The organism is Brevibacillus sp. SKDU10, assembly GCF_001645205.1.
GTDB classification, from domain to species: Bacteria; Bacillota; Bacilli; order Brevibacillales; family Brevibacillaceae; genus Brevibacillus_B; species Brevibacillus_B halotolerans.
In genome coordinates this window covers 1-57,671 of record NZ_LSSO01000168.1, presented here as the reverse complement: position 1 = coordinate 57,671, position 57,671 = coordinate 1, and the positions used below count along the sequence as shown (strand labels likewise).

Below are 57,671 nucleotides of genomic sequence, written 5' to 3'. Positions count from 1 at the left end.
TCGCATCAGAGATACGGTGGTCTGATTGATAGTCCACAGAGGATACCCATAGGCGTAAAATATCAGCACCTAGCTTGTCTGTTACTTCTTTTGGAACAATCGTATTACCAAGCGATTTGGACATCTTGCGTCCTTCACCATCTAATGTGAAACCATGGCTTAGGATGCTTTTATATGGTGCCTTGCCATGAACAGCTACTGAAGTAGATAAAGAAGAGTTAAACCAGCCGCGATATTGGTCGGAACCCTCCAGATATAAATCAGCAGGCCAGCTTAGATTGTCGCGTTGACGCAATACTGCTTCATGTGAGGAGCCTGAATCGAACCAAACATCCATGATATCTGTTTCTTTACGGAATTCTTTGCAACCGCAATCGCAAGTCAATCCTGCTGGAATTAGATCAGCCGCTTCACGGGCAAACCACACGCCAGAACCTTCTTTAGCAAACAAGTTAGCGATATGATCAATAGTTTGTTCATTGATAATTGGTTCGTTGCATGCTTTACAATAGAAGATTGGAATTGGCACACCCCAAACACGCTGACGTGAAATGCACCAGTCATTGCGATCTGCCACCATATTAGCAAGACGTGTCTCGCCCCAATTCGGAGTCCATTTCACCTCTTTAATAGCTTCAAGCATTTGGCTACGGAAGCCTTCTACCGAAGCAAACCACTGCTCTGTCGCACGGAAAATGATTGGTTTTTTCGTACGCCAGTCATGTGGATAGGAGTGAGTGATGAAGCTTAATTTTAACAAAGCTCCGTTTTCCTTCAGTTTTTCAGATACCACTTTATTAGCATCTTCATAGAACAAGCCTTCGAAGCCTGGTGCTTCCTTTGTCATCTTTCCTTCATGATCGACTGGGCATAGCACTTCGATATTATATTTCTTAGAAACGTTAAAGTCGTCTTCCCCGTGTCCTGGTGCGGTATGAACACAACCTGTACCAGCGTCTAATGTAACGTGATCACCCAAAATGATTGGGGAAATACGCTCATAGAATGGATGCTGTGTCTCAATTCCTTCTAAATCAGAGCCTGTAAAGGTTTGGACAGTCTCCACTTGCTCCCAGCCAATTTCTTTTGTTACGGATTCTACCAGACCAGAAGCTACTAAATATTTATTTCCATCTGCAACCACTACACTGTATTCCAAATCAGGATTTAGCGAGATAGCCTTGTTAGCTGGAAGTGTCCAAGGAGTAGTTGTCCAGATAATGACACCCGTATCCTGATCTAATTTACCTTTTCCATCCTTCACCATGAAACGCACGTAGATCGAAGCAGAACGCTTATCTTGGTATTCGATTTCTGCATCTGCTAATGCTGTTTCAGAGGATGGAGACCAATATACGCAACGCAGACCTTTGTAGATATAGCCCTTTGTAGCCATGGCACCAAACACTCGAATTTGGGCTGCTTCATATTCAGGTAGCAATGTTACATAAGGGTTTTCCCAATCGCCGCGAATACCCAAACGTTTAAATTGATCACGTTGTTTATTTACATAGCTCCAAGCGTATTCTTCACAACGTTTACGGAAGTCGTTTACTTCGATGTTGCGGCGATCTAATTTTTGTGCATTTACAATCGCTTGTTCAATTGGCAAGCCATGCGTATCCCAACCTGGAATATACGGAGCATAAAAGCCAGCCATGGATTTGTAGCGCACGATAATATCCTTTAATGTTTTATTTAAAGAATGACCAATATGGATATCTCCGTTCGCGTAAGGAGGACCATCATGTAGAATAAAGCTTGGGCGATCCTTAGTACGCTCCAAAACTTGTTTATAGATGTCCATTTCTTCCCATCTTGCTTCTACTTCTGGCTCACGAACTGGCAAATTTCCACGCATAGGAAATTCGGTTTTTGGCAGGTTAAGCGTTTTTCCATAATCGATACTCATCTGTATTCACTCCTTGATTATAGTTACGATACCAGTTTTATTGCCGGGTGATTACAGGCTATTTAGCATATACAGCTATTTTTTTCCAACAAAAAAAGCCTTTCTAATCCCCGTAGGGACGAGAAAAGCTTCCCGTGGTACCACCCTAATAAACATGATATGGCAAGATGACCCGCCGTTTCATGTCCACTCATTTCATTCGTAACGTGAATGTAACGCTCACCTACTCACGTCATGCTGGACGCTTTCAGGTATGAACTCCTGGGTGATTTTCGAGGAGCAGCTCCGTCCAAGCTTTCACCGCCGCCTGGCTCTCTGTTACGGATGTTGGCACCTTTACTATCCCGATCATCGTTGTTTGATATATGGGTAAAAACTGAATAAAAACTTGCTATACATTATAATTCCATCTTTGACAGAACGTCAATGCTTTATTCCGTTAGTTATCCTTCATAGGAAGAATCCATTTTTTGCAAATCGTCCCAATCGCCATTTTCCAGCATTTCCAATTGTGCTTCGAGCAATGTACGAAAACGCATGCGATAGACAGAAGCACGTTTTTTCAGCTCTTCAATCTCAATTGCTACCTTGCGTGATTTAGCCAAGGCTTCATTGATAATTCGATCGGCATTTTTTTCAGCTTCCTTTAAGATTAGCTGTGACTCCTTGCGAGCATTGTTTCTCACTTCTTCTGCTGTTTCTTGAGCAACTAGGATTGATTTGCTCAAATTCTCTTCTAAGTTCTTATAATGGTCCAAACGCTCTGTTAATAGAGACATACGCTCTTCGATTTCCCTTTTTTCCTTGATCATAAGCTCGAAGTCTTTTATGATTTGGTCCAAGAACTCATTGACTTCATCCACATTATAACCGCGGAAACCGGAACTAAATTCCTTGTTATGTATATCAAGAGGCGTTAATGGCATAGACAGTTCCTCACTTTCCCCGTTTTCTTATGTTGGCAAGTTACCCCATGTTTTCGACAGTTTCTATAAAAATTCCTGCCTTGGCTCGGGAAAAATGCGCGTAATCATGAAAAAATAAAAGCTGTCAGACGTAAACGGCCACTCTTAGTTGGCCCGGTTACCTCTGTAATTTCAAATCGACCAAAGCCACCAAGCGAAATCATATCACCTTGAGCAATACTATGCGAGGGGTCTTCGACGATTTTATGATTGACTTTGCATTTTCCAGCACGAATTGGGAGCAATGCCTTAGCTCGCGAAAGGTTGCATACCTCTCCAATGATAGCATCAAGTCTAGCGGACAGTACTGTAAAGGTTTTGTTTGTTCCTTTTTTCTCAGGTACAGTAAGTTCAGCAAAAGATATCTCTTGTAAGCTAACGGGAATTCTATGAATAGAAGCAACCTGCATACGCACAAAATCTGCTACTTCTTCGGCTACCACTGTTTGACATGAATGTTCGCTAACCAAGATATCACCGAACTTTTCACGTTTTATGCCTACATGCAGCAATGCCCCCATGACATCCCGATGCTCCCATGCAATAAAACGTTGGTTACCCTTAATTTCAAACAAGCGCAAGCCAAAATCGACATCCTCAGGTACGATATAGGAAGGATGCAACAGGGCACGCACCCTCTCTGCACCATCGTATCCCCCGGATGCCGATACTCTGACGTCCTGTACTTGTGAAGTAAGACTTTGTAGAATAAAAAGCTGACGTGGATCAAGGAAATCCGTCAAGCGCATGATTTGCCGCTCATCCACTAGCCTTAGCATTTCCAGCGCCCGTTCTACGAATGGATATTCTTCTTTTTTAAAATGATGGTAAATACTCATCTACGGATCGCTCTCTTTACAAGAACCTACTCAACAAAGAAAATAGGCCCTCTCTAGCAAAATACAATGCAATCATGGCAACCATTGGGGATAGGTCAATAAAGCCAAGCGGCGGAATGAAACGGCGGAAAATAGATAGATAAGGCTCTACCAATCGTTCCAGCAATTGACCAATAGACGTTTCCCTCATTTGTGGCACCCATGACATAAAGACATAGGCAATTACCATGTAAAAGTAGATTTGAAACGCAAAATTAATAATTGCAACCAATGTATACATCTGTTCACCTCAGTAACTTGATGTCTTACTCTTCTACTATTACGCTTGAAATGGTTCCCTGGATATCTACATGATCAGGCGTACAAACAAAAATTTGTTCTCCTACCTTTTGGATATCCCCATTCAAGGCATATACCGTGCCACTGAGGAAATCAATAATGCGTTTTGCCTGATCGTTCTCCACACGTTGTAAATTAACTACAACAGGTCTTCTATTTCGCAAGCTATCTGCGATATCCTGAGCATCGCTATAATGACGTGGTTCAAATAGCATGAGCCTAATACCTTCCCGGTCTCTGGCTGCATGCAGGCTCACCACATTGCTTCCCGCTGATGATTTCTGGCCATTTTTCTTAGGAGGAGCTTCCTGTTCACGCTCTTCTTCCACATATTCTTCTACGTACTCTTCATTTTCCAGACCAAAAAAATTCATAAGTTTATTCATGACACCCAAATTCCTTCCTCCTCTCCGGACAAAGCCGCGCTTATTCTGCTATTCCGGTTGCACGAGTACGGAGCCCAGCCGCACAAACGTGGCTCCTTCTTCAATAGCGATCTCAAAATCTCCTGACATGCCCATGGATAATTCTTGGACAGTCACTCGAGGTAAATTGCATTCTTTGAGTCGTTGTTGCCATTCGCGCAAGCCCCGAAACACGTACCGAATCTCTTCGGGGTCTTCTGTTTGCGGTGCCATGGTCATTAATCCATCAACGCTTATGTGTTCCATATTACTAATTTCTTTGACAAAAGCCAAGACATCATCTGGATGTAAACCAAATTTTGTTTCCTCTTGGGAAATATTTATTTGTAAAAAGCAAGAAACGACGATTCCTAGCTTACTAGCACGTTTTTCTATTTCTTGAGCCAACGATAATCTGTCTAGAGAATGTATGTAAGTAAAACGCCCCACTACATCTTTGACCTTGTTTGTTTGTAAATGACCGATATAGTGCCAAACCGCCTTGTCTTTATACGCTTCGTACTTTGGAAGGGCATCTTGAATCCGATTTTCCCCAATGTGGGTTAGCCCAGCGGCGATAATTTCCCCGATTGCGGGGGTATCTACATATTTCGTCACAGCTACGACTTTTACCTCTTCGCGCTGACGATTTGACCGCTTACAAGCTGCCGATATTTTCTGTTCAATATCGACCAAACGCTGTTCAACTGTAGCTTTTGCTACCATTCTAGTCATGTTGTTTGCTCCTTCCATCCAATAAATGAAGCCATTCTACCTGTGTTCCCTCGATCCTTTCGATGCGAAAAAAACAAATCGTTGCGACAGCTTGTGCAATAATGTGTCGTACTAATATGATCGGCAGGAACTCCCGCCTCTTCCACTATTACCTGATTTAACTGGCGTAAATCTAGCATGTAATGACTGGTTTTGTGACTAGGCTGTACAGCTTGCTCCCAGCTAGAAGCAGCTGTACGAGCCTGCATCATTACGCGCTCGTCTACTTCATAGCAGCAGGCCCCGATACTAGGTCCAATTGCTACATAGATATCCTCTGGATTCGATTGATACTCCCGACGAAAAGCCTCTATCATTTCCCGCCCAATTAAGGAAACTGTGCCCTTCCATCCTGCATGAGCCAGTCCTATCGCATTGCGGATTGGGTCAAGAAAAAAGAGAGGGACACAATCCGCATAAAAGGAGGTTAAGAAAACCCCTTGCTCATTGGTATATAAGCCATCTGTATTTGTAATGACACTCTCTAAACTATCTCTGCCGGCTCCAATCTGGCCGGCAGAAATTTTGGTTACTTTATTACCGTGTATCTGATCAGCGCAGGTCCATGTTTCAAACGAAAATCCCTGTTGATCAGCAAGTTGTCGTCGATTTTTAATGACATGGTTAGGATCATCTCCCACATGTAATCCCATATTGCACATTTGTGGGCTATCCGTATTCTGTATCCCCCATCTTGTCGTAAATCCTGCTGTCAGTCCAGGATAAGCAGACTCCCATTTCTTTACATGCAAAGTGCGAGTCGTATTGTCTAACTGAAATGGCTCCATGTATCTGCTCTCCTCTCATATTACCCTATCTAATATCTTACTGGTTTTGTAGCGGTCAGGGCAAGTAAATCACTCTGATTTTTCGATATCTGTTTTGCTTTTCGTCAATTTTTAGGAAAGCTCCTCATCAGCATGCTTGGACTCCAGTTTAATGGGTTCCTCTAATCGAACCAGTACAACATCCTTCCCAATCTTAACAATATTTCGCCAAGGAATAACATACTCATTTGAGCCTGCAAACAATCCGAAGAAACGACCTTCACCTGGAACGACAATCGCATCGACACGCCCTGCTTTTAAATCGATTTCTAAATCAGAAATTTGTCCTAAACGCTTCCCATCTATAATGTTAACGACTTCTTTGATTTGAAATTCTGAAATTTTCACCATAGGAATTCACCACTCTTTCTTTTCAACTACTCTCCTTCCAAGCTCTCGCTATTATGTATATGTGCCTTTCGTTTTAAAAAGTAGTTCCATTAAAAATAGCCCTGTTCAAGAAATATGTTATCACTTGAACAAGGCATGGGTATAAAGCCTGCTATAATTCTGCCAATGGGAACTGGCCTTTCGTTCATTCTTTGGGTGCTATATCAGCTAGGATTGAACATGCTTTTGCATATGGGAAATCGCCGCTTTTTCCAATCTTGAGACCTGTGCTTGCGATATCCCAATTTCCTCTGCTACTTCCATCTGAGTTTTTCCTTCATAGAAGCGCATGGACAAAATCATTTTTTCTCGATCCCCTAAACGTTGCATGCCTTCCCGAAGAGCAATCTCCTCTACCCAGAAGATATCCTTGTTTTTTTCATCACTGATCTGATCCATTACAAAGATAGGATCTCCTCCGTCCTGATAGATCGGTTCAAATAAAGAAACGGGGTCCTGAATTGCATCGAGAGCAAACACGACATCTTCTTTCGATACATTTAAGGCACTAGAAATTTCCACGATGGTGGGTTCGCGAGAGTGCTTATTCGTCAAACTGTCGCGTACTTGCAACGCTTTATAAGCAATATCTCTCAGGGAGCGCGATACGCGAATCGGATTGTTATCGCGCAGGTATCGTCTGATTTCTCCTATAATCATTGGAACAGCATATGTCGAAAATTTAACGTTCTGCCCAAGATCAAAATTGTCAATCGCCTTCATCAAACCGATACATCCCACCTGAAACAGATCGTCTACATATTCTCCCCGATTATTAAACCGTTGAATAACACTTAACACCAGACGTAGGTTCCCATTCACCAACTTTTCTCTGGCAGAGTGCTCACCGCTCTGTAATCGTTCAAAGAGCTCCCGCATTTCTTTGTTGTTTAGTACCGGAAGCTTTGAAGTGTCTACTCCACAAATCTCAACCTTGTTGCGCGACACACCATTCCCTCCTCAGAGAAAAAAAGTCCCTATCCGTATGTACTCTGCCTTATTGCCCTCTCACTTTTGCATGCAAGAAAAAGGAGCAAATGATCCCGTTTAAAAAAACAGGGCGGCAGGGAAAATGGTTTTGTAAAAACCACTTTCTGGTATGGATAGGAACAGTATTTCCAGAGGTTCATAAATTATGCGTCACACCATTTTGTTAAATTCTTTTCGTAGTCGTTTGATTATTCGCTTTTCTAAACGCGAAATATACGATTGTGAGATACCTAAGAGATCAGCCACATCCTTTTGCGTCTTCTCCTCTTCTCCCGCTAATCCAAAGCGTAATTCCATAATCACCCGCTCTCGGTCAGAGAGCTTGTCGAGCGCTTTATGCAATAATTTTCTGTCCACCTGATCCTCAATATTTTTGTAGATCGTATCATTTTCTGTGCCCAGAACGTCCGAGAGCAATAGCTCATTTCCATCCCAATCAATATTTAAAGGTTCATCAAATGATACTTCTGAACGTATCTTATTATTACGACGCAAATACATCAGAATTTCGTTTTCAATACAACGAGAAGCATAGGTAGCCAGTTTGATGTTTTTTTCAGGATCAAAAGTATTCACTGCTTTAATTAGACCAATCGTCCCAATACTAACCAAATCCTCAATGTTAATACCCGTATTTTCAAATTTTCGGGCAATATAAACAACTAGGCGTAGATTGCGTTCAATCAACATACTTCGAACGGCTCCATCACCGGATGGAAGGCGAGCGAGCAAGACTTCTTCTTCTTCGCGTGTTAGGGGCGGGGGAAGCGCTTCACTGCCACCTATGTAATAGATTTCTTCTGCTTTCACTCCAATTTTGAGCAAGATGCGATACCACATTAATTGGACATATAGACAAATTTTTACGTACATGCTAGCCCTCCTGTTCTAATGATGATGTATGAATTCCTTTTATCTTGTTAGCTGGTTGAACTGGTTCAATATCATGGGTGACTTCATTTATTTCCTGGCGTTGGATTAATGCGGGATGCACAATTGATTCATATCTGCCGTCTGCTGATAAGGCAATGGGGTTTAACCCAATTAATACACGTTCTGAAGCGAGGCGCAGCCCATTGTGTATTACTGTCACCTGCTCTGGACGAATGGCTACCATGAAATCCATTCCCCTAGACACACTCCGAAACGGTACGAGGCGTAGTTTCCCTTGCCACTCCAGCGGAAGTTCATCCAGTGTTTTCTCCAATCTCTGAAGTTTCTCCCCCTCCTCTCTTGCTACTTCTAAAATAGGTAATGGCAAAATTTGTTCAAATAATCGAGACTCCATAACCATGACAGGGATACGCGTTATGGGTTCATGTAATTGGTTGCCCGTATCAACCAATCCCCGGCATATAATTACTTGACTGGAGATTTTCACCTCTACCTCCACTAAAAATGCTTCTATTTTTCGTGGTTCCTGAATTGACTGATAGCTTTTCCTGCTTAGCAGAAATACCAGCACAACCCCTAGACACACGATAAGTAATGTTGGCTTTGTTCCTACTCCAAAACTATCGTTATGAGTCACCAAGATGCCTTGGATAATTTCATGTTGACTCGTAGTCAATAGAGTAAGGGCATATACCCCTCCTCCAAAAACAAAGGAAACAAAATAAAAAATAGCCAGATGATGTAAAAAGTGTGTAAGTCGTTTAAAACCAAATGCAATCCATAAAATAAATAGAGAGAAAAGTAGCTTTGTAAACCACGCATATATTCCTGAAAAGGCTGGAAAAAAGTAAAAGGCCACATAACAGCTTCCTACTGCTGATGCAAGCAACAATCTCCACCAAATGATGCGTTCTTTTCGAAAAAAAGCGGTAAACCATAATAATAAGGCATCAATTACAAAATTCAGGAGTAGAATGATATCCAGATAGACGACCATGTACTGTCTTCACCTCCGTCTGGCAAAAACAGTATATCTCAATGTATATGTAAAGTCTGTCAAAACTTGACCGCATTTTTTCCCTTTTTTTGTTGAAAAAACATGGTGAAATAATCCCGTTTTCCTTGACAATAGGCTGGGTTACCAATCAATAGAATTCTTGACCTAAAAACAATCGCCCTTGCTTATAAATTTATAAAAAAGAAAGCCCTCAGCAGATTCTAGTAAACTCATTTCTTAAAGTAGAATTGGGAAGGATGAAACGTAAACAACTAATGATTTTTTGATAGTTACCTAGGACGGGGTACACAGCTTTTAGCCAGCACTTTCATCTGGAAGATTTCTCAGCTAAAACATGAAAAAACCACTTATTTTCAACTCTTTTATGACCAATCTACATTTCGATGGAATGACATTTCAACTACATAGGAAAGCTGCTCCCTTTTCTGAAGCTGCCTTCATTAACATTTTTCAAAAATAAAGTTTTTTAATTTCATATGCTATAAATAAAATAACAAAAAAACCTTGCTCTCTTTACAGAAAACAAGGTTTTTCTATGCTTGTTAGTTGTAGATGAAGCTTTATTCTTTCTCTACACTATTTTATCCGATTTATTATTTCTTACGACGACGATTACGCAAGAATGCCGGGATGTCTAGATTATCCAAGTTGCTTAGATTAATAGACTTGTCTTCTTCCATTTCACGAGAACGTGAAGGAACGGATGGTTGTTGCGGTGCTGCGCTACGAGTAGCTTGTTGTTGTAGCTCAGCCTGCGGGCGGCGTGTTGCCGTTGCAACATGGCGTTGGTTATCAGCAAAACCAGTTGCGATTACTGTTACTAGGATTTCATTTTTTAAATCTTCGTTAATAACCGCACCGAAAATCATGTTTACTTCTGGGTCCGCTGCAGAGGAAACGATATCGGCTGCTTCATTTACCTCATACAAGCTCAAGCTAGTACCACCCGTAATGTTCATAAGTACACCACGAGCTCCATCAATAGATGTTTCTAGTAATGGACTGGAGATTGCTTTACGTGCGGCCTCTGCTGCACGATTTTCTCCACTAGCGACACCAATACCCATAAGAGCAGATCCACGCTCGGTCATAATGGTTTTGACATCAGCAAAGTCAAGGTTAATCAAACCAGGGGTTGCAATCAAATCAGAGATACCCTGTACACCTTGACTTAGTACATTATCAGCTGTTCGGAAAGCTTCTAGCATAGGCGTATTTTTATCAACGATTTCAAGTAGACGATCATTTGGAATAACAATGAGTGTATCTACTTTTTCTTTTAAAGCAGCAATACCCGCTTCAGCTTGCAAAGAGCGTTTACGTCCTTCAAAAGAGAACGGTCTTGTTACTACCCCAACTGTTAAAGCACCTAATTCTTTAGCAATTTCAGCAATCACAGGGGCTGCACCAGTACCGGTACCTCCACCCATTCCTGCAGTAACAAATACCATATCAGACCCGCGCAGTGCATTCTCAACCAATTCGCGGCTTTCCTCTGCTGCCTTCTTACCTACATCAGGATTCGCACCTGCACCAAGACCACGTGTCAGCTTCTCCCCGATTTGTAGCTTGATATCAGCGTTAGACAGGTGCAGCGCCTGGGCATCAGTATTCACCGTAATGAATTCAACACCTTTTACTCCGCCTGCAATCATTCGGTTTACAGCATTGCTGCCACCGCCGCCACAACCAATAACCTTGATTTGCGCTAATTGTTCCATATCCAAGTCAAATTCGAGCATCTTGAAAGTTCCTCCTCATTCATTCATACACGCTTTTCTCAATTTTGTTAAAAACCCGTTGTTGTAGGACGACGGGGCGAATTTTATTGAACTTCTTTATCTGTTCGGTTGGTTTGTTTAAATGAATTCGCTAAACCAATTCTTCATCTTTTCAATGAAATTCCCTTGAGAATCCCGTTTCGGTGCTGAAGGTGCCGGACGGCTTGCCGCTTTTGCAGGGGCAGGCTTCTTGGCCGTATAATTCGTCAGCATCGAGGCATATTGAATGAGGCCCACACCGATGGTATATCCCGGGTCACGCACACCAATATAATCCGGTATAGCAATGCGTACAGGTGCTGCAAGCTCTTCATTCGCAAGCTCCAACATACCCGGCATGCAAACCGTGCCACCGGTTAAAACATATCCACCAGCGATTTCATTCTGGAACCCAAGACGATACACTTCGTCTTCAATCAAATTGAAAATCTCTGCGGCACGTGGTTCGATAATATTGGCAAGATCGACTTGAGTGAATTGTTTTTCCACTTCGCTGCCGATACGCGTTACCTTGAATTTTTCTTCATCGGATGCTTCATCAATCAGAGCACATCCATGTTTTCGTTTCATTTTTTCTGCTACTTCTGTATGTGTGCGTAAACCGAGAGCAATATCATTGGTGATATGGTCTCCACCAATTGCGAGGGTGGAAGTAGCTACTAATTGACCCTGTTCAAAGATTGCGATGGTGGTCGAGCCCGCGCCAATATCAACTAGAACAACACCTAGATTCTTATCGTCCTTAGTCAATGCGACCGAGCTTGCAGCCAATGGTTGCAAAAAGATACCCGCAACTTGCAAATCAGCTCGTTGTGCACATCGTACAACATTGTGGATCACTGTTTTGGATCCGGTGACAATAGTACCCTCCATTTCAAGACGAACACCGATCATTCCCCGAGGATCTTTTATCTTTCCTAACCCATCAACAACAAATTCCGTCGGTACGACATCGATAATTTCACGATCTGGCGGAAGTGCGACAACCTTTGCAGCTTGAACGACACGATCAATATCCTCTTCACGAATCTCGCGGTCTTCACTGGAAACGGCTACCACGCCCTGCGTTTCGAATAGCTCTATATGGGTGCCAGAGATTCCGACATAAACGTCTTCAATTGTTACCCCTACCATACGTTCAGCATGATCGACTGCTTCTCGGATTGCATGCACGGTTTGGTCGATATCTACAATAGTTCCTCTGCTAATGCCTTCTGAATGGGATTGGCCTACACCAATAATATTGATATTACCGTTATTTACTTCCCCAATCATAACGCGTACTTTAGAGGTACCAATATCGATGCTGACAATAAGATCATTTTGACTGTTTACCAAACCAGTGACACCTCCCCTAGTTCAACTTGTACTTTAAATAAGTGATGACATCTGCATATTTTATTCCACACAGGATACCCATTCCCTTTTTTTTCTTACAATCTTTTTTAAAAATCACAATGGTAATTGTAACCAAGTTATAATTTGGTTGAACCCGATGCTTATTTATTTACACATCACGCTTATTTAACCATTTGGCCAGCAGAATGCGACGAATGATAGCCAGATTATTAAATAAACGTACCCCAAATGCAACAATCGCTGCCATGTATAGATCAATACCGAGAAAAGCTCCTAAAAAAGCTAATCCAGCGGCAAACAGCGTATTGAAAAAGAACCCAGATAAAAAGACCCGAACATTAAACACTCGCTCCAAATAAGACCGAATGCCACCAAAAATCGTATCCAAACCAGCTAACAATGCAATTGATACATAGCTACTATATTCTTGAGGTACATTGATGTTTAGATAAAATCCCGCTATTACTCCTGCAATCAAACCTACAATCGGCAACCACATTATTATGAATCTCCTTTTGACTTCACCGGTTTCATGAACCGCATCTGCTTGTTCCCTGTGAAAGGCGGGATAATTAGATGATCCTGTGCTTCCATTTTTACAATTTTATTCATCGATTGAAACGTGCTTTCAACCCCTTCTAGCTTCATGCTGCTCAGTAAGGTTTCTGGATCTCCAAGTGCCTTAATTTCATAAGGCAAGCGGATCGTTTTTGTATCCACTTGGATTTCTTCGCCTACATTTCGGATTGAACTATTAGAAATAAGTCGATTATTATTAATAGCAATCACAGTAGCTCCATTTGCTAAAAGCTCATTGGTCAGCCAGCGTAAGTCAACATCAAGCATCAGGTTCGATGCTAATTCGTGTGGAGCGTCTCCTTCCCACTGATTGCCAGGTGGCACCTCCATGTTTTCAATACGAATGATAATACCCTTTCCTTCTACAACATCAAGACCTGCTAATTTTTTGGTTCGGTTTAATTCTTCTTTCATAACACCGATTGTCTCTACAGAACTTAGGGATGCTTCATATTGGGCTAAAAGTTCTCCCTGTTTAGATATATCGGCTAAAAGGTTCTTACTTTTTTCTTGTTCTTTCAGTAGAGCTTTACGAAGTTCAATCACACTTCTCGCATCCGCTTGTTTAGGATGTTTTGTGCTCTGAATTTGGGTTGCTAGCATAATTCCTATGATAGCACTAATAATGGTTAATATAAACGTAATTTTACGGTTTTCCAGCATGGTATCACCTGTTAGGAGGAAGAGCTTGTTCCCATTTTCACATCACCTACAAAAGCAGGTAGTTCAATGGAATCTTTCTTCGCTGTTTCAATTTTTATAAACCCTTCAAAAGAATCAATCACCCCGCCTGGTAAATGAAGCGCTCCTTCTAAAGTACCAGGGTCTCCCACTGCTTTAATCACAAAGGGCGCTGCTGATTTTACCCCGTTTACAATCACAGTAGGTCCAACGCAACGAATCGAGGAGCTGGTAACCAGGCGTTGGTCATTCACACTGATTCCCTCTGCTCCAGCAACAAATAGCTCATTAACCACTCTCCAAATGTCTTGTTCATGTACGATATTTTGTACAACATTCGTGCTAATCGGACTAGGGTTATCTCGAAGGGTAACCATTACACCAGCTCCTGTCGCTGGTACCGTTCCAGCTAGCAAACGCGCGCGGTCTAGTGCTGTTAAGAGAGCTGCCGCTTCTGATTGATGATTGGCCATCGCTGTCTCTACCTGAGATATTTTGCGCTGAGTATCTGCATATTGCTGCTCAAGTGCCCGATTCTTTTCCCGTTCTGCAATAATGCGTTCATTCAGCTTGGTTTCCTGTTGAAATTCTTTTTCTGTTTGCACCACTTTTTTATGTAGCTGGGTCAGCTCGATGGAGTTAGCCATCAGAAATCCGGTACTAAACATGACCAGCGTAAGATAAACATGAAATTTCCTAACTCGCATGCCTTTTGTCACCTTTCATTTTCCTTCTAGACACTTAGCTGGCTTTATTAGTTGCTTGAACTCCTCGATTTTTATTCAAAAGATGTGGTCGTTTCTTCTGTTGAATCGGTATTTTGGTTCCTATTGGCCGCGTTGTTGCTTTGGCTATTGTTCTGGTTTTGGTTCTGGTTTTGGTTCTGGTTTTGGTTCTGGTTTTGGTTCTGATTCTCATTCTGGCTATTGCCTGTGCTTTGATTATTTAGGCTTGAGTTATTCGAGCTTCCTTCATTTTGGTTACCATTTCCATTATTCTGAATGCCATTTTGTCGATTGTTTGTATTTTGTCCATTCTGCTGGTTCCGATTATTTGGATCGTTGTTGTCCGTTGTTTGCGAAGATTGATCCTGCGTTCGATTTTGTGTATCTCCATTAGCAGACGTGTCTGTCCCTGGCTCATTTATTAAGCTACCATCAGGATTTGTTAGCTGCTGTAATTGTTGTTGGTTCGTCACATGATGACTGTATTCCTCAAACCACGTCACATCTAAAAGGTTAACAATTCCTTTTTGACCCTTGGGAATCTCCTGCACAATAGAGGGGTACCAGGGCAGTTTTTTCTTTAGCTGAGAGAGAGTGCTACGAATTTCATTTCCATCGCGCATATTTAGCACCACTTGCTGACTATCATATTTGGTAGGCAATAGCGATAGATCAGAGATTTGGTGGAGAACGCCGCCTTGTAGTGAAATAAGAGCTTCGGCTAACTGCTTTAACGTTTTTGGATCTTTACTAGACCAAGATTGAATAATAGGTCTGTCCATCATAAGCGTTTGGGTTGGGGGAGTTAAAATCGTCCCATCCTCTAATAAATAGCCCGGTTGCTTTTGTCCATTTACATACAAGGCTGTTCGGCGGTATTCTTGAATATTTAAGCGAATAACACCGGGGAAATCACGGGAAATCGAGATATCTTTAATGCCCTTCAATGTGGAAATACCCGCTTCCACATCACTATCCCACACATTTAAAAACTGCATGCCGTTGGTAAGAGTAGACGCCTGAATAATCTGCTCCTTCGTGTATAAGATGTTACCATAGACTTGAATATCAGTTACCTTACTGTAAGGAGAGCGGAAGAATACTACGCTTAAGACTAGTACGAAAAAGATAGCCAGGATAATAATTAAACGGCGGTTTCCTTTTTTCTTACGTGGTGTAGCATTTTTAACGAGCGGTATTCTGTCGTCTTTATACCTATTCAAATATTCTCCCCCCTACAGTTCGCAATTCCCTATCCATTTACAGCGTGAAAAGCGGCATAACATCCATGCCGCTCCCCCACTTTTGTATGCTATATGGTTATACGAGAGATAGAAGCACCCAACTGTTGCAGTTGTTTCTCGATACGTTCGTACCCTCGATCTATATGCTGCGTTTGTTCAACAATAGTAGTGCCTTGGGCAGCTAAACCAGCCAATACGAGTGCAGCTCCTGCACGCAGGTCTGTAGCTTCCACTGTAGCCCCATAAAATCTATCCACACCACGGATAAAAGCTGTTCCTAGGTCAACAAAGATGGAAGCACCCATTCTCTCTAATTCAGTCACATGCCTAAATCTGCCTTCGAACACTGTCTCCTTCATCAGACTGGTTCCATCTGCTAAAGACAGAAAAACCATCATCTGTGCTTGCAAATCAGTTGGAAAACCAGGATAGGGAGACGTCATAATGCGATTAATCGCCCGTGGACGAGAAGTGTTTTTTATCTCCATTATATCATGGTATGTTTTGATTTCAACACCGCTGCCACGTACCAATTCAACCAAAGCTGTCAAATGTTCTGGAATTGTATTACTCAGTTCTATATGCCCTTTTGACAATCCTACAGCTAACAGATGCGTGCCCGTCACGATCCGGTCCGGGATAACACGATAACTGATGGCTCTCAGCCTTGGAACACCGTCAATCTCTATGGTATCCGTTCCTGCTCCGCGGACTTTTGCTCCCATTGAATTTAGGAAATTTTGCAGATCAATGATTTCGGGCTCGCGTGCGGCATTATAAATCCGGGTCGTACCTTTTGCCAAAACAGCAGCCATCATAATATTCTCCGTTGCACCTACACTTGGAAACGTTAAGAATATTTTAGTACCTTCGAGCGCTGGTGAACGGAAAGTAATATAGCCCTCAGCATCAGTGTATTGGGCACCTAAAGCAGCTAGACCTGAGAGATGAAGGTCAATTCTTCTCTCCCCGATGGCGCAGCCTCCTGGACGTGAAATGGTTACCTCCCCTAGCCGGGCTAATAGTGGCCCCATAAGAAAAATGGAAGAACGCATTTGTCCCATTAAATCTTCAGGTACTTGAGTCTGATTGACACCTGTCGTATCAACCGTGACTGTATGATCCTCGTGGCTTACCCTCGCTCCAATTTCGCTCAAAATTTTGAGCATTACTTCTATGTCCTTCAAATGTGGTACATCGTAGATATGAAACTGCCCTTCAGCGAGTACAGTCGCAGCTAGAATTGGCAGAGCAGCATTTTTGGCTCCATGAATCCGTAGCGTTCCGGACAGAGGTTTTCCACCTTCGATAGCAAAAGCTTCCAAACTTTCACCTCCGTGTTACCCCTCGCCGATCACCAAAACCTCCGTATGCAAATCCACGTTGAAGTTTTTCAGTACCGTAGCACGAGCATACTCAATTAGGGTGAGGACGTCGGTCGCCGTGGCCCCTCCTCGATTTACGATGAAGTTAGCATGCATCTCTGATATCTGAGCTCCCCCAATGGTAAAGCCTTTTAGCCCTGACGCTTCAATCAGACGTCCTGCATGATCTCCAGGCGGATTACGGAACACGCTCCCCGCACAAGGCGAGTTGAAAGGTTGCGTACTGAGCCGACGATCTTTAAACTTTGCTAGCGACTTAGCAATCTCTCTGCGGTCACCTGTCTGTAATTGAAGAGTAGCTTCGATAACTATACCCTTGCGTTGCTGCAATAGGGATGTGCGGTAGCTAAACTGCATCTCTTCCTTGCTCACTATCTTCGTCTCTCCATCGTTGAAAAGGATTTCGGCACTTGTTAGAATACGTGAAAGATCAGATCCATGCGCCCCGGCATTCATGTAGACAGCTCCTCCAACAGATCCAGGAATCCCGCCTGCAAATTCTAATCCAGTTAAGCCCTGCTTTCCTGCCTCTACTGCTAAGCGTACCATAGAGTACCCTGCACCAACACACACCGTTTCTCCCTGAAACTCGCAGTGACTTAAACCCTGAGCCACCTTAAACACGGCTCCACGTATCCCTCCATCCCTCACTAGAAGGTTGGAACCGCGTCCAATAACAGTCCAGGGAATTTCATGTTGATGGATAATTTGAACCGCTCGAATGAGCGCTTCTTTATCTGTAGGCTGGATCATCAGGTCTGCCGGTCCCCCTATTCGCCATGTCGTATGCTTGGCGAGAGGTTCTTCAACCCATACCTTTCCAACATTTGCTTGTTCTAATGCTTCTGCTACATGCTTCATAAGAACCTCCTGACACAAATGCTAGGTCGGAACTTTTTCAATCACGCGTTTGCTCTCATACTATGCGCATTTCCGATCTAGCGTGACAAACGCCTATTATTAGCGATTTACGACTTTTACTATCTGTTGATAAAGATTACTTGCAGCTTCCGGCATCCCTAATGAGAGTGATGCTTTTTGCATATTGCTCCACTTTTGTTCATCTGTCAACATACTGTGAAGCGTGGACATCAATTTCTCTGAGGTTAAGTCTTTTTCAACGATAACAGCTGCTGCACCAGCTCTTTCTAGGCCTCGTGCATTTTTCTCCTGATGGTTATTTGTTACATACGGAGATGGAATGAGAATGGACGGAATACCAAGCGCCGTAATCTCTGCTAAAAAAGAAGCTCCAGCTCGATTGATGATGACATGCGTTGCTGCAAGCAGATCTGGCATATGATCGACGTATGGAACCAGCGTAAAGTTGCTTGGTCGGTTTGTCATTTTATCAATACGTTCCTTTATCGATTCATAATGCACAGCGCCTGTTACATAGACAAAGTGACAGTCAGAATACGTATGAAACTGAGCCAGTGATGCAAGTGTCACCTCATTGATCGCTTTAGCACCGCGACTTCCTCCCACAACAAGCACGATCTTTTTGTCACTTGGTAGCCCTAGCATGCTTCTCCCTTTACTAGGATCGCTATGTATGACTTCCGTAGCTCGCGGATTACCAATAAAGCTTGTTTTTTTCTGTGGAAAAAACGGCAACGACTCCTCAAAAGAGACCGCTACCTGCTTCACATAACGCGATAAAAATTTATTTGTAATCCCAGGTACAATATTTTGTTCGTGAATAATTGTCGGAATACCAAGCTTAGCTGCGGCATACACAACAGGGCCACAAACATAACCTCCTGTACCGATCACCACATCCGGTTTACATTCTTTGAGCATCCGTTTTGAATCAGATACCGCACGTATAAACTTCAGGATTGTGCGCACATTATCAAAAGAGAGTTTTCGCTTAAAGCCTGCTATCTCTACTGCTTGAAAGGGAATGTTAAATTTAGGAACAATCGTGGATTCCAACCCTTTATGGGTACCAATATACAAAAAGGCAGCTTGCGGTTCATGACGCAAAATTTCTTTTGCAACCGCAAGCGCCGGATAGATGTGCCCTCCAGTTCCTCCCCCTGTTAACACGACTCTCATAATATCACCCATCTCTCTTTATGTTATCTGTCATCTGGAAAAGCGGGAGATGTTTAGCAGGATGCCTACCTGTGTTAGCATGAGCGTCAACGAGGAGCCACCGTAGCTTAAAAATGGCAAGGTAATACCCGTTACAGGAAACATCCCCGTTACAACGCCTACATTAATCGTTACTTGGATGCCGATCATGCCGATAATAGCTAGAGCAAGCAAATTCCCAAACAAATCAGGAGCAGTAATCGCTACTCGCATGCCTCGCCATAACAGCAACAAAAATAATAGGAGTACCAGCGTCCCACCAACAAAGCCTAATTCCTCAGAAATAATGGAGAAAATAAAGTCATTGTACGGCTCCGGTAAGTAGGAAAACTTTTGCCTGCTCTCTCCCAATCCAAGTCCTAACAGACCTCCTGGCCCAATTGCATATAATGACTGAATGATTTGATAGCCCGAACCTAAAGGGTCCGACCACGGATCAAGAAAAGAAGTAATCCGGGCCATTCGATATGGTGCTGACAGAATTAGTCCGACAAAACCAATAACGCCAAACATCCCTAACCCGACAAAATGGCTTATTCTTGCTCCGGAGGCAAAGATCATTAGAATTGCCATTCCCATCAACACACTTCCAGTCCCTAAATCAGGTTGTAACATAATCAACCCGAAACATGCAACTGGGATTATCAACGCAGGAAACAGTCCTTTTTTAAAGTAAACAATATTCTTTTGATTATCCGATAGCCATCTCGCTAAAAAAGCCGCAACCCCAAATTTAGCAAATTCCCCGGGCTGAATGCCGAAGGACCCAAAGCCAAGCCAACTTTTTGAACCATTAACCTCTCGCCCAATAACCAAAACCACCACGAGCAACGCCAGACTTACGATAAATCCAGCCTTGGCCCATTTCTTCCATACCCAATAGTCAATGTTCATCATCACATACATGGAAACAATCCCCAATATCGCGAAGATGATCTGCCGCTTGGTAAAAAAGTACGGGTCTTGGAATTTGTGCTGGGCAAATACGGCACTGGCGCTGTAAACCATCACAATCCCGATTCCTAGTAGGAAAAGGGTGACAAAAATAATAACAAAATCAGGGGCAGAACGTACTTTACTCATCGCAAGCCATCCTTTCGTACGTCGTCCCTTTGCTATCATTTTTGTCTGAGCTTACAAAGGGACAGGTTTATATAGGCTTGTTTTTAAGTTTATGCACGCTATCCTTAAACATGCTCCCTCTTACTTCATAGGAAGGAAACATATCCCAACTAGCACAAGCCGGGCTTAACAAGACCACGTCGTTCGCTTCCGCGATAGCCGCTGCTTGTTTAACAGCACTATCAACAGTATCGACGGCAAAACGAAGTTCAATCCCTGCTTCTTCGGCTCTTTTCTGTAAAATGGGAGATGTTTGCCCATAAGTGATAATTGCTTTTACTTTGTTTTGTAGTGGTGGAACTAACTCAGCAAAATCTACACCCCGGTCAAGTCCACCAGCAATAAGAACAACCGGCTCCCCAAATGCCTCAATCCCACGAATAGCAGCTTCGGAGTTAGTAGCTTTTGAATTGTTGTAATATTTTACACCAGCAATCGTATCGACATATTCTAAACGATGTTCAACACCGCTAAAGCTGCGTAATACATGCTTCATTGCATCGTAGTCTGCTCCGGCTAATTTACTCATCACGATAGCTGCTAGAGCATTTTCCTGATTAAATTCCCCGGGCAATGAGATTTCTGTAGCTTTCATAATCTCGTCTAGCTTGCCGTCCTCATTTTTAAAGTAGACAATGCCATCCTTGATAAATGCGCCGCAAGGAACCTCTTGCTTAATACTTACATAGAAGGCTTTTGCTCGAATGTTTTGGCAAACCTTCATCACGGGTTCATGATCATATGGCAGAACTGCATAATCCTCTTCCGTCTGATTGGCAAAAATTTTACACTTTGCCTTGGTATACTCCTCAAACGAATGATGATAATCCAGATGGGCTGGATACAGATTTAAGATCGTAGCAATATGAGGACGGAATGTATCGGTTCCCATCAATTGAAAGCTACTTAATTCAGCCACTAAATACTGATCCGGCTTCATCTCTTCCGCCAAACTACATAACACCGTGCCAATATTTCCACCAACGATAGCATCCACAGAAGCTGCGTGCAAAATAAGTCCTACTAATGTAGTCGTGGTCGTTTTCCCATTTGAGCCAGTAATACCGATTAATGGCGCTTTGGACAAACGATAGGCTAGCTCTACTTCTGTAATCACTGGTATAGACATGGCTAATGCCTGCTGAACTGGTTTTGATTCATAAGGAATCCCAGGATTTTTTACCACTAAAGCTACATCCTTGGAGATGAGATCATCCGGATGTCCGCCCGTAATCACTTGTACCCCCAGCTCTTCTAGCTCTTCATATCCAGTAGCTTCCTCACGTGTTTTTTGATCATTTACGATGACAATAGCACCAAAACGGTGTAACAGTTTTGCAACCGCCACACCGCTTTTCGCCAGACCTAATACAACAACGAGCTTTCCTCTATACATATCCATGTTAACGTATCACCTCTAAATAAACACCTAATCCGGCAAATAGAATGCCTACAAGCCAAAATGTTACCACCACACGCCATTCAGACCAGCCAGTTAGCTCAAAATGATGGTGTAAGGGGCTCATACGGAAAACGCGTTTTCCGCGAGTTTTAAAAGATATAACTTGAATAATAACGGATAGTGTTTCAATGACAAAAACAATTCCGATAATCGCCAGCAGCAACTCTGTTTTGGTCATGATCGCTATCCCAGCCAGCGCTCCCCCTAGGGCAAGCGAGCCAGTGTCACCCATAAATACCCGTGCCGGATGAGCATTAAACACGAGAAAGCCTAGAACAGAGCCAACAACCGCTGCACTGAAGATAGCCGTATCCATATTCGATGCATTCCAAGCAATAATCGCATAGGCTCCAAAAGCAATGGCACTAGTTCCTGCCAGCAATCCATCCAAGCCATCTGTAAGATTAACAGCGTTTGTACTTCCCACAAGTAAAAAAACAAGGAAAGGGAAATAGAACAGTCCCAGATCAATTCCTAACGATGTTCCTGGAATGGTCAGCGTTGTTGGATGGTTCATCTGCAATAGCAAATAGTAAGCACCAATCGCTAACAGGATTTGGCCTAAGAACTTTTGCTTCGCGGTTAAACCCAAATTATGTTTTCTTTTAATTTTAATAAAATCATCAAGAAAACCAATAAGTCCGTATCCAAACGTAACAATAATCAAAAACAACAGCTCCGTGTTCCACTTCGAAAATTTTAACACGGTTAATAGGAGAGCCATAGCAATGATGGTTCCCCCCATAGTAGGTGTTCCCGCTTTTTTCTGGTGAGATTGGGGGCCTTCTTCACGAATGCTTTGACCAAACTTTAATCGGCGAAGCATGGGAATAAACAGCGGACCAATTAAAACAGCAATGAGAAAGGCTGCAATGATTGTTATAAATAAGACATTATCAAATGGCATGCCCCTACCTCCTTTCTTGCATAGTAGCTAACGAGTAGTCATAGTTGTTACTTTCTTTTCTGTTCATGGATAGCTTCCTTTGCTACTTCCCGATCATCAAACGGAAAGATCTCACCTTTACTTTCTTGATAGGTTTCATGCCCTTTTCCTGCTATGAGGACACAGTCCCCCGGCTTTGCCTGCGAAATAGCGTGGAAAATGGCTTCACGTCGATTCACAATTGTCGTGAAGCGTTTCTGATCGACGTTCTGGATGCCACCTACCATATCAGCCAAGATGGCTTCTGGCTCCTCAAAACGAGGGTTATCTGAGGTTAAGACGCTATAATCAGCGTACTTCGTTGCGATCTGAGCCATAATTGGACGTTTCGTACGATCTCGATTTCCACCGCAGCCCGCCACACAGATGAGTTGCCCTGTTACAAATTCCTTAGCTGTTGCCAGTGCATTTTCTAAGCTGTCCGGCGTATGGGAATAGTCAACGATTACGGCATAATCCTGTCCAAGCGACACAGGTTCAAAACGCCCGTCTACCCCTGGAATCTCCTCTAAGCTTTTAATAACAGCCGCCAGCGGAACTCCTTCAACAAGGGTAGCTGCAATGGCTGCTAATGCATTATATACATTAAACTTGCCCATTAATTTCATATTTACTGTTGCTTCTCCAGCAAAGCTCTGCACGGTAAAGCTAGTTCCAGCAGATGTAACACGGATAGATACAGCTCTCACATCCGCTGGCTGATCTATTCCATATGTAAGCACACGAGCTGGTGTTACATGAGCAAAATACTTCGATACCTCATCATCTGCATTTAAAATCGCTGTTTTGAGCGATTGTTGATCATAGCTATTTCCTAATTGAGCAAATAACAGTGATTTTGCCTGACGATAGTTGTCAAATGTCTTATGATAATCTAAATGATCCTGCGTCATGTTCGTAAAAATCGCTGTATGATAATCACAGCCATGTACACGTCCCATATCAAGAGCGTGTGAGGAAACTTCCATAATGGCATAATCCGTATGAATATCCAACATTCGGCGGAAACTAGACTGTAGATCAATAATATCTGGTGTCGTATTTTTCACCTTTTCAATTTGATCTCCAATCCGCATATGGATCGTTCCAATCAAGCCCGTCTTTTTCTGTTGGTCGGTTAAAATTCTATCAATCAAATGTGTCGTCGTCGTCTTTCCATTGGTTCCTGTAACGCCGATCAGTTTTAGCTTCTGTGACGGAGAGCCGAAAAACCGATCCGCTAAGAATGCCATTGCCCGCCTTGAATCTGGTACGATGACAACTGTTTTGTCCACCTCGATTTCATGCTCAGCTATAATGGCGATTGCTCCCTTTTCTACCGCTTGGGCTGCAAATTCATGACCGTCTACAGTAAAACCAGACAGACAGATGAATAAGTCCCCGGGCTTAACATTACGCGAGTCAGCCGTTATGCCTGTGATAACAACCTGGTCATCACCCATAATGTGACTGACTAGCAAAGGAGCAAGTAACTCCCTTAACAACATACAATGGCACCCCAATCTCCAACTAGTATAGACAAAAGATGTTTCTTTTCAAAAGTAGAAATGCGATAAGAAGGGGAGATAAAAAGCTATCTCCCTCTACGAACATCTATTGTATAGCTAATTGGCCGTTTTGTCACCAAGGTAGACGCGAATTTTTGAGCCTTCCTCCACCTTTATTCCTGGTTTCGGAGACTGTTTAATCACATGAGTTCCCTTTCCAGAAACTTCTAATGGCATTGTATAGTATGAATTTGCAATTTCTTTGATGGCCATACCGATTAAATTAGGCACCTCCACATACTTTTTATCTCCGTAAGCAATCTCCCGCTCAATATCGCTAGGGCGTTTTTCTATATTAAGGTAAGGCAGACTGGATTCTAACACATTTTTGACAACAGGGGCTGCGATCGTACCTCCAAATGCTTGTGCTTTTGGATTATCAACAGCTACGTATACGATAATCTGCGGGTCATCTGCAGGAGCAAATCCAATAAAGGATACAATATATTCATTCGCTGCATAACGTCCATTGACGGATTTTTGGGCAGTACCCGTTTTTCCGCCAACCCGATAGCCTTCAATATAGGCATTATGCCCGGTTCCGCGAGAAACAACGCTTTCTAATGCGCTGCGCACCTGTTTAGATGTTTCCTCGGAAATAACCTGACGCACCTGAGTGGGTACTGTACGAGCGACAATATCGTGCGTTACACTATCCCTCCACTCTTTGGCAATGTAAGGTTTCATCAAATTACCGCCGTTGATTGCCGCTGAGACGGCTGCCATCTGCTGAATCGGTGTTACTGATACCCCCTGCCCAAACGATGTCGTTCCTAATTCAACGGGCCCAACACGGCTTAATTTAAACAAGATTCCATTTGACTCTCCAATTAAATCAACGCCGGTTTTTTGTCCAAAACCGAAATTTTTGATATATTCAAACAACCTTTCTTTTCCAAGACGTTGCCCCATTGCCACAAACCCGGGGTTACATGAGTTCTCTACTACTTCTAGCATCGTTTCTGAACCATGCCCTTGCCTCTTCCAGCAACGTAAAAATGTCCCAGCTACATTTATATGACCTGGATCGAAAAAGCTTTCTTTCAAATCAACAACTTTTTCATTTAAGGACGCTGCTAATGTAACGATTTTAAATGTAGAACCTGGTTCGTACGTTTTCCAGATCGGTAAATTACGATTATAAATATCTGGTGCAAACTCTAAATAACGGTCTGGGTTATAGGTAGGTCTGCTAGCCATTCCCAGAATCTCGCCTGTTTTTGGATTCATCGCTATCGACAGAATATCATCTGGCTGATAAGCAACCATTGCCTGATCTAGTTCACGCTCGATAAAGGTCTGAATTTGTTTATCAATGGTTAGGTACATATCCATGCCATTAACTGGCGACACATACTTCTCCGCGTGTCCAGGCATAGCACGCCCACCCGCATCTGCAGGAAAGGATACATGACCTGGCGTACCCGTCAATATTTTATCATACATCTTTTCCAACCCAGTTAGACCTTGATTATCAATTCCAGTAAAACCTAGCACCTGCGCTAAGAACGAACCATTTGGGTAGAAGCGCTTTGAATCATCTGCTACTTTCACTCCTGGTAGGGCAAGAGCTTGTATTTCCTTCGCTTTTTCCTGTGTTATTTTTCGTCCGCCTGGAACTCGTACAATCATTTGAGAACGTTTGCTTATTTCAGTAAGTATCTTTTGCTCTGACTGTCCTAAAATAATGGCGAGCTTCTTAGCTGTCTCTTCAGGATTTTTTATTTGTGCCGGTATGGCCATCACGGAGGGAACCGTTGTATTTTTCACCAAATCCTCACCATGTCGGTCTTTGATGTTACCGCGTTTTGCTTCAAATTTGACATTGCGGCTCCATAGGTCATTCGCTTCATCCTGCAACCATTGTCCTTGCACTAATTGGATGTAGCCAAGCCGAGAAACCATCGCCATAAACAAGAATATTCCCACCACGAGTGCAATGAATATGCGCCGACGCACGGTAACATTGGAAACCCGCATACAGCAAACACTCCTCCCTGCCAATAAGGTTTGTCTTTTCCTACCCTATTCGCCAAAGAGGAGTGTTAGAACTACTTGTCTACAGACACATATGCAGGAGACAGCTTCACTTGAATCGTCTCTTTTCCTGTCAGGATTGTACCCGCTTCTACGTTTTGTTCCACTACATATCCGCTACCAGTAGCGCTTACTGCAATATTTAGCAAATTGCCATACTCTAGTACTTCCCGCAACGATTTCCCCTTAAAATCAGGCATTTTCATTGAGGCTTTCCCATCGGAGGCAAGCAGTATGGTCGTGGTACTGCCTACTTTTTCATACGCGGCTGGAATTTGATTAATTACATTGGTTCCCTGACCAACCACTTCTACCTTAAAACCAGCCTGCTTCGCCCGTTCCTTCGCTTCCTTTAACGGGATACCTGTAAGTTGAGGTACAGTGGATTCTTGTAGCCGTTTTTCCTCCACCACAGTAGCTTGAGCAGCCAAGGCACTTCGATCTGGCTTCTCCTGCAAGTATTGCAAGCTTTTCTCCATAATCGCTTGGAACATGGGCGCAATTACATCCCTGCTAGCAGTTGAATAGGATGCCCCTCCACCCGGATCATCGACTACAATATAAACAACCAGTCTCGGATTCTCTACGGGAGCGAATCCAATAAAGGAGTAAATATATTTATTATCAATGATTTTTCCTCGCTCATTATACTTCTGTGCTGTACCGGTTTTCCCAGCCACGCTAAAATTCTGCAATTTAAAGTTACGCCCAGTCGCTCCTGACTTTATATCGCCATCAACGACTGTTTGCAAAATCTTACGCGTTTCACGTGCCGTTGCCTCTGAGATCGGACGTCCAACCTCTTTAGGCTGATACCGCTCGATTACCTGACCCGTCCGTGGATCGATACGCTCTTTTACAATAAGTGGTTGCATTAATTTACCACCATTTGCAATAGCGGCCACAGCCATGACCTGCTGGATCGGCGTTACCGTTACCCCTTGTCCAATCGGAGTAACAGCCAAGTCACGCGGTGAAAATTTATTAAACTTTTCAACGTTAGTTAAGTTCCCTACTTCTTCCGCAGGTAACTGAATATTTGTCTTTTTCCCAAAACCAAAGGCTTTAAAATAATGCTCAAGTTTAGATTGTCCCAGCTTTTCGTTACCTAGCATAGCAAATAATACGTTACTGGAACGTTGCACACCATTTAAATAGGTAATCGTGCCCCATCCAATACGATTATGATCATAGATAGCCGCTCCAGTCTTCCATGCCTTATAATGTCCTGATTTAAAGGACCAATTAGAATTAAATACCCCCTCTTGAATAGAAGCTGCGAGTGTAATAATCTTAAAGGTTGAACCCGGCTCAAACGTATAGCTCACACCGAAATTCATATAATTAACGATCGAACGGTAATTGTTAGGGTCATGCTGCGGACGATTGGCCATCGCGAGGATTTCGCCCGTATTTGGATCAGATACAATTACTGACATCCCTTTTGGATGGAATGCCGCATCTGTTTTATCTAATGCCTCTTCTACGTATGTTTGTATCTGATCGTCAAGAGTAAGCTTGATATTTTGACCATCTTTTGCAGCTTTAAATTCTGTTTGTCCATCTGGCAGTGGATAGCCTAGCGCATCCTTCACCATCTTTAGAGTGCCTTCCTCACCCTTCAAATCATTCTTAAATTGTCGTTCAATCCCCATTACAGGTGTTCCTTCAGCATTGAGAAATCCTAAGACATGAGCTGCGAATTTCCCCTTTGGGTAGAAGCGATTGGTTGTTTCTGAGATTTTGATCCCCGGTAATTGATTTTGCTTGGATTTAACCCCTTTTTCATCTAGAGGGTATTGCATAGCTAAGATTTTTTCCTTTTGTTCCAAGGTTATTTTGGCGGCTTCAGGCCCTAAATTCACCCAGATTGCATTCGGATTCTTAGTAAGACGTTCCAAAATTTTGGACTGCGGTTCATTTATCACGGTAGCTAGTTTCATCGCCGTCATCACGGGGTCCTTTACATAATCATCCGTGTCGTTTTGACCATTTGCCAATTTCTTAGGACGCACCTGGGCTTCCACTAGATAGGCCCGTCCCTCAAAAGCAAGAACTTCCCCATTTCGATCTAGAATGCTTCCTCGTTTAGGCAATAAAGTCGTTTTTCGATTCCACTGAGCCTCACCCTTGTCTTTAATCCATCCAGCCTCTACCACCTGTACCCACCACAAGCGTAGTGTCAAAAGTATAAAACCAAGAAAAATTCCCATTCCCACAAGTAAAATTCGCTTGTTCATTCGCTTTTTTGTTGTCACGAGCCTCTCCCTCTTCCTCTCTGACAAAAAAGAAAATGCTACCCCTTATTGCGCGAGTAACATTATTGGACTTTTTCGGTTTGTTTGGTTTTTTCGTCTTTTTTGTTATCCTTACTTTCTTCCATAGAAATGCCACCCATATTGCGGACTGATTTCATATCAAGGACCATTCCCATTTTTTCCGCTTCGATGCCAATACGCTTGGGATTGCTCATTTCATCCACTTTTAACTGCATCGATTCATTCTCGCCCTTGATTTTGGCGATCTCTTTTGTCAATACTTGAATCTGATAGTTATTTTGCGAAATCTGATTATAACGGAAGCCTATAATGCTTGTAGCAATGACTAAAGCAAAGATGAGCAACAAATACATCAACTTTTCACTTGTGGGTACCCCGGGTCTGATCTTAACAGTACGCTTCATCTTTTTCGGAGATGGAGAACGTCTATTTACTTCATATGCCAAATTCCCACGGGAATAATAACTCAACTTAGTCCCTCCCTACTAAGTATAACTGGCTTCCTTCTTCGGTGTTCATTTATACTAATGTGTTATTTCTTCTCAGCAATACGCAATTTAGCCGATCTGGCACGTGGGTTATCCGCAAGCTCCTCTTCAGACGGCAGCAATGGCTTTCTGGTAATAATCTTAACAATCGGTTCATTACCGCATACACATTGCGGGAACCCAGGCGGGCATGTGCAGCCTTGCGCTTTTTCTAAATAAGCATGCTTACAAATACGATCCTCTAAGGAATGGAAAGTAATGACACTCACTCTGCCACCCGGACGCAAAATGTCAATGGCATCTGAAACCGCCGTCTTAAACACATGTAATTCATCGTTTACGGCAATGCGAATGGCTTGAAAGGTTCTCTTCGCCGGATGAGGTCCTGTACGGCGAGCCGGAGCTGGGATAGCTTCCTTAATAATCTCTACAAGCTGTCCTGTTGTTTCAATCGGCGCTTTCTCACGATGCAGGATGATTTGCCGGGCAATCTTCCGGGCAAACTTCTCTTCGCCATACTCAAAAATGATTTTGGATATCTCAGCTTCTTCCCACTCATTTACGATGTCATAAGCAGATAGGTCGGCTTGCTGATCCATGCGCATATCCAGCGGGGCATCACCATTGTAGCTAAACCCACGCTCTTCTACATCTAACTGAGGCGAGGATACACCCAGATCAAACAAAACGCCATCCACACCATCAAGACCTAAATCCTGCACGACATCCTTTAGATAGCGGAAGTTACTTTTCACCAAAGTCACTTTATCTTGATACGCCTGTAGTTTTTCCTTGGCGTTCGCAAGTGCTACATCATCTTGATCAATGGCAATTAATCTGCCCTGATCACCTAGCTTTGAAGCAATTAAAGTACTGTGTCCTGCTCCACCTAAGGTGCAATCCACATATATTCCATCAGGACGAATATGTAATCCTTCTACGGCTTCCTGTAATAGTACGGTAACATGGTGAAACAAAATAACGTCACTCCCGAGTCTACAAATTAAAATCAACGAGCTTTTCAGCAATCTCGCCAAAAGATTGCTCTTGTTCCAAAGAATACGCATCCCATTCTGTCTTGCTCCAAATTTCCATGCGGTTCTGCACGCCAATAATAACACATTCTTTCTGTAAACGGCCGTGTTCTCGCAAATGGGGCGGTATGTTTACCCTTCCCTGCTTGTCCCACTCACATTCAGTAGCGCCAGAAAAGAAAAAACGGGTAAATGCCCGAGCGTCAGCTTTGGTAAATGGCAGAGATTTGAGTTTTTCTGTTAACGCCTTCCACTCTTCCATCGGGTAGACGAATAAACAACGATCAAGGCCGCGGGTTACAACAAAGGACGAGCCCAGCATATCACGGAATTTAACTGGGATTGTCAGACGGTTCTTGTCATCGATGTTATGCTGATACTCACCCATGAACATTCCAACTTCCCCACTTTCCTTCCGAGAGATACCACTCTCCCCCACTTTTCCCCACTTCTTGCCTCTTCTTATTATAGAAAAAAAACCTGCCGTTTGTCAGCAGGTTTTTTTCTTCATTTTTTGATGCCATATCCCAGCGAATTTCTTACCTATTCGACCCAGCTTTCTAAGTATTCTTTTTGCTCTGGCGTCAATTTGTCGATATTCTTTCCAAGCGCTTCCAATTTATAGCGAGCCACTGTTTCATCTAGCTCATATGGTACGTTTAATACCTTTTTACCGATTGACTCATAGTTCTTGCTAACATATTCAAGCCCTACAGCCTGCAAAGCAAAGGTCATATCCATAATCTCAGCAGGATGTCCATCACCTGCAGCTAGGTTCACAAGACGACCTTCCGCTAACAGATAGATTTTACGGCCATCTTGCAGGACAAATTCTTCGATATCTTTACGAACAACACGTTTGCTTGTCGATATATCGTTCAGCTCTACTTTATTAACTTCGACATCAAAGTGACCAGCATTAGATAAAATAGCTCCATCCTTCATGCTTTCAAAGTGAGCTTTGCGGATAATGTCGCGATTACCCGTTACTGTAACAAAGTAATCGCCAAGTTTAGCTGCCTCATCCATGGACATTACTTCAAAGCCGTCCATGTATGCTTCTACAGCTTTAATTGCGTCAATTTCTGTCACGATAACCTTTGCACCCAAACCTTTTGCGCGCATAGCTACACCCTTGCCGCACCAGCCATAGCCCGCTACAACTACAGTTTTACCAGCAACAACTAGGTTTGTTGTACGGTTGATTCCGTCAAATACGGATTGACCTGTACCATAACGATTGTCAAACAGATACTTGCAATAAGCATCGTTAACAGCTACCATCGGGAATTCAAGCTTCCCTTCTTTTTCAAGAGCACGCAAGCGTAGAATACCAGTAGTGGTTTCTTCCGCTCCACCTTTTACATTCTCTAATAGATCACGGCGCTCTCCATGTAAAAGTGTTACAAGGTCCCCACCGTCGTCAATTAGAAAATCAGGACGAGTTTCCAGCGTTTTAATGAGCAGTTCTTTATACTCTTCTTCGGATGGATTGTATTTAGCAAATACGCGAATACCATCTTCCACCAAAGCAGCGCATACATCATCTTGTGTTGACAAAGGATTAGATCCGGTAATCGTAACTTCAGCACCACCTGCTTGAATCACTTTTGCCAGATAAGCTGTTTTTGCTTCCAAATGAAGGGAGATTGCTACTTTTTTACCAGCGAATGGTTTTTCCTGTTCAAAGCGTTCTCTAATTCGGTTTAACACCGGCATGTGTTCCTTTACCCAATCAATCTTTAAATGGCCGTTAGGTGCTAGGGCCATGTCTTTTACGATGCTTTCTTGAACCATTGTCATTTGCTAAAAACCCTCCTTCTGTAAATGTGAACCCGTCTTCTTTTATATCATACCACATAGGTAGGAATTACATCACCTTTTTATGCTGAATTTTTGTGCAGTTCACCATGCTCTATGATCCAGGCTCGGAAATTTGTTGTTCTTTTAGTAAATACAGTGCATATTGAATAGGACGCATGACTGCCTTTTGATAGACCTTGTTACGTTTCAATTTTCGAAAAATGTCACGTCCAGGCTTCGGATTAATTTCGATTAAATAAGGTCGACCTGATACGTCAATTCCTACATCTAATCCCAATTCAATCATGCGTCCATAGTAAGATTCCACCGCTTTAGCTGTTTGATGAGCGAGCGAGTAACAATTGTGTATAATCTTGGTTGCCATAGCTTCACCAAAACAGTCTGTAAGCACTTTTCGCGCATCTTTTGCTAGCCCTCCGCCATGTAGATTTGAGGTAGAGCTTTTCACTCCGCCTATGCGCATACCAAGACCTGTTACTTCCCACTCTCCCCGTTCCGTCTTTTGAATAAGAATGCGTGTGTCAACGGTTCGATCTGGTATCAAGTCAAGCTGCAGACCTTGTTGAATAAGAAAAATCTCTTCGCCCAGTCTCTCCGTTTTTACCCATTCCTTTACATACTGATGAAGTTCAGCCCGAGTCTTCACCTTGTGACTCACCTTATTTAAATGCAGTCCTCTTCCCAATAGATCATAACCCGAAGAGGTATTTTTGATACGCAGGATGCTGCGACCCGCCGTTCCCTGAGCTGGCTTTACATAAATCAGCGGATACTTGTGCAGCATATTGCTCAATATTTCCCTATCATAGGCAAACGTCTCCGGTAACCATGGCTGCATAGAGGGCTGTTGATTTAACACCTGATATACATTCCATTTGGAACTGAACCGACTATTGGCATAGGTAAACAACGGACGCTTGCGGAAAGCAAGGTAGTCCTTATGCTGCGGCTTCGGATAATACCGATAGCGGTCGATTACGATATCAGGCCAATCAAACATTTTACTTTTCCATGTCTTATCAGGCCCAGGAACGAACCCTCTAATTTGGCGTTTTGATTCAAATACATCATTTGGTGAAAACAAAAACACAGTCGCTCCAAGCTTTTCTCCCTCTGTTAGCAAATGACGAAAAAATAACGGTTCACCAAAGCGTTTACCATTTCTATACGTTAAAATTCCGATTCGTTTCTTCTGCACTGTCAGTTACACCTCTTTTGCAGGTTATAGTGGCAGTGTATGATGTAATATACGATAGGTTCGCACAGCCTATCCATTTATTTTGGAAGTCACTTTAATAGCTTCTGCTTCATTCGTTCAATATGACGAACGCCTTTTAAAAATTTCTGCTCCGTTATCTTATCTTGTTCGTATAACCACTCCATATAATTCTGTAACGATAAAAGATCAACCCAGGCTAGTTTTGAATATGGGTTTTGGTCAGGGACTTCACCTGTGACATCTCCATTATGAATCGCCTCTGCTAATTGGGTTTCACGCAATCCTACTTTATTTGAAATTTGATGCAACACTACTTTCATACTTACCTCCCGGACAAGCGATAGATTTGGGGTGATTCTACAACACAGCCTGCCTTGTTTGCAAGCGCAGAATCTAGGATCTCCTTTTTTATAACAAAAACAGCGCCCTATTTGCTAGAACGCTGTTTTTTTCTATTTCATAGATCATATTTAGATATAGACAACTTGATGGGAGCCATCACGCTCGAAGTCTGTATTCAGCAATCGATCCACTAAATCTGGGCCAAAGCGATTCAGGTACGTAAAAATAGGATATACCCGCTCCTGCCAGCTATCCTGCGGTACGATAGATTGCTCTAGACGCACAACTCGCTCCACTTCCACTTGATGTTTTCGAAGAACGGCTTCTTCCGTGCGGTTTTGCATAAAAGTAACATCCTGCACCAGTCGTTCTACATTTTTTTGAGCCAATTGAGCTAAACCCTTATCATATGCGATTACATCTTGCAGCAGGTCACGGTAGCGCATTTCAAGTTCTTGTTTCTTCTGCTCAAAGCGCTGAGCAAACCCGTGATCATCCAGTGATTGTAGCCACTTCTCTTTCCAATCCGCAAATCCACTAAGTAGCGTCTCATAGCTAATCTGCTTTTGTTCTCTGATTTTCTCTAAAGCCCCCTCCATCAACGTGATCGAAGTTCGTCTCAAGACAATTGGTAGCTCATAGCCAAATGCAGCAAAGTATTTTTTAAAGTATGCCCAATAGGCCACTTCCCCAGGTCCCCCTACAAAAGCCAAGGTCGGCAGTAAATGCTCCTGCATCAAGGGACGTGTCACTACATTGGCGCTAAAGCGTTCTGGGGAGACATGTAAAATAGACAGCAATTCTGCTTGTGTATAAACCTTGCCTCCATCCTTGCTCTGAAAACCACCTTCGACCCGCTCCATTAACAAACGCTCCTTTTGTTCATAGAAAAAGAAATTCGCCTGCTGTGGTTGAATGTCCAGTTGTTCAGGATAACCGTACTCTTTCAGGTCTGCCTGCGCTTGCAGCAATGTCTCATTCAATTCCTTATTTTCTCGAATGATTTGTTCAAAAACAGGCTGCTCAAGCTGACGGACAGTAGGTAAGGAGGATTCGATGAATACCAATCCATGTGCACCAAACAGCCTCGCCATCAATTGCGCAAACCAGTCTACTAATGTATGCGAGCGTTGCGCGGTCTCTTCTAACCAACATCGGATTGTCTCGCTATAGTCTGTCTCAGCCTCTTCTGCAAAGAAATCCTCAATGACTCGCAGCATATCTGCTTGTTCCACTCTCATATCTGTAGCGGAGTGCTTCTTGATATGTTTTGCCTTTACTTTTACTTTGCGAAGCTCCTTCTTCTGCGTCAGTTGGTAAAAATGGTTGATTTCTTCCCAATCATGGTCTTCTCCTGCAATCCAAAACACTGGGATCACTGATACCCCTAATTGTGCTGACGTCTGCTTCGCTAATTGAATCACATCAATTGCTTTATAAATGGTATAAAGAGGCCCAGTAAGCAGCCCTGCTTGTTGTCCTGCTACCACGACTAAGGAATTGGATTCACGAAGCTTCTCTATCATTTGCAAAGCTACCTCATGATTTCCAATTTCCTTGTTATAGGCATAAAGAGCATCTGCCAAGAGATTACGATGCGGATAGCGTTTTTTAGACACATAATGCATGCGAGTAACATACGATTGTGGATCATAGGGAGCATATGTAAAAAAGGAGAGAGCTTTGGGGCTTTCCTTTAGAAAATCGTTTTGAAATGAATTTGTTGTTGGTACATAACATTTTGTAGTTTTCATTCGTCTCCTACTTTCGCCCTTTCAAATTGTTATTATAAATTATAGCACGGCGAGCAAGCACGAAAAACAGGACCCCTCCCGTGAAGTGTCCTGCAAGTTTATTTTTTATCAGCCATTTTTAAAACCGAGGCGAAGAGACAGACCAAATAGCAACGGTTAGCGCATCACTCACGTTTGCAACCGTATGCAATTGTGCCTTGTCAAAATAGATGCTGTCACCTGTTTCTAATTGATACTCATCCTCTGTCAATTTGACCTGCAACTGACCCTCGATTACGACTAGACACTCTTCTCCCTCATGAGAGACAAAGACATCCTTCGCCTGCTCTCCCGGCTGTAGCCGCACCTCCATGACAGCGAGCTTAGAAGCACCGCCTCCTGATAGCAACGAATACGTACCAGTGGAATCAGGAAACACCATAAGTCTGCGCTTATCCTTACGCACCACGTGAATATGACTTTGCTCCACATCCTCAAAAAAGTGAATTAGCGGCGCTTCAAGCGCTTTCGTAATGCGCCATAAAGATTCCAAAGATGGTTGAGAGATTCCTCTTTCTACTTGACTTAATAAGCCTTTGCTTAAACCAGTTTTTGAGGCCATAACTTCCAAGGTATATCCTTTTTCCTTACGAACGGCCCTAATTTTGTTTCCAATTAGCTCTATGGGTAACGTCATCCTATGCACCAACCTTCGTTACATGATAGACAAACCAACATGCGCGGCCTGCATCGTTTTATAGATGCCGGTTGAAAAAAGACAGAAATAGGTAAACATGAACAAAATAAAGGAAATTCGCCAGGTAGCAGAACCTATTTTCTTCCACGACACCCTTCCGCGCACCTTCATTTGTAGATAGAACAGCATTCCTGCCAAGCCAAGAAGAAACAATAGAATTAGTATCCAAGCAGAAACCGCTTCAGGCCATAACCCTTTATAGATCTGAGCGACCGAAATAACTAAAAAAATATTCGTAATATTCACAGACCAAATAACAGCTTTTTTTTGCTGTTTTTTCCAAAAAAATACTGTGAAGAACGTGATTATGAAAGCTACGAAAGGAAAAATTGTTAATACACCCCAAAAATTTTTAAAGAGAAAGAGCAATGGACTTATCCCCTTTGGGCCATCAAGCCTGCTTTGAGGAGAGTAGCTTTGTATACTGTCTCCTGGTGTGGTGTTGCTATTTGAAGCTCTCTTCCTTGCTTTACAATATAGCCATTGATTGCTTCAATCTCCAATGGACGACAGTTCAGCAGGTCCTGTAGCATCGAAGAATAATTTCTGGATGTATTTCGGCAAATTTGTACAATTTCCTGCCAACTTGATTCGTCAATTTTTTGCCCGTGTATGGATGCGACTTCTTTTGCCTCTACGAATAGCCTTTTCATAAGAACCATTGTCTCTGCAGATTCAAGCAACGCACCGTTCGGAATTTCAAATAGAGTTGTGAGTGGATTAATAACAGCATTCGCCATTAATTTTCGCCACATCACCTCATAAATGTCAAAAACATACTTGATGGCAAGCCCGGCTGTCTCTCCCACAGACAGGAATGCTTCGATTACTGGATCTAAGGGAAGAGCCTTTTGTTCTTGTCCAATTATTGAACCTACCTGCCAAGTCCCCTTACCCGTATGCTCCACCTCCGTGTAAGAGTGTCGTCGAGCCCCTTCCGTATGAACACCAAAATAAATCTGGTTAAGGGCTAGCACCTCCTTCAGATGATCGTCGTGACCCATACCGTTTTGCACGGCAAGGACACGTGCACTTGGATCAATTTTACGTAAAACAGGCAATACTTCAGTAAGACTTGTCTGTTTGACCGCTAACACATAGAGATCAGCTTTCGGAAGGTCACCCTCCATCGAGACGGCTTGTATGTGAATTCGTTTCTGTTCGCCTTGTAAAGAGTGCAATAGTAGACCGTGCTTTGTTAGTTCATCCGCTTGCTGTCGCGTACGTGTGATTACCTGCACCTGTGAACCTGCTAGACACAATCTGGCAGCCAACAATAATCCAACAGACCCGCCACCAATGATTGCGATATTCATAATACTCCCAACCTTTATCAAAGAAGTTAGACATAATCAGCATAACAAATATTCGCGGGGCGGAAAATGCCTTCGATAAAATTTTTGTGGAATGTTTCTGAAAACTACCTTATAATCCCGTTGAAATCATCTAAAGGTGGGTAACGTATGGAATATCATATTATGGGTTCTACCATGCAGGCTCTCCAATTCAACTTGCAACCCGGCGAGCGATTGTTTACTGAATCGGGTTCTATGATTTGGATGAGCGAAAATATAAAAATGGACACCAGCTTTAAAGGGGGCATGCTCAAATCTCTTGGACGCGCCTTCGCTGGAGAATCATTAACATTCACATTTTTTGAAGCCTTACATACGCCAGGAATGATTGCCTTTGCACCTGCAGCTCCCGGCAAAATAATTCCCGTAGCCATTCATCCTGGAAACGAGATTATCGCCCAAAAGCATGCCTTTTTGGTAGGAACAGAAAACATTGATGTCTCTATTCATTTCCAAAAGAAATTAGGCACAGGCTTTTTTGGTGGCGAAGGCTTCATCATGCAGCGTCTAAGCGGTCGCGGAATGGTCTTTCTAGAGCTGGACGGCGAAGTAGCTGAGATGAATCTGCAGCATGGGGAAGTCATAAAGGTGGACACAGCCCATGTTGCAGCCTACGAATCCTCTGTAGATATGAGTATCGAACGTGTAAAAGGCATTAAAAATATCATTTTTGGCGGAGAAGGTTTATTTTTAACAACCTTGCGTGGCCCAGGTAAAATTTGGCTGCAAACCATGACTATCGCCGGATTGGCAGGTAAAATCGCAGCTAACATGGGAAAGTCCGGTAACGGCGGGATGATTAACGGAATTGGAGATTTATTTAAGGATTAACTCCCGTCGTTAGATAACCAACGCTAGAAAGGGACTCCTTACCACGGAGTCCCTTTTTTTACACTGGATAAACCGGATGTTTACGATTGGTAAAGGTTTGCTGTTTACTTTGGTAAGCATCAAAACGCCAAATTAACTCATTTCTTAGCTGAGATGGCTCAATAATCGCATCCACAATCAATTCTGAAGCAAGCAAGTAAATGTCAATATCTTCTTGATATTCTTGCCGTTTTTCCATAATAAACGCCTGTCGCTCCTGTGGATCATCAATTGCTTGAATCTTATTGCTATATACGGCATTCACAGCCGCCTCTGGCCCCATCACCGCAATTTGAGCATGAGGTAATGCGAGAGTCGCATCCGGTTCAAATGCAGAGCTAGCCATCGCATATAGACCTGCCCCGTATGCTTTCCTTACAATTACGGATATTTTAGGCACAGTAGCTTCTGCCATTGCCGAAATCATTTTAGCTCCATGACGAATAATGCCAGCCCGCTCGACCGCTGTTCCGATCATAAAGCCTGGCACATCTGCAAGGAACAGAAGAGGTATATGGAATGCATCGCACAGGGTCACAAAGCGAGCCGCTTTATCTGCTGAATCGACAAATAAAACGCCACCTTTAACACGCGGTTGATTGGCAATAATGCCTACTGGTTTGCCGTTAAGATGAGCTAAACCGGTGATCAGCTCTTGTGCAAATAACTTCTTTATTTCAAAAAACGATCCATCATCTACCAAGGTATCAATTAAATCATACATGTTAAAGGGTGCATTCTGATTTTGCGGTATGAGTGCATTGATATCCTTTGCCGTCTCCACTGGAGATTTTGCTTTTACCGCCGGTGGTAGCTCTTGATAATGTGATGGGAAAAAGCTCAGGTAACGGCGAGCTGATGCAATGGCTTCTTGTTCGTTAGCAGCCAGAACATCACCACAGCCACTTACGCTGCAATGCATTCGAGCCCCACCTAATTCTTCTAGCGATACTTTTTGACCAATAACCATCTCTGCCATCCGCGGAGACCCTAAGTACATACTTGCATTGTTTTCCACCATAATCACGATATCACAAAAGGCTGGGATATAGGCCCCGCCTGCGGCAGAGGGACCAAATAAAATGCATACTTGCGGGATTTTCCCAGATAATTTTACCTGATTATAAAAAATTCGCCCTGCTCCGCGACGACCTGGGAACATTTGCAGTTGGTCTGTAATTCGTGCTCCTGCGGAATCCACCAAATATAGCAATGGCACGCATAGCTTTTCTGCTGTCTCTTGAATACGAATAATCTTTTCTACTGTTCTAAAGCCCCATGATCCCGCTTTCACTGTAGAATCGTTAGCCATAACGCATACGGTTTGTCCGTTTACTTTACCAATAGCGGTAACGACTCCATCCGCAGGTAGATTGCCTGCCTTATAGTTCGCAAACAAACCATCCTCCAGCGTAAATTCCCCTTCATCAAACAATAAATTCAAACGATCACGCACAAACAGCTTACCCTGTTCCTTTTGCTTGTCATGATATTTTTGATCCCCGCCTTGTTTTATGTGCTCCATCCGTTGCCGCAATAGCTCTTCGATTGATTGGCTCATTCTTTATTCCCCTCCTTATTCCCCTCGATATACGGGTTTGCGTTTTTCTGCAAAAGCTGCAAGTCCTTCAAGGCGGTCCTTCGTTGGCACAAGGATTTGGTAAGCATTGCTCTCTAGCGCTAATCCTGTGGCCATATCCACCTCCATGCCATAATCAATCGCCCATTTAGCCTGAGCGAGGGCGAGTGGCGCGTTCAACGCGATTTGTTGAGCTAGAGAAAGGGAAGCCTCAAGCACCTGATTTGCTGGAACAATTTGATTAACCAAGCCAATTTCTAGTGCTTCTTTGGCCCCGATGCGTCGTGCTGTCAAAATTAATTCCTTCGCTTTTCCTTTCCCAATCAGCCTTGGTAGTCTCTGTGTCCCACCGGCTCCTGGAATAATGCCTAAAGATGTTTCCGTTAAGCCTGTTTGCGCTGTCTCGCTCATAACACGCAGATCGCAAGCAAGAGCAAGCTCTAATCCGCCCCCAAACGCAATTCCGTTCATGGCCGCAATTACAGGTACGGATAAACGTTCAACTTGGGTAAATACGTCACGAATCGTACGAATATACTGCTGAACCTGGGATTGCTGCATCGTTTTGCGCTCTTTCAGATCAGCTCCTGAGCAAAATGCTTTATCCCCAGCACCCGTGATGACTACAACGCGTATATCCGTATCCGACGATACTTCCAGCAGTAGACGCTGCAATCGTTCTAACGTCACCAGATTTAAGCAATTGTACACCTCTGGACGTTGAATGGTAAGGATACCCACCTGACCTTGTTTTTCAAGCTGAATAGTCATACGCCCCTCCTCATCATCCTGCTGTCGTCTTTAAGACTTTGGATGGTAATTCTCTGCCTAATATTCTTTGAATAAATTGACCGGCTTCTACCAGCTTATCTAATTGAATCCCAGTCTCATAACCCATTCCATGCAATAAGTACACAACATCTTCTGTGGAAATGTTGCCTGCGGCTCCGGGAGCATAGGGACATCCCCCTAAGCCACCTATTGAGCTATCAAACGTACGAATTCCATGGTGCAGGGCCGCTACTACATTAGCCAGACCCGTTCCCCGTGTATCGTGAAAGTGACCAGCAAACCAAGTAGCTCCCCACTCTTTTTCAAAAGCTGCAAATACCTCGTGCACCTGACGCGGTGTTGCAACACCAATCGTATCTCCGATGGATAGCTGATACACCCCCATAGCAAGAAGCCTTTCCACGACTCGCATACTTTCTGTCAAAGAAACCTCCCCGTCATAAGGACATCCAAACACTGTTGAAATATAGCCTCGGACGCGTAGTCCCATCCGCTGTGCCTCTTGCGCCACCTCCGCCAAGACAGGATAGGTATCCTCTCGTGTTTTATTAATATTCTTGAGATTGTGGGCTTCACTTGCGGACATGAAGATTGCTACTTCATCCACCTGATTTGCAGCGATTCGCTGTAGCCCCTTGAGATTGGGAGTCAGCACACTATAGTGAACATCATCGAATCGGGGGACACCAGCAAGCACCTCGGTAGCATCAGACAATTGCGGAATCCATTTTGGATGCACAAGCGAGGTAGCTTCGATATGGCGAATTCCCGCTTGAGTCAGCTTCGTAATCAGCTCGATTTTATGTGCAGTACTGATTAGCGCATCTTCATTTTGTAATCCATCTCTCGGTCCTACTTCATACACCGTAATCTGCATATGAACTCATCTCCTCAACCGAACGATCGCTCAGTTTGTTTGCAAAAAAATTATTCTAGCTCCAAAAGGACGTCTCCCTCATTAACAAAGTCCCCTATATTGACCTTAACCGATGCTACTTTCCCAGCAGACTCCGTTTGGATAGGCACTTCCATTTTCATGGATTCGAGCATAACAACATCTGCTCCCGCACTTACCTCCGCTCCTGCTTGGGCCAATAATTGAATAACAGTCCCCGCCATACTTGCTGTTACTTGTTTCATCGTAGTTACACTCCTTTAGGTTCTCTCATTTGTTGGATAAATTGGGTGTCGTAGCACCCCTTTTGGAAAGCTGGTTGTGCTAAAACATCCTGTAAAAAAGGCAGGTTGCTCTTTACACCTTCAATTTTATAGCCCTCAACCGCCTTCTGCGCTAGTAAAACCGCTTGTTTCCGTGTCTCACCTGATACTATCAGCTTAGCGATCATCGGATCATAAAATGGCGTCACGATCGTACCAGCCCTCACTGCATCATCAATGCGAACGCTTTCCATCTGCGGTACGTCATAAGCCGTTATCGTACCTGGTGATGGAAAAAAGGTAACAGGATCTTCCGCATAAATTCGCAATTCTATGGCATGTCGTTTTGCCTTGACCTCATCCTGCGTAAAGGATAACGCTTCACCCCGTGCAATGCGGATTTGCCATTCAACTAAGTCAATCCCGATCATTTCTTCTGTTACGGGGTGCTCCACTTGCAAACGAGTATTCATTTCTAGAAAGTAAAAATTGCGATCCCCATCCATAATAAATTCAACAGTCCCCGCACCAGTATATCCAACCGCCTCGGCTGCTGTTATGGCCATAGCACACACGCTAGCTCGCGTTTTTTCATCTAAAAATGGGGACGGGCTTTCTTCCACAACCTTCTGATGCCGTCGTTGAATAGAGCATTCACGCTCCAGCAAATGTAGTGTTGTTCCCTGTTGATCTGCTAGGATTTGTACTTCAATGTGATGCGGTTGCTCGATATAACGTTCCAAAAACATCGTATCATTTCCAAAGTAAGCTTTTGCTCTTCCTTTAGCGGAAAGGAATGCCTGACGCATTTCATCATCGCTGCGGCACACCTGCATGCCTATACCTCCGCCTCCAGCGCTTGCTTTGAGCATAAGCGGATATCCAATGGATGCCGCCAATCGCACAGCATCCTCTGCGGTTTCCAGATGATCTTCAATCCCCGGAACAACAGGCACCCCTGCCCTGCGCATGAGCTGTCTAGCGTTTATCTTATCTCCCATTTGCTCGATAACAGACGGAGACGGTCCAATAAAGAGCATGCCCTCCTGTTCACATCGCTTTGCAAACTCACTATTTTCAGAGAGCAGTCCATAGCCAGGATGGATAGCATCCGCACCTGCTTCCTTGGCGGCTTTTATGACAGCCTCCATATTCAAATAGCTTTGTGGTACTGGCGGTGGTCCAATCCGAATGGCTTCATCCGCTTCTTTGACGAATAAAGCATCTTGATCAGCATCTGAATATACAGCTACGGTTGCGATCCCCATCTGTTTCAGGGTACGAATGATCCGTCTTGCAATTTCCCCCCGATTGGCAATACAAATTTTTTTCACGACCTCCCCCTCCTTTTCACCAAAAAATTAGTCTCTTCTTTATATTGCCACTAATTTGTCAATTGTTCTAGATGTCAGCTAAATTTTTTTCATAAAACCAAATATTTCATCAAAGCACACTTATCAGTATTCAAATTGAGCATTTCTGGGAAATCAAGTGTATAATAAAAAAGCAGACGTAATTTTTGAAAGGGGGCCATATCAATGTATGAAGTAGTACGCTTGCACATTAATTACAAAACATTGGAAGAGTTCCAAAAATTCCGTGAGTTTGGACTTGAAGAGCTGTCCATGAAAGAAGATTTGCAAGCCAATATTATCGAAAACGACTCTGAATCTCCCTTCTACGGGATTTATCATGAAGATCGTTTAGTTGCCCGGATGAGCCTATACAAAATTGATGCCAAGTATGATCGTTATTTTCAACCAAAACAAGATTATTACGAACTATGGAAGCTAGAGGTATTACCTGAATATCGCAATCATGATTATGGAACTGCATTAGTTAACCATGCCAAAAGCTTTTGTTTGCCGATTAAAACAAATTCCCGCTGTAGAGCAGATCAATTCTGGACAAAAATGGGGTTCTTCCCTGTGAAATATAATCCGGTTCGAGATAGAGGAGAGAATCCCTACGTTTGGTTACCAACTACGGTAGGTTTGCAAGACTAACTTTTTTATTGATAAACTACTTGTAAGCAAGCTGACGCATTCTGGTGTCAGCTTTTTCGTATTGTACGAAAAGAGCGATCCACGTAAGGACCGCTCATCTACAACCATCTTCGCGATTATTCAATTCGTTCTAGATTGCCATTTGAATCCATTTTAAAGACTGGCTTAGAGGTTTCCTCTTCTTTTAAAAAGGCCAATCGTCTTGCACGATCCATAATTTGCAGCAACGCTTTATAATCGTTGTTTACCCCAATATGATCCTCTAAATTTTTTCTTAGCTGCATATTTTGCTCTTTTAAATCTTTTATTTCTCGCTCACGCTGTTCTAATTCTCGTTCTAATTGTTTAAACCTGCGAACAACATCTTTATACCCCTGCAACAGCCTAATAGCTGATTCCACCTGCTGTTCCTCACTTATTACTCTGGACGTTTCGATAGCATGTGTGAATGTAGGTATAGGCATCGTTACAGATGGCTTGCTTTCCTGAGCTTGAGCAGTGCTTTCATGTAGATGCAACTGTTGAGAAATAATTGAATCCATCACCGGCTCACTTTTTTGCTTTTCACGTGACTCAGGTGCACTATTTTCTATGGGTTCACTTGAAATCTTGTTATCCAAACGAATTTCAGGCTGGATTCGTCCCAGCTTTTTCATTTGCTGACGCTGCGCCTTCGCAATAGAGATCGCAGCATCATACTGCTTGCGTACAGTGCTATTCCAACGAAACCCGCAGGCGGCGGAGGTCCGCCCTAGTCGCTGACCTACCTCTTCAAAAGCTGCCAATTGGGTACCGCCCTCGCGTATATGGCGAAGCGTTACCTCTGCGAGTACCAGATCATCATCTTCCGTCCAAGCATCTTGTCTTGAAGCTACCATATATAAAGTCCCTCCCGTTAACTGATAAGAACGATGTAGTTCATTCTATGCTTTTCCCTACTCTTGTAGAATAACAATTACTAGAAAAAAGTATCCCCAAGCTGACCGTTCTTTAAACGGGAGTAAATCTACTTAACCTAGCTATTCGCCTTTACGAAAGAATGAACTTATATACTGAAGATGATTTTCGTTGCCCCATAACGTCGCACATTGTTCAAGCTCCATTTGAATCGATTCTTGTAATGACGCGCCTTTCTTCTTCCAAGTTAGCATGTTCATATAAGCTGAAATACTCTTCAAGGGCTGCTTAGCAATCGCCGCGGCGAATTCCAATGTCTTCTCTCTTAGTTTGTCCGCCTGATATACGCCTTCCACTAATCCTATTTGCAAAGCTTCCTCAGGCCCCAGCTTCTCTCCTGTTAGCAGCAAACGCAACGCAATAGATTCTGGCATTTTCGCAAAAAGACGACTACCACCCCCAAAACCCGTAGTAATATGCATCGTAATTTGCACAAAGCGAAAAACAGCCAGCTCACTCATGAAGCGAAAATGACAAGCGCAGGCAAATTCAGCTCCGCCACCGATAGCTGGACCATTTACCATCGCAATGGTTGGCTTTCGAAATAAATCTATTCTGGTCAATAATTGTTCCGCTTTCTGTAATAAAGGCAGGGAATCTTCTCCCTTAACAGCTCCAAACTGATGTAAGTCACCGCCAGATACAAATGCGCTGCCTTCTCCAGTAAACAGAATCACTTTTATAGAATCATCTGTTTCACAACTCGTAAGAGCATCCTGCAATTCCTCCATCATCTCTAGGCTTAATGCATTACGTACATGTGGGCGATTGCAGATAATCTCAGCGATACCATTCTGCTTATGTACTAAGATGTTTTGGTACATGACAAACACTCCCTTCGCAACTGCTTCCATTGTAGTATGGACAAGCTTGTTGCGAAAACCCGTTTCCCCTTCATATTTAGGTAGAATCAATGATTTTTTTAACAAATTCACATGTTGTTACCTGCTAGCAAGCATGAGAAGCAACGTCTAAGAAATTTATTTTCATATACAACAAAAAAAAGTCCACTCGTAAAGGCTTGCTTGCAAATGTGCTGGAAAGCAGTTCAAGGCCTGTTACAATGTGGACATTCTTTTGATAAATGATAAAATAGCGGTAAATCCAATTCGTTACTCAATTCCTTTTATAGAAAAAATTCTTTCATAGCTGATTGATTGTAGCCAACAATTAGATGTTCACCATCTGTTAAAATAGGACGCTTCAATAATGCAGGATCTTCACTTAACATTTCTAATAGTTCAGATACGGTCATATCGTTAATATCCATGTCTAAATCTTTGAATTTCTGACTGCGAGTTGATAACAATTCATCCAGACCGCTTGACGTCATCTTAGCTATTTCCAAAAGCTCGCGCACGCTTGGTGGGTTTTTGAACAGGTGACGTTCTTCGTAATTCACTCCGTTTTCAGCCAACCACGCTTTTGCTTTACGACAGGATGTGCAGCTCGGATATGTAAAAAATGTCAACGTACCGAGATTTGCATCTTTCATAGCTGTTCCCATATTGCATTCCTCCATATAATAAAGGTCTAATGGTAATCTACATGTATTGATAAAGTCACTTTACTTTCTATAGTAGATTCTAGTCCTTCATTAAACACTATGTCAATAGTATTTAATATAAAATCTTAATAAAAATTATTTACAAATCAAAGATATATAACAGAAGCTTAACAATTCACTAGAAATGGGCTACACTATAAGACGAATGTTTTTGAAAGGGGGGATTTTTAATGGAAAAGGCGCAAAAATTAACCAGCGCCCTCGCAGACCCCACACGTTTTTCTATCTATCAATATGTAACCGATGCAAGCAAACCTGTAACAGTTCATGAAGTGGCGGAACAGTTTTCCATTCACCCTAACGTAGCCCGTCTGCATTTGACTAAATTGGAAGACGTTCAATTACTCCAATCTCAACTGGACAAAAGCGGAAAGGGCGGGAGACCTAGTCGACTTTACTCTATTTCGGATGAGGTTGTTAGCCTGCAATTTCCTCCAAGAGACTATCAGCTTTTGGCAGACATTGCTATTGAATCGCTCCTTTCCTTGGGAGTAGCAGGACAGGAAGCTTTAGTTACGATGGGAAAACGCTTGGGTCTAGAAGCGGCTAAACGCGCGCAGGACAAAAACAAACTGACTCCTTCACGTACACTAGAAGACAAATTGGATTGTATTTACCGAATTGCTTTGGCACAGGGTTTGCGTCCTCAGTTTGAGGTAACTGATGATCATCAAGTGCGTTTCCGCGTATTCAACTGTACCTTTTCAGAAATTGCAAAAAAACATCCGGCAAACATCTGCAAAATGCATCACGCTATGCTAGAGGGTATTTTCCAAGCTTACTTTGGCAATATTGAGCTAATACCTGAAACATCAATGATTGGCGGATGCGAGTCATGCAATTATGTAATCGCTAATCTACAAGAACACCTGACATAATTCTGTCAAACCTAAACCGTTTACACTGCTTGACATGTCCTATATAATGAAAACGACAATCTTTTCAAAAAGTTCTGCCAAAGGAGGGATACATATGGATCGTATGTTTCGCGTACTTAGCTTCTGGACACTAATGATTGCTATTATGGCCTTCTGGGGTAAATTATTCCCTATGTCATTGTTGTTCTTCGGATTGACTGCCATTTTCCTGGCCCTTGGTTATATGCGTCTCACGGAAAGAACCTATTTGAATCTTTTCTTCTGTTTTATGTTTGTTTCATTTGTAGGCTTTACGTATTACACGTTCTACGGAATGCCACCAGCATCAGCAGGAGGAGAACATTCATTCCTGCACTTATTAATGTAAAATTAGTTATGTTAAGCACGACAAAGAGCGAACTCCATTTAGGTATTCGCTCTTTTGTTTGTTTCCAGTCTTCACCTGCATTTATTCTCTTTCTCTATCCATTCGCTTCTCTTGTATCAGCACTCGGAATAATCCACCCAATCCACTGGGTAAAATCAACTGCTGGATGGCTCGATTACGCTTCATTGCTACACTAGTAAACGGATCAGTGTCCTGATGTGCCTGAGCCTTGTCTAAAATGCCATTTGCAAGTAAAAACTGATCTTGGCGTGTAAACGATTTAGTCAAAAGCCCTACCTCAGCCCCACACTCGATCAATCTGCTAAAATTAACATGTGCGGTTATGTCCTGTTCTCCTAGCCGCTCTAAATAATCTTCATTCATCTGATGCTGATAATAGCAAGCAAGAGTTCCATTTTTTCGACTAGGATGATACAAATCCTCTGCTAAATCCCCATAGTCAATACTGATTACTTGTCCACGTTCTAGCATGCTGCTCAAGGCGATCATCACCTCGTTTACTCCTGCCTGTACCTCTATGCGCATCCCATCTGGTAATCCTGTTGGAAGCTTATTGATGATAGCGGTTATTTCCGGAGATATTTCAGGCATATATCCTTCATGAAAAATAAAAGCTTGAGCCTCATCTGAATCTGCTGGTTGCTTCCTTTCTGATGCTGTGGATAAGCTAGCTTGCTGGGTGATTGTTTCCCGTTTTTGATCGAAGCCAATGCCGATTTCATGCCATTTCCCACATACCCTTTCCAATAAGTGGACAGGAAAGGCATCAAAATATTCATTAGAGAAAATGACACCCTGAAATCGCTCGTTTCTGGCCGCTTCCTCTACTGTTTTGTACCAGATTTTTGGAAGTGAAAAATCCTGTAACCTCACTTTTTGTAAGTTAGCATGATATGGACTTATTTCTACCATAATTACTCGCAGTCTCGCATATAATTTGGCATCTACCTCTCTGATTCTGGTCAAAATCTGTTCCATCAGTCCTCCTGTTCCTCCCCCTACTTCCATCAACACAGGGTTCATCATTTCGTTATCCTTAAAAAACAGGAGAATAGAATCAGATAATGTTTCACCAAAGATGTTACTCACTTGAGAACTAGTATAAAAGTCCCCTTTTTTCCCCACCTTATTTCTCTGTTTCATGTAATAGCCAAAATCTTGATGATATAAACAAATAGCCATGAATTCAACAAATCGAATCATTTTATTCTTCTGATTTTTCATTTCTTTGCATAGATATCTTCTTAGTTCTGATGTCATGCATTTACATCTCCTTAAACAACAAATAAATTCGTTAAAAATATGACAACGTTTTTTTTTACACACAAACGAGGAAAGAACGTCTATAATGGTATAGGTATTATGCAAAAATTTAGGAGGTTTATCATGAAAACGTTTAAGTCCAAGCTACCAATCTTTCTTGCCATCTTTGCTATGTTTGCCCTTCTTCTCGTTGGCTGTGGGGCTAAACAGCAGTCAGGAAAAGATGTAGCACAAGAAGCTTACAAGAAACAACTTTCTTTGAACTCTTACAGCTTTAGTGGTTCCTTGAAATTCAAAGTAGATGCCACAGATGAGCAGCTACAAAAAGATCCACAGGCGAAAATGGTTCTAGATGTATTAAAAAATTCTGAGCTTTCCTATCGCGGAAACCAATCTGTAGAGCCTTTCCAAACAGAACTTATCCTTGATGCAAAAGTAAATATGCAAGGTGTTAACACCACTTTCTCAGTACCAATGATTATGAATCAAGATAAAATGTGGATTAAGGTTCCTGCTATTGGATTTATTCCTGGTATGGAAAAATTAGAAGGTAAATACATTGAACTTGATTATAAAGAAATGAAACAAATGGCTGAAGCTCAAGGCCAACCAGCAAGCGTACCTGATTTCTCACCTGAAGCAATGAAAAAACAAAAAGAAGCAACTGTTAAAATCGTTGATTCCCTCTTTAAACACTATGGTCCTGATTATTTTGTAGAGGCTAAAAAAGAAGAAATTGCTAATCTACCTGCTGATGTAAAAGCTGATCGTATTATCAACATGAAATTAACTAATGATAATTTGATTCCTTTCTTAAAAACAACAGTAGATAATGTGATTCCTGAAGTGGTTAAAGTGATGTCTGAAACACCTGCTTATAAAGATATCTTAGCACAAGATTCCAATCAACTTGAGGAAATGAAAAAAGGTTTGAAAGAAGTTTCTGCCGAAATCGACAAAAACAAAGATTTGATCAAATCAAACTTTAACATCCAAAAAGCAAATACTTATGTAGTAGTTGATAAAGACAATAATATTCCATATCAATTAGTAGATTGGGATGTAAAGGTTTCTGATAAAGAAAAACCTGAATATGGCACAATTGGTATTGCGCTTAGCTTTGAACAAAAGACTTCTAACTTCAATGTAGCTCCTAAATGGGAACTTACACTTCCTAAGTCTGATGAAGTTATTACACTATCTCAATTACAACAAGGCTCCTTTTAATTATTGACAAAAGCCTATGTCTAAAAGAATCCTATTTTTCCTTTGTTTCTTGTTGGCTCTTCCTCCGTCTTTAGCTACAGCGGAGGAAGCCCTCCCTTTGGAGAAAACGATTTTGCAGCAGCATCTAACCCAACTGGAGTTAGAGCGTAATCTTCAGCTTTTAAAGCTGGATGAGAGTAAACTCAATCGGGATTTGGCAGAGCTTGAACTAGAAGCAAAGAAGCAAGAACTTACGATCTCATCCAAACGCAAACATGCTGGAAAAGTAGCTAGAGCCTATTACATGGGGAAACGAAATGATTTGTTAACCCTGCTGTTTAGTGCAGACGATTTCAATCAGGTGCTGACAAGCGCACGGCTTTTGGAAATCATTTTTACCAGTGACATGAAAAAACTGGAGAGTTTTCAACTAGAGCTAGCTCACGCCAATGACTTGTCTTTACAAAAGCAAAGTCAGCTTAAAAAGATTAGAGAATTACGGCAGATGTACGAAAAACGTCTTGCTGATATGATTGCCATTAAACTGTTGAAGGAAGAGAATCTGCAAAAATTGCCTGATTCCTCTTCTGTGGAAGCATTAATGGAAAATCTTATTAAGGATTGGCGTTCGCGCGGCTTACCTGTGTTCCAAGACTTTTTTGGCGTGCTGGCTAGAGTGATGCAGGATCTTCCTCAACTGATTACTCCGGATCACATTCAGTCCGAAGGCTTGTTCACTCACAAGCTAACGATTACAGAGGAGGAATTTAATAAGTTCTTGCTTTCAAAAGATCCGATCTTCCAGCATGCGTACTTTTCATTTGACCATAACCAGCTGGAAGTAGTAGGTAACTACAATCAGGTGAATTTGAAAATTATAGGTTCTTACGAAGTGGTCTCGCCCACAGAATTAAGGTTTCATATTAACAAACTAATGTTTGATGGTTATGAACTTCCAGAGAGCACAGCAGAGGAAATGGCAAAGGAATATGACCTGAGCTTTTATCCTGCGTTGATCAACCCAAACATTCACGTTCAAGAAGCCACTTTGAATGAACACAAGCTTCAAATTAAAGTGAAATTCAATATCTTGTAGAAGAATTCAATTTCCATACAAAAAAGCTAGCACAGGAACCAATATCCTTGCTAGCTTTTTGCTTTTCTAAATAGAACAGTTATCCAAGCGAACCAGAAACATACGGATTAAATGTTTTTTCCCGATCAATTGTAGTCAGTGGTCCATGCCCCGGATAAACAATTGTCTCGTCAGGCAATTCAAAGAGCTTATCTTGAATGCTTCTAATCAATGTATTGTAATCTCCACCTCTTAAATCGGAGCGTCCGATTGAGTTAGCAAATAAAACATCTCCACTAAAACAATGCTGACCGATTACATAAGTGGCACTTCCCGGAGAATGGCCTGGTGTGTGTAACACTTGGATGGACAGACCTGCTAATTGAAGCTCTTGCCCTTCTTCTACCATGTATTCAGCAGGTTCACAGATAATGGGTGCGAATCCAAAGCGTTGTGAACCATTTAATTCAGGATCAGTCAGCCAGCTCTGCTCGATTGAATGAATGTATACAGGCGCTTTCGTTTGCTCTCGAAGCTCTGTCAGTCCACCAATATGATCTAAATGAGCATGAGTTAGTAGAATAGCCACTACCTTCTCTGACTTCATTGCTTGCAGTAAGGGGCCAGGATTCATACCTGGGTCAACCACGATCGTCTCCCCAGTCTCCACATTTTTAATCATATAAGCATTTGTCTCAAACGGTCCCAATTCAACAGAACGCACTTCTATGTTCATAAAAAACTCCTTCCCTTGCCTTAGCCGTTGTCTTTTCATACAATGGCAATAATTGCTACAGTATTATAGTATCAGAGAGATAGGAGGCAAAACAATGGTACCTCTTGTATATGGTGTGGAAATAGAAATGCCCAAAGGAAAGCTCCCCGGATTTTATGCACAATTCGTACATAAGATTGGCGAACAGGTAAAAGTAATCGATCGGGATAAAAAATTAATGATCGTGTCCACCGAAGACGACCAACAGCAATTATTGCAGATCGCTGCCAGATATCAGGCGGAAACCGAATGTTTCTCCTTGTGGTTGCTTCCAGAGGGCGTGACAAGCCCGAGGCTGAGCGATTATGGTTTTATCAGTTTACATGACCGTCAATATGTCTATGCTAATCTCGTGAGCTTTTTTCGGTTTTCAGACAATCCTCTTACTCATGATCATCAGGAAGCATATGAACAAATGGAGCAGTATATTCTGGTTTCCTTTACCGCTAAGGATCAAACCATCTATATTGTTGACACGAATCACAAGGAGCTACTGGATCAACTAGCTAGCCGTTATAAGGTTATACTGGACTGGCATCCAGGCATTCCTTCTGCATAAATTCGAATGAATCTCTAACATACACAAACGAAAAATAAAAAGCATCTCCGCCCAGTAGGAGATGCTTCTTTGTTGGTAAGATCAGCTATTCTCAGCCATCATATCGAAGCGATAGCCAATGACCTTGCCGTTATTTATACTAAATGTCACTTGATATTTACTCCCTTTATACGTAAGCTCCTTGTCCCCAGCTACTTCTCCATAGATCTGCTTCACCTTGTCTATACTGTCATACATAGACAACCCTCTGTTGGTTTTAAATGTATCACTTTGCTCCTGTGGTATGCCACCGACCATGATACTGGTTACTACACCTTTTTGGACCGTTACCAATACCTGTGCCTGATCTGCAAATAAAATGCCCGTAGTAATATTTCCTTCGCCTTTTGCTAACTGTTCAACCGTTAGCGATTCTCGACTAATCATATCCATAAATTCATATTTTTCCGGCTTCAAGGCATCCATGACTTCTTTAATTCCTTCTCCAACATGTGCTCCTCGAATCCCAAACTCCTTGGCATTTTCAGGATCAAATGCGGGAGCGAGGGTTGTGTTTTCTGTAGGAGCTAAAGATGTGGTCCCCGTAGGCTGACAGCCTGTCAACGCTACAACAGATGCAAGTACAGCACTTCCCACATTCATTTTCCAATTTCTCATCTTTTATGTTCCCCTACCTTGGCATTCATCGTATGTTGTTCCGTATAATCAAAGCAATATCGATATCTTACCCTAGGGAGAATAAAGTTCGCAAGTTTTTACACAATTTGATTTCGTTACTTCCCACTAATTTTCTGCTTTGGCTTAGGAGGTAAATGGTTGCTGACAGTCTGCTGGTATCCTTGTAGGATTTTTAAGATGGCATGAAAGAAAGGCGAACCAAACACAGCCACAATTCCCCATGTCCAAATACGGGCTCCCCAAGCATCAGCTACATAGACTGTTTCTACTCCCATAAGGATTTGTGCGGGATCCAAACCTAATTCAGCAAAGATACAGCCTGCCGCTACAACAGAGAATACGAGATTAAATAGCTTTTTTAGCTGTTGTTTTTTACAAGCCTCACAATGTGCCTCACAGCTATCATTTTCTGGTACATAATCATACGTAAGAAAAGGAATAGCGCTTTTGGCTATCTCTGTTACCCCAGCGGCTGCACTGGAAACGGCCGTTATATAGATCAAAAAGGAAATGGTTGAATCTAATGTCACCATGGTAAAGTCCCTCCTTGATACATATGTATGTGCAAAGAAAGACGGGCATGTCCACAATATTCTGTTATATAAGCTCATTTTTCCCGCTATTACATAACCTAACAAAAAGTACAAAAGCCGCCTCTTTAAAGAGACGGCCTTTGGTCGGGTTGTTTTTAAATGCTTAGGCAATCGTCACTCTTCTTTCGTTCATCCACCTTTTAAGAAAGCGATTACTAAAGAAAAAATGATCAGCCATTTCATTTGGGGTAATAACGATTTTTGCGTGCGACCATTCGCCTCCTGATTAAAATAGGCACTTCACTAGCACAGGCTAGTGAAATGTCGCCTGATTTATCTGGAGTGATCCCACACATTCGTTACCAACAACCTCAACAAATATATTTTACCTAAGACACCCTGATCTTATACATTCTTTTACACTGACAATACACCTTAGAGAATATCAGCAGCCAATTGAGCTAACACGCTGCGCTCCCCTTTTTCTAGCTTAATATGACCCGCTAACTTTTGATCCTTAAACATTTCAACCACATAGGTAAGTCCGTTATTGCTTTCATCCAAATAGGGGTGGTCAATTTGCTCTGGATCGCCCATCAAGATAATTTTAGAGCCCTCTCCTACTCGAGTTAAGATGGTTTTGACCTCATGCTTTGTCAAATTCTGCGCTTCATCAATAATAATATATTGCCCCGGAATGGACCTTCCCCTGATATAAGTCAGAGCCTCCACCTGAATGCTTCCCATCCCATCTAAAATTTTTTCTAGGTCACCAGATTTCTTTGTGTTAAATAGATACTCCAGATTATCGTAGATGGGCTGCATCCAAGGACGAAGCTTCTCTTCTTTTTCACCGGGAAGGTACCCAATATCTTTTCCCATTGGCACAATCGGTCTTGCAATCAGCAATTTCTTATACTTTTGTAAATCCTCAATTTGCAACAAACCCGCGGCAAGTGCAATCAGGGTTTTTCCCGTTCCTGCTTTCCCTGTCATCGTTACTAAAGGGACATCATCTCGCAATAATAATTCAATAGCCATTTTTTGTTGGGCATTGCGAGCCTTCACACCCCAAATGGAATCATCATTGGAGACAAGAGGCTCATAATATCTCGCTTCTCCATCAATTTTACCAATAGCAGAAATAGATGGATTACATTCGTCCTTTAAAATCAGGAATTGATGGGGATAGAAGTCTTCATAAGGGAAGACTGTCTTCAGACTAAGACGGCGCGTGTTGTAAAACAACTTAATTACATCTGAGGGGACCGTTCGGTTTAGATAGCCAAGATAAATGCTTGAATACTCCCGAACCACTCGATCCGATAAAAAGTCCTCTGCGGTTAACCCTAATGCATCTGCTTTGACTCTCATTAAAGCATCCTTGCTAACCAAAATGACAGGACGTCCTTGGCCAGTGGTCCTTTCTTCCTCTTGTAGATTAAGTGCGACTGCTAGGATTCGATTGTCATTAGTCATCTCATGGAATTGTTTCTGCATGTTCCCCATCGTAGAATGATTTAATTCCACCCGTAGAGTAGCCCCCGTATCCAATTGTATACCCTGATGCAAATGACCACTGAGTCGCAATCGGTCTAAGAGCCGGGATACATGCCGAGAGTTACGACCAATTTCATCCATATACCGTTTTTTTGAATCCACTTCTTCTAATACGACTGCCGGAATGACGATATCGTTGTTGTGAAAGGAGTAGATCGCCATTGGATCTTGCAGGAGTACGTTGGTATCAATTACATAGATTTTTTTCAAATCATGATTCGCCTCCCCTTACCCATCTTCCATATTTTATGCACAATTTGTCATCTTGTTTGCTGGATTTCCTTTCTTTCTTCGCTTTTTTTAGGGTAACCTGACCTACAGGAAGAGCGTGTAAAAGTTATCTGATAGTCCATTTCTATGTAGCAAGAATAAAAGATAGACGAACTCCTTGTCCGTTCGTATAAAAAGCAATGGGGAGCAAACACTAGTGGCATAATACTCGAAAGTAAGCTCCCGTGGAAAGGATTGGACAAAACATGAGACGACTTATCTATACTCTAGCTTGTTGCTTAGTACTTGCGGCTTGCCAAACCAATAATCAAAAACCGCAGACGCAAGGAGCAGGAACCCCTGAAGGCGTTCAAAATGTAGCAGGTTCCCAGCAAGGCAGTCATCCAGCTAAATCAAAAACACAGCGGGTAGAACAAACACAGCCTACCCCTCGCTATGATCAATCTCCGCAAGCTACAGCCGACCGTTTGGTTAAACTGGCAAACAATGTAAAAAACGTTAAAAATTCTACAGCCGTTGTATTAGGCAAATATGCCATTGTAGCTATCGATGTAGACGATAAGCTAGATCGGCCCGAAGTAGGGGTTATTAAATATTCTGTAGCCGAGGCCCTCAAGGAAGATCCGCAAGGTGCTACTGCCTTAGTAACTGCTGATGCGGATTTGCGTCAACGGTTAGTAGAAGTACAAGCTGATATGACGAATGGCCGACCTGTAGCAGGCATTTTGGAAGAACTGGCTGATATCACGGGACGTATTATTCCTCAATTCCCAAGTGATGTTATAAGAAGGGAACAGCCATATCAGAATGGACAACAGCCAGGCACCAGAACACAGATGCCCGGAGCTAATAATATGAAGCGACCTGGAAAAGAACCTCAGCAAAAGCCAGGCCAGCCCTATATGAATCAATAAAGCATGCCTTACAACCTATCCCTGCCCTACATCACTGGCTTTGGATAGGTTGTTTTGTTGCTTCCTGCTTTTTGTCAGATTGACAGTACTTGACACCATTCAGTCACATGTAAGTATATAAGAACTTTCAAAGCGTAAAACAATCATGGTAAGATAAGGCATAGTTGATTATTATTCTTATTATTAAGAAGGAGAGATTATCTATGAAATACAGAACTCTTCCCGGCACAGATCTTTCTGTCTCTGAAGTAGGCTTCGGCGTATGGTCTGTAGCAACTAAATGGTGGGGCGTTTCTGATGTAGAAATGGGAAAACGCTTGCTTCGCTCTTCTTATGATGAATATGGGGTAACTTTTTTTGATACAGGCGACGTATATGGAAATGGTTTAGGAGAAACCATCCTAAAAGATGCACTTGGCGATATTCGCGACAAGGTTGTCATTGCTACGAAATTTGGCTACGACATTTATAATATTCCTGGTGAACGAAAAGGGCATTCTGAATTGCCGCAAAACTGGTCCAAAGAAAATATTCGCTATGCTTGTGAGCAAAGCTTAAAACGACTAGGTACTGATTATATTGACTTCTATCAACTACACAATCCACGTATGGAATCCGTACTAAGTGACGAGATTCATGAAACATTGGAGCGTTTGAAAGAAGAAGGAAAAATCCGTCATTACGGAGCAGCAATGGGACCTGATATCGGCTGGGAGGATGAATCCATCGCTGCCTTGAAGCGTCCAGGCTATGCTGCCATTCAAATTATCAATAACATTGTTGAGCAAGACCCTGCACGCAATTTATTCCCAATTGCTGAACAAGAAAAGCGCGCGCTGATCGTTCGCGTACCTCACGCTTCCGGTTTATTGGATGGCAGCTATGACCCTGATAAACACTTTGATAAGAGCGATCATCGTAGTCATCGCCCTACAGCTTGGATGCAAGCTGGCGTTGAGGTTGTACAGGAAATGAAACAAAAAGGCCTATTTGATGGCAAAGATAGAACCATTGGGCAATTAGCAATCCAGTTCTCTTTATTTAGACCAAGTGTAGTAAGCGTTCTTCCTAACATTACTAGCGATGCAACGTTGAAAGAATTTGCACTAGCTTCTGAAGTAGCTCCACTTACAAAAGAACAATTTGAAATGATTGATGCACTCTGGGTAAATGGGTACAACGAACGTCTGAAACAGCATATGTCTAATACTCAAACGAAACCAACACCTATTTTGCATGAAGCATAATTGGCTTCTTGGGTAATTGACTTGAAAACCGTATGCTTTACACAGACTGAAAAAAAGTTCCTCACTAGTAGTGAGGAACTTTTT

General features: G+C 42.5%; 58 protein-coding genes and 1 other annotated feature (1 of these 59 running past the window's edge). Of the genes, 9 read left to right on the top strand and 49 right to left on the bottom strand.

The genetic code is table 11. The annotated features are described in order from the left end of the window. The 36 genes from ileS to AYJ08_RS14015 form a co-directional block, all read right to left on the bottom strand. On the bottom strand, positions 1-1,906 hold the 5' portion of the coding sequence (ileS, locus tag AYJ08_RS14190; protein ID WP_197490674.1) for an isoleucine--tRNA ligase. Its footprint begins 875 nt before the window's first position; only the first 1,906 of its 2,781 coding nucleotides appear in the window; it begins with the start codon at positions 1,904-1,906; its stop codon lies off the left edge, out of view. Positions 1,907-2,023: 117 nt separating this feature from the next. Beyond that, positions 2,024-2,273: a binding site (T-box leader), on the bottom strand. Positions 2,274-2,355: 82 nt separating this feature from the next. Then, a complete protein-coding gene (locus AYJ08_RS14185) occupies positions 2,356-2,838 on the bottom strand; it encodes a DivIVA domain-containing protein (protein WP_031413485.1) in 483 nt (160 codons plus the stop codon). Positions 2,839-2,942: 104 nt separating this feature from the next. Further along, positions 2,943-3,716, bottom strand: coding sequence for a YlmH family RNA-binding protein (locus AYJ08_RS14180; protein ID WP_064018266.1), 774 nt, complete (start codon positions 3,714-3,716; stop codon positions 2,943-2,945). Positions 3,717-3,732: 16 nt separating this feature from the next. Then, on the bottom strand, positions 3,733-3,996 hold the full coding sequence (locus AYJ08_RS14175; RefSeq protein ID WP_003342671.1) for a YggT family protein: 264 nt from the start codon (positions 3,994-3,996) through the stop codon (positions 3,733-3,735). A 25-nt stretch (positions 3,997-4,021) separates the two neighbouring features. After that, complete coding sequence (locus AYJ08_RS14170; protein ID WP_003342669.1) at positions 4,022-4,450, bottom strand: cell division protein SepF; 429 nt, start codon at positions 4,448-4,450, stop codon at positions 4,022-4,024. A 39-nt stretch (positions 4,451-4,489) separates the two neighbouring features. Continuing rightward, the gene (locus tag AYJ08_RS14165; RefSeq protein WP_003342666.1) at positions 4,490-5,194 is read right to left on the bottom strand and encodes a YggS family pyridoxal phosphate-dependent enzyme; all 705 of its coding nucleotides are present in this window, start codon (positions 5,192-5,194) and stop codon (positions 4,490-4,492) included. Then, positions 5,191-6,021: a peptidoglycan editing factor PgeF gene (pgeF, locus tag AYJ08_RS14160; RefSeq protein ID WP_064018265.1), complete on the bottom strand. Its 831-nt coding sequence runs from the start codon at positions 6,019-6,021 to the stop codon at positions 5,191-5,193. Before pgeF ends, AYJ08_RS14165 begins: the two co-directional genes overlap by 4 nt. A 111-nt stretch (positions 6,022-6,132) precedes the next feature. Continuing rightward, positions 6,133-6,411 carry a YlmC/YmxH family sporulation protein gene (locus AYJ08_RS14155; RefSeq protein ID WP_031413481.1) on the bottom strand — a complete coding sequence of 93 codons (279 nt, stop codon included), beginning with the start codon at positions 6,409-6,411 and terminating at the stop codon, positions 6,133-6,135. A gap of 207 nt (positions 6,412-6,618) precedes the next feature. Then, positions 6,619-7,398: an RNA polymerase sporulation sigma factor SigG gene (gene sigG, locus AYJ08_RS14150; protein WP_003342662.1), complete on the bottom strand. Its 780-nt coding sequence runs from the start codon at positions 7,396-7,398 to the stop codon at positions 6,619-6,621. 192 nt (positions 7,399-7,590) lie between these two features. Next, a complete protein-coding gene (gene sigE, locus AYJ08_RS14145) occupies positions 7,591-8,313 on the bottom strand; it encodes an RNA polymerase sporulation sigma factor SigE (protein WP_064018264.1) in 723 nt (240 codons plus the stop codon). A gap of 1 nt (position 8,314) precedes the next feature. Beyond that, entirely contained in the window at positions 8,315-9,331 is a 1,017-nt protein-coding gene (spoIIGA, locus tag AYJ08_RS14140) for a sigma-E processing peptidase SpoIIGA (protein WP_064018263.1), read from the bottom strand. A 614-nt stretch (positions 9,332-9,945) separates the two neighbouring features. Next, on the bottom strand, positions 9,946-11,094 hold the full coding sequence (gene ftsZ / locus AYJ08_RS14135; RefSeq protein WP_064018262.1) for a cell division protein FtsZ: 1,149 nt from the start codon (positions 11,092-11,094) through the stop codon (positions 9,946-9,948). 117 nt (positions 11,095-11,211) lie between these two features. Next, positions 11,212-12,471 (bottom strand): cell division protein FtsA, encoded by a 1,260-nt coding sequence (ftsA, locus tag AYJ08_RS14130; RefSeq protein ID WP_031413478.1) that lies wholly within the window; start codon positions 12,469-12,471, stop codon positions 11,212-11,214. A gap of 169 nt (positions 12,472-12,640) precedes the next feature. Continuing rightward, on the bottom strand, positions 12,641-12,991 hold the full coding sequence (locus AYJ08_RS14125; RefSeq protein WP_003336699.1) for a small basic family protein: 351 nt from the start codon (positions 12,989-12,991) through the stop codon (positions 12,641-12,643). 2 nt (positions 12,992-12,993) lie between these two features. Further along, positions 12,994-13,734: a DUF881 domain-containing protein gene (locus AYJ08_RS14120; RefSeq protein WP_031413477.1), complete on the bottom strand. Its 741-nt coding sequence runs from the start codon at positions 13,732-13,734 to the stop codon at positions 12,994-12,996. Positions 13,735-13,745: 11 nt separating this feature from the next. Continuing rightward, positions 13,746-14,459: a DUF881 domain-containing protein gene (locus tag AYJ08_RS14115; RefSeq protein ID WP_064018272.1), complete on the bottom strand. Its 714-nt coding sequence runs from the start codon at positions 14,457-14,459 to the stop codon at positions 13,746-13,748. Between the two features lie 71 nt (positions 14,460-14,530). Beyond that, on the bottom strand, positions 14,531-15,700 hold the full coding sequence (locus AYJ08_RS14110) for a cell division protein FtsQ/DivIB (RefSeq protein ID WP_064018261.1): 1,170 nt from the start codon (positions 15,698-15,700) through the stop codon (positions 14,531-14,533). Between the two features lie 89 nt (positions 15,701-15,789). Further along, positions 15,790-17,046, bottom strand: coding sequence for a UDP-N-acetylglucosamine 1-carboxyvinyltransferase (gene murA / locus AYJ08_RS14105; RefSeq protein ID WP_064018260.1), 1,257 nt, complete (start codon positions 17,044-17,046; stop codon positions 15,790-15,792). Positions 17,047-17,061: 15 nt separating this feature from the next. After that, positions 17,062-17,967 carry a UDP-N-acetylmuramate dehydrogenase gene (gene murB / locus AYJ08_RS14100; RefSeq protein WP_031413471.1) on the bottom strand — a complete coding sequence of 302 codons (906 nt, stop codon included), beginning with the start codon at positions 17,965-17,967 and terminating at the stop codon, positions 17,062-17,064. 99 nt (positions 17,968-18,066) lie between these two features. Next, on the bottom strand, positions 18,067-19,167 hold the full coding sequence (gene murG, locus AYJ08_RS14095; protein WP_064018259.1) for an undecaprenyldiphospho-muramoylpentapeptide beta-N-acetylglucosaminyltransferase: 1,101 nt from the start codon (positions 19,165-19,167) through the stop codon (positions 18,067-18,069). A gap of 30 nt (positions 19,168-19,197) precedes the next feature. Beyond that, a complete protein-coding gene (gene spoVE, locus AYJ08_RS14090; protein WP_064018258.1) occupies positions 19,198-20,289 on the bottom strand; it encodes a stage V sporulation protein E in 1,092 nt (363 codons plus the stop codon). Positions 20,290-20,356: 67 nt separating this feature from the next. Beyond that, a complete protein-coding gene (gene murD, locus AYJ08_RS14085) occupies positions 20,357-21,730 on the bottom strand; it encodes a UDP-N-acetylmuramoyl-L-alanine--D-glutamate ligase (RefSeq protein ID WP_064018257.1) in 1,374 nt (457 codons plus the stop codon). Position 21,731: 1 nt separating this feature from the next. After that, positions 21,732-22,697: a phospho-N-acetylmuramoyl-pentapeptide-transferase gene (gene mraY, locus AYJ08_RS14080; protein ID WP_003336690.1), complete on the bottom strand. Its 966-nt coding sequence runs from the start codon at positions 22,695-22,697 to the stop codon at positions 21,732-21,734. Between the two features lie 47 nt (positions 22,698-22,744). Further along, positions 22,745-24,223 carry a UDP-N-acetylmuramoyl-L-alanyl-D-glutamate--2,6-diaminopimelate ligase gene (locus AYJ08_RS14075; RefSeq protein WP_064018256.1) on the bottom strand — a complete coding sequence of 493 codons (1,479 nt, stop codon included), beginning with the start codon at positions 24,221-24,223 and terminating at the stop codon, positions 22,745-22,747. A 117-nt stretch (positions 24,224-24,340) separates the two neighbouring features. Next, positions 24,341-26,263: a stage V sporulation protein D gene (locus AYJ08_RS14070; RefSeq protein ID WP_064018255.1), complete on the bottom strand. Its 1,923-nt coding sequence runs from the start codon at positions 26,261-26,263 to the stop codon at positions 24,341-24,343. A gap of 71 nt (positions 26,264-26,334) precedes the next feature. Beyond that, entirely contained in the window at positions 26,335-28,578 is a 2,244-nt protein-coding gene (locus AYJ08_RS14065; RefSeq protein ID WP_064018254.1) for a PASTA domain-containing penicillin-binding protein, read from the bottom strand. Positions 28,579-28,640: 62 nt separating this feature from the next. Next, a complete protein-coding gene (gene ftsL / locus AYJ08_RS14060) occupies positions 28,641-29,069 on the bottom strand; it encodes a cell division protein FtsL (RefSeq protein WP_064018253.1) in 429 nt (142 codons plus the stop codon). A 62-nt stretch (positions 29,070-29,131) separates the two neighbouring features. Continuing rightward, positions 29,132-30,064 carry a 16S rRNA (cytosine(1402)-N(4))-methyltransferase RsmH gene (gene rsmH, locus AYJ08_RS14055; protein ID WP_064018252.1) on the bottom strand — a complete coding sequence of 311 codons (933 nt, stop codon included), beginning with the start codon at positions 30,062-30,064 and terminating at the stop codon, positions 29,132-29,134. 19 nt (positions 30,065-30,083) lie between these two features. Beyond that, a complete protein-coding gene (gene mraZ, locus AYJ08_RS14050) occupies positions 30,084-30,515 on the bottom strand; it encodes a division/cell wall cluster transcriptional repressor MraZ (RefSeq protein ID WP_031413456.1) in 432 nt (143 codons plus the stop codon). A 149-nt stretch (positions 30,516-30,664) separates the two neighbouring features. Beyond that, on the bottom strand, positions 30,665-31,924 hold the full coding sequence (locus tag AYJ08_RS14045) for an adenosylhomocysteinase (RefSeq protein WP_064018251.1): 1,260 nt from the start codon (positions 31,922-31,924) through the stop codon (positions 30,665-30,667). Positions 31,925-32,036: 112 nt separating this feature from the next. Further along, positions 32,037-33,143: a YheC/YheD family endospore coat-associated protein gene (locus AYJ08_RS14040; RefSeq protein WP_064018250.1), complete on the bottom strand. Its 1,107-nt coding sequence runs from the start codon at positions 33,141-33,143 to the stop codon at positions 32,037-32,039. An 89-nt stretch (positions 33,144-33,232) separates the two neighbouring features. Continuing rightward, positions 33,233-33,484, bottom strand: a complete 252-nt coding sequence (locus tag AYJ08_RS14035; RefSeq protein ID WP_003342632.1) for a hypothetical protein — start codon at positions 33,482-33,484, stop codon at positions 33,233-33,235. 150 nt (positions 33,485-33,634) lie between these two features. Next, complete coding sequence (gene bshC / locus AYJ08_RS14030; protein WP_064018249.1) at positions 33,635-35,260, bottom strand: bacillithiol biosynthesis cysteine-adding enzyme BshC; 1,626 nt, start codon at positions 35,258-35,260, stop codon at positions 33,635-33,637. Between the two features lie 118 nt (positions 35,261-35,378). Then, positions 35,379-35,936: a helix-turn-helix domain-containing protein gene (locus tag AYJ08_RS14025; protein WP_003336677.1), complete on the bottom strand. Its 558-nt coding sequence runs from the start codon at positions 35,934-35,936 to the stop codon at positions 35,379-35,381. A gap of 18 nt (positions 35,937-35,954) precedes the next feature. Continuing rightward, entirely contained in the window at positions 35,955-36,365 is a 411-nt protein-coding gene (locus AYJ08_RS14020) for a DUF3397 family protein (RefSeq protein WP_031413450.1), read from the bottom strand. A 5-nt stretch (positions 36,366-36,370) separates the two neighbouring features. Continuing rightward, complete coding sequence (locus tag AYJ08_RS14015; RefSeq protein ID WP_064018248.1) at positions 36,371-37,312, bottom strand: ketopantoate reductase family protein; 942 nt, start codon at positions 37,310-37,312, stop codon at positions 36,371-36,373. A gap of 147 nt (positions 37,313-37,459) precedes the next feature. On the opposite strand from AYJ08_RS14015, the gene AYJ08_RS14010 reads away from it, so the two are divergent. Then, the gene (locus tag AYJ08_RS14010; protein ID WP_031413448.1) at positions 37,460-38,182 is read left to right on the top strand and encodes a TIGR00266 family protein; all 723 of its coding nucleotides are present in this window, start codon (positions 37,460-37,462) and stop codon (positions 38,180-38,182) included. Positions 38,183-38,240: 58 nt separating this feature from the next. On the opposite strand, the gene AYJ08_RS14005 is transcribed toward AYJ08_RS14010, so the two are convergent. The 5 genes from AYJ08_RS14005 to AYJ08_RS13985 are packed head-to-tail and all read right to left on the bottom strand — an operon-like array spanning position 38,241 to position 43,084. Continuing rightward, positions 38,241-39,782 (bottom strand): acyl-CoA carboxylase subunit beta, encoded by a 1,542-nt coding sequence (locus AYJ08_RS14005; protein ID WP_064018247.1) that lies wholly within the window; start codon positions 39,780-39,782, stop codon positions 38,241-38,243. A 15-nt stretch (positions 39,783-39,797) separates the two neighbouring features. Beyond that, a complete protein-coding gene (locus tag AYJ08_RS14000) occupies positions 39,798-40,571 on the bottom strand; it encodes an enoyl-CoA hydratase-related protein (protein ID WP_064018246.1) in 774 nt (257 codons plus the stop codon). Between the two features lie 13 nt (positions 40,572-40,584). Further along, the gene (locus AYJ08_RS13995; RefSeq protein WP_064018245.1) at positions 40,585-41,469 is read right to left on the bottom strand and encodes a hydroxymethylglutaryl-CoA lyase; all 885 of its coding nucleotides are present in this window, start codon (positions 41,467-41,469) and stop codon (positions 40,585-40,587) included. Between the two features lie 50 nt (positions 41,470-41,519). Then, positions 41,520-41,732: an acetyl-CoA carboxylase biotin carboxyl carrier protein subunit gene (locus tag AYJ08_RS13990; RefSeq protein WP_031413444.1), complete on the bottom strand. Its 213-nt coding sequence runs from the start codon at positions 41,730-41,732 to the stop codon at positions 41,520-41,522. 5 nt (positions 41,733-41,737) lie between these two features. Then, entirely contained in the window at positions 41,738-43,084 is a 1,347-nt protein-coding gene (locus tag AYJ08_RS13985) for an acetyl-CoA carboxylase biotin carboxylase subunit (RefSeq protein ID WP_064018244.1), read from the bottom strand. 204 nt (positions 43,085-43,288) lie between these two features. Here AYJ08_RS13985 and AYJ08_RS13980 point away from each other — a divergent pair, with 204 nt between their 5' ends. After that, positions 43,289-43,756, top strand: coding sequence for an N-acetyltransferase (locus AYJ08_RS13980; RefSeq protein WP_064018243.1), 468 nt, complete (start codon positions 43,289-43,291; stop codon positions 43,754-43,756). Positions 43,757-43,872: 116 nt separating this feature from the next. Here the strand turns inward: AYJ08_RS13980 and AYJ08_RS13975 are convergent, their stop codons facing one another. The 3 genes from AYJ08_RS13975 to AYJ08_RS13965 form a co-directional block, all read right to left on the bottom strand. Next, the gene (locus AYJ08_RS13975; protein ID WP_064018242.1) at positions 43,873-44,634 is read right to left on the bottom strand and encodes an RsfA family transcriptional regulator; all 762 of its coding nucleotides are present in this window, start codon (positions 44,632-44,634) and stop codon (positions 43,873-43,875) included. 141 nt (positions 44,635-44,775) lie between these two features. Then, positions 44,776-45,648, bottom strand: a complete 873-nt coding sequence (locus AYJ08_RS13970) for an enoyl-CoA hydratase/isomerase family protein (RefSeq protein WP_082890961.1) — start codon at positions 45,646-45,648, stop codon at positions 44,776-44,778. 191 nt (positions 45,649-45,839) lie between these two features. Continuing rightward, a complete protein-coding gene (locus AYJ08_RS13965) occupies positions 45,840-46,220 on the bottom strand; it encodes a Spx/MgsR family RNA polymerase-binding regulatory protein (RefSeq protein ID WP_081873119.1) in 381 nt (126 codons plus the stop codon). Positions 46,221-46,450: 230 nt separating this feature from the next. Between AYJ08_RS13965 and AYJ08_RS13960 the strand changes: the two genes are divergently transcribed. Continuing rightward, positions 46,451-47,158, top strand: coding sequence for a helix-turn-helix transcriptional regulator (locus tag AYJ08_RS13960; RefSeq protein ID WP_003336661.1), 708 nt, complete (start codon positions 46,451-46,453; stop codon positions 47,156-47,158). A 94-nt stretch (positions 47,159-47,252) separates the two neighbouring features. Then, complete coding sequence (locus AYJ08_RS13955) at positions 47,253-47,525, top strand: DUF2626 family protein (protein ID WP_064018241.1); 273 nt, start codon at positions 47,253-47,255, stop codon at positions 47,523-47,525. Between the two features lie 81 nt (positions 47,526-47,606). Here the strand turns inward: AYJ08_RS13955 and AYJ08_RS13950 are convergent, their stop codons facing one another. Further along, positions 47,607-48,806 carry a class I SAM-dependent methyltransferase gene (locus AYJ08_RS13950; protein WP_064018240.1) on the bottom strand — a complete coding sequence of 400 codons (1,200 nt, stop codon included), beginning with the start codon at positions 48,804-48,806 and terminating at the stop codon, positions 47,607-47,609. 126 nt (positions 48,807-48,932) lie between these two features. On the opposite strand from AYJ08_RS13950, the gene AYJ08_RS13945 reads away from it, so the two are divergent. Together AYJ08_RS13945 and AYJ08_RS13940 are read left to right on the top strand one after the other, a co-directional pair. Then, positions 48,933-50,036: a hypothetical protein gene (locus AYJ08_RS13945; RefSeq protein ID WP_064018239.1), complete on the top strand. Its 1,104-nt coding sequence runs from the start codon at positions 48,933-48,935 to the stop codon at positions 50,034-50,036. 97 nt (positions 50,037-50,133) lie between these two features. Then, positions 50,134-51,111 carry a hypothetical protein gene (locus AYJ08_RS13940; protein ID WP_231929111.1) on the top strand — a complete coding sequence of 326 codons (978 nt, stop codon included), beginning with the start codon at positions 50,134-50,136 and terminating at the stop codon, positions 51,109-51,111. 79 nt (positions 51,112-51,190) lie between these two features. Here the strand turns inward: AYJ08_RS13940 and AYJ08_RS13935 are convergent, their stop codons facing one another. Then, positions 51,191-51,826 carry an MBL fold metallo-hydrolase gene (locus AYJ08_RS13935; RefSeq protein WP_031413432.1) on the bottom strand — a complete coding sequence of 212 codons (636 nt, stop codon included), beginning with the start codon at positions 51,824-51,826 and terminating at the stop codon, positions 51,191-51,193. 94 nt (positions 51,827-51,920) lie between these two features. Here AYJ08_RS13935 and AYJ08_RS13930 point away from each other — a divergent pair, with 94 nt between their 5' ends. Beyond that, complete coding sequence (locus AYJ08_RS13930; protein ID WP_064018237.1) at positions 51,921-52,424, top strand: hypothetical protein; 504 nt, start codon at positions 51,921-51,923, stop codon at positions 52,422-52,424. Between the two features lie 81 nt (positions 52,425-52,505). Here AYJ08_RS13930 and AYJ08_RS13925 read toward each other — a convergent pair whose 3' ends face one another. From AYJ08_RS13925 to AYJ08_RS13915, 3 genes are all read right to left on the bottom strand, one after another. Next, complete coding sequence (locus AYJ08_RS13925) at positions 52,506-53,081, bottom strand: hypothetical protein (protein ID WP_064018236.1); 576 nt, start codon at positions 53,079-53,081, stop codon at positions 52,506-52,508. A gap of 116 nt (positions 53,082-53,197) precedes the next feature. Beyond that, positions 53,198-53,635: a hypothetical protein gene (locus AYJ08_RS13920; RefSeq protein WP_064018235.1), complete on the bottom strand. Its 438-nt coding sequence runs from the start codon at positions 53,633-53,635 to the stop codon at positions 53,198-53,200. Between the two features lie 435 nt (positions 53,636-54,070). Beyond that, positions 54,071-55,405 (bottom strand): PhoH family protein, encoded by a 1,335-nt coding sequence (locus AYJ08_RS13915; RefSeq protein ID WP_064018234.1) that lies wholly within the window; start codon positions 55,403-55,405, stop codon positions 54,071-54,073. Between the two features lie 266 nt (positions 55,406-55,671). Between AYJ08_RS13915 and AYJ08_RS13910 the strand changes: the two genes are divergently transcribed. Together AYJ08_RS13910 and AYJ08_RS13905 are read left to right on the top strand one after the other, a co-directional pair. Beyond that, positions 55,672-56,340 carry a YhcN/YlaJ family sporulation lipoprotein gene (locus AYJ08_RS13910; RefSeq protein ID WP_064018233.1) on the top strand — a complete coding sequence of 223 codons (669 nt, stop codon included), beginning with the start codon at positions 55,672-55,674 and terminating at the stop codon, positions 56,338-56,340. 203 nt (positions 56,341-56,543) lie between these two features. Then, positions 56,544-57,587, top strand: coding sequence for an aldo/keto reductase (locus AYJ08_RS13905; RefSeq protein ID WP_064018232.1), 1,044 nt, complete (start codon positions 56,544-56,546; stop codon positions 57,585-57,587). Positions 57,588-57,671 lie beyond the last annotated feature (84 nt).

Coding starts and splice junctions, on each gene's coding strand:
- ftsZ (WP_064018262.1), bottom strand. CDS start 11,094: ATGCTCGAATTTGACTTGGATATGGAACAATTAGCGCAAATCAAGGTT.
- AYJ08_RS13905 (WP_064018232.1), top strand. CDS start 56,544: ATGAAATACAGAACTCTTCCCGGCACAGATCTTTCTGTCTCTGAAGTA.
- AYJ08_RS13930 (WP_064018237.1), top strand. CDS start 51,921: ATGGTACCTCTTGTATATGGTGTGGAAATAGAAATGCCCAAAGGAAAG.
- AYJ08_RS14075 (WP_064018256.1), bottom strand. CDS start 24,223: ATGTTGTTAAGGGAGTTACTTGCTCCTTTGCTAGTCAGTCACATTATG.
- AYJ08_RS13960 (WP_003336661.1), top strand. CDS start 46,451: ATGGAAAAGGCGCAAAAATTAACCAGCGCCCTCGCAGACCCCACACGT.
- AYJ08_RS14175 (WP_003342671.1), bottom strand. CDS start 3,996: ATGTATACATTGGTTGCAATTATTAATTTTGCGTTTCAAATCTACTTT.
- AYJ08_RS13980 (WP_064018243.1), top strand. CDS start 43,289: ATGTATGAAGTAGTACGCTTGCACATTAATTACAAAACATTGGAAGAG.
- AYJ08_RS13990 (WP_031413444.1), bottom strand. CDS start 41,732: ATGAAACAAGTAACAGCAAGTATGGCGGGGACTGTTATTCAATTATTG.
- AYJ08_RS14045 (WP_064018251.1), bottom strand. CDS start 31,924: ATGACAATGGTTCAAGAAAGCATCGTAAAAGACATGGCCCTAGCACCT.
- bshC (WP_064018249.1), bottom strand. CDS start 35,260: ATGAAAACTACAAAATGTTATGTACCAACAACAAATTCATTTCAAAAC.
- AYJ08_RS13995 (WP_064018245.1), bottom strand. CDS start 41,469: ATGCAGATTACGGTGTATGAAGTAGGACCGAGAGATGGATTACAAAAT.
- AYJ08_RS14155 (WP_031413481.1), bottom strand. CDS start 6,411: ATGGTGAAAATTTCAGAATTTCAAATCAAAGAAGTCGTTAACATTATA.
- mraZ (WP_031413456.1), bottom strand. CDS start 30,515: ATGTTCATGGGTGAGTATCAGCATAACATCGATGACAAGAACCGTCTG.
- AYJ08_RS13945 (WP_064018239.1), top strand. CDS start 48,933: ATGAAAACGTTTAAGTCCAAGCTACCAATCTTTCTTGCCATCTTTGCT.
- AYJ08_RS14015 (WP_064018248.1), bottom strand. CDS start 37,312: ATGAATATCGCAATCATTGGTGGCGGGTCTGTTGGATTATTGTTGGCT.
- AYJ08_RS14125 (WP_003336699.1), bottom strand. CDS start 12,991: ATGTGGTTGCCGATTGTAGGTTTGATTGCAGGAGTAATAGCGGGATTT.
- AYJ08_RS14010 (WP_031413448.1), top strand. CDS start 37,460: ATGGAATATCATATTATGGGTTCTACCATGCAGGCTCTCCAATTCAAC.
- AYJ08_RS14070 (WP_064018255.1), bottom strand. CDS start 26,263: ATGCGGGTTTCCAATGTTACCGTGCGTCGGCGCATATTCATTGCACTC.
- AYJ08_RS13925 (WP_064018236.1), bottom strand. CDS start 53,081: ATGAGAAATTGGAAAATGAATGTGGGAAGTGCTGTACTTGCATCTGTT.
- mraY (WP_003336690.1), bottom strand. CDS start 22,697: ATGCCATTTGATAATGTCTTATTTATAACAATCATTGCAGCCTTTCTC.
- AYJ08_RS14115 (WP_064018272.1), bottom strand. CDS start 14,459: ATGCGAGTTAGGAAATTTCATGTTTATCTTACGCTGGTCATGTTTAGT.
- AYJ08_RS14025 (WP_003336677.1), bottom strand. CDS start 35,936: ATGACGTTACCCATAGAGCTAATTGGAAACAAAATTAGGGCCGTTCGT.
- pgeF (WP_064018265.1), bottom strand. CDS start 6,021: ATGGAGCCATTTCAGTTAGACAATACGACTCGCACTTTGCATGTAAAG.
- AYJ08_RS13910 (WP_064018233.1), top strand. CDS start 55,672: ATGAGACGACTTATCTATACTCTAGCTTGTTGCTTAGTACTTGCGGCT.
- AYJ08_RS13950 (WP_064018240.1), bottom strand. CDS start 48,806: ATGACATCAGAACTAAGAAGATATCTATGCAAAGAAATGAAAAATCAG.
- AYJ08_RS14120 (WP_031413477.1), bottom strand. CDS start 13,734: ATGCTGGAAAACCGTAAAATTACGTTTATATTAACCATTATTAGTGCT.
- AYJ08_RS14185 (WP_031413485.1), bottom strand. CDS start 2,838: ATGCCATTAACGCCTCTTGATATACATAACAAGGAATTTAGTTCCGGT.
- AYJ08_RS14000 (WP_064018246.1), bottom strand. CDS start 40,571: ATGACTATTCAGCTTGAAAAACAAGGTCAGGTGGGTATCCTTACCATT.
- AYJ08_RS14035 (WP_003342632.1), bottom strand. CDS start 33,484: ATGAAAGTAGTGTTGCATCAAATTTCAAATAAAGTAGGATTGCGTGAA.
- AYJ08_RS13975 (WP_064018242.1), bottom strand. CDS start 44,634: ATGGTAGCTTCAAGACAAGATGCTTGGACGGAAGATGATGATCTGGTA.
- spoIIGA (WP_064018263.1), bottom strand. CDS start 9,331: ATGGTCGTCTATCTGGATATCATTCTACTCCTGAATTTTGTAATTGAT.
- sigE (WP_064018264.1), bottom strand. CDS start 8,313: ATGTACGTAAAAATTTGTCTATATGTCCAATTAATGTGGTATCGCATC.
- AYJ08_RS13935 (WP_031413432.1), bottom strand. CDS start 51,826: ATGAACATAGAAGTGCGTTCTGTTGAATTGGGACCGTTTGAGACAAAT.
- murB (WP_031413471.1), bottom strand. CDS start 17,967: ATGAAGCATGTAGCAGAAGCATTAGAACAAGCAAATGTTGGAAAGGTA.
- AYJ08_RS13955 (WP_064018241.1), top strand. CDS start 47,253: ATGGATCGTATGTTTCGCGTACTTAGCTTCTGGACACTAATGATTGCT.
- spoVE (WP_064018258.1), bottom strand. CDS start 20,289: ATGAGTAAAGTACGTTCTGCCCCTGATTTTGTTATTATTTTTGTCACC.
- AYJ08_RS14005 (WP_064018247.1), bottom strand. CDS start 39,782: ATGAGCCAATCAATCGAAGAGCTATTGCGGCAACGGATGGAGCACATA.
- AYJ08_RS13965 (WP_081873119.1), bottom strand. CDS start 46,220: ATGGGAACAGCTATGAAAGATGCAAATCTCGGTACGTTGACATTTTTT.
- AYJ08_RS14180 (WP_064018266.1), bottom strand. CDS start 3,716: ATGAGTATTTACCATCATTTTAAAAAAGAAGAATATCCATTCGTAGAA.
- murD (WP_064018257.1), bottom strand. CDS start 21,730: ATGGATATGTATAGAGGAAAGCTCGTTGTTGTATTAGGTCTGGCGAAA.
- murG (WP_064018259.1), bottom strand. CDS start 19,167: ATGAGAGTCGTGTTAACAGGGGGAGGAACTGGAGGGCACATCTATCCG.
- AYJ08_RS13920 (WP_064018235.1), bottom strand. CDS start 53,635: ATGGTGACATTAGATTCAACCATTTCCTTTTTGATCTATATAACGGCC.
- AYJ08_RS14165 (WP_003342666.1), bottom strand. CDS start 5,194: ATGACTAGAATGGTAGCAAAAGCTACAGTTGAACAGCGTTTGGTCGAT.